The organism is Ruegeria sp. AM9, assembly GCF_056540565.1.
The window spans coordinates 335,476-388,959 of sequence record NZ_JBQFWY010000003.1 but is presented as its reverse complement, the minus strand read 5'-3'; the positions used below and the strand labels follow the sequence as shown (position 1 = coordinate 388,959).

Genomic DNA, 53,484 nt, shown 5'->3' with positions numbered 1-53,484 from the left:
TACCATCGGTGTAGAAGGCCGCCGACTGATGGCTGTTTTCGCCATAGCGCAGGGTCTGTTTCAGCTCACCGGCAAAGGCGCGGCGTTTGGGGGCCTCAAGCGCCAGCGCGCCGGCCAGCCAGTTGGACACGGCGGTGTCATAGGCGGCGGTGCGGGCATAGGCCTTTTGCGCCAGCTTGCGGCGGAATTTCGGGCAGGTCGAACCGTCATGCTGGTCCATGTCACCCAGCAGTTTCTGATAATCCTCGACGTCTACGACGACGTTGACGAACGCATGGTTCTTGGCCGCCGCGCGGATCATCGCCGGGCCGCCGATGTCGATGTTTTCGACACATTCATCGTAATCGGCACCCTTGGCCACGGTAGCCTCGAACGGATAGAGATTCACCACCAGCAGATCGATCGCGCCGATGCCGTGCTCGGTCATCGCCGCCACATGAGTGTCATTGTCACGCAACGCCAGCAGGCCACCATGCACCATCGGGTGCAGGGTTTTCACGCGGCCGTCCATCATCTCGGGGAAGCCGGTGACCTCGCTGACATCCTTTACCGCAAGCCCCGCATCGCGCAGCGCCTTTGCGGTGCCGCCGGTCGACAAAAGCTCGACCCCGCGTTCGGACAGCGCCTGTCCCAGTTCGATCAATCCGGTCTTGTCGGATACGGAAAGCAACGCGCGGCGCACGGGGTGAAGGTCGGTCATGGGTCCAAAGGTCCTTTTGGCGTCAGTCAAACTCGGGCTCGTCCCGGTGCAGGTCGCGCACGGCATAGGCTGTATCCTGTGCCTTGCTCAACGTCCACTGGATGCGGGTCGCATACTCCATTGCGCGCCCGGATAGAACGATCTGTTTTGTCGCGCGGGGCTTTAACCGGCCTTTTTCCAGATAAACGCTTGGTTCGACGGTCAATTTTGCAACGCCGTCATGGCGGAAAACCCAGATCTCGCCGCTTTTGAGCGCCATCGACACCGCCGCACCACCCAGATCAATGGCTGCATCGACGTCGGGATGCAGGTGAAACCGGACGTCATAGCGAATACCCTTGAGGCCCGAGGCATCCATCGCCTTGTCAAACTGCCGCTTGGCCTTGTCGGTGGCGGTCAGCAAAATATCCTCGCCGATCAGTTCGCGCCCGTCAAAGCGCAGCTCGAACGTGCGGGCATGGGTCAAGCCAAAGGTTTTGGTATAGCCGTCATGCCCGACCATGAAGCGCGTGCCCTCGAACGCCTCTTCAAAGTCCACCGGCACATCCTGTGGCGCATCGACCAGCGCCTCGTTTTCGCTGCCGGTCCCTGCGGGGGCCAGCCGGGCGCTGGAATAGCCATCCAGGCACAGGGTCGAATGCGACGGCGTCGCACGGCCTGCCCGCCGCCATTCCGGCCCGAAGCTTTCGCCCGAGCCGCAACTCACAATCAATGGCCGCCGCCCCGAGGTCAGCTCGAACGCGAGGGTCGAGGCATGGGCATTCAGGGACGCGGCCCCCTTGGGCGGCGTGCTGGCATCCACGATCACGCTGGTCCGAGCGGCATAGAGCCGGGAAAACCCCATCGCCAGACCATTCGCGTGCTGCGGTCGAACCCCGCTTTGGGCCAGCGCCTGATCCAGACGGCCTTCGACCCCGCGCCCGCCGCCGTGAAACCGTGCCAGCGCACCATCCGCATGGCGCAGACTGCGCAACGTGGGCGCCATCCGCTTGACCGCATCGGCCTGCGCGGCCGGCGTTCCGCGCCCCAGATCGCTCAGCGCGGCCGAGGTCCAGGACAGCAGGGTGAACACATCCAGCAGTTCTTCGGGGTTGCGGGTGGAAATGCCGCCCCTTGCATCAATCTGTTTTTCGCATTCCTTCGCCAGCGCACGCAGGGCCGGATCGGCCATCTGCTCCAGCCCTTTCAGGGCCAGCCCGGCCTGAACCAGCCCGGCCAGCGCCTCGAACCGCGGCAGCCCCGGCGTGGCGGCGTGCCAGCGTTTGGACAGGAACCATGTCTGCTGCGCCAACGCGCGAAAGAACAGTTTGGTCTGCATGTCATCCGCCCCACGCAGCAGGAACGCCGCGTGATTGATCCAGCGCATCACCCGCCGTCCGGTCAGATCGGGCGCCCATCCCGGCCCTTGCCCGCGGCCATGCGCGTCAATCCAGCCCCAGACCCAGCGATGCGCCTTGTCCCGCGCCCGCATGTCCCCCACAGCGGCCAGATCGTCGAGCCAGGCAAAACCGTGGCGTTCATTGTCAAATCCGGTGCTGGGCGCGGTGACGTCCCACAGGTTGGTATCCTCTGCCTCGACCAGATATCCGGCAAACAGCAGATTGCCCGCCACCAGCTGCCGCCCGCGCGCGAAGGAACCGACAGTGCGCGGCTCGGGCTCGGACACAAACCCGGTGACCGCCTTGCGCCGCTGGCTGAGCCGCGCATAGAGACGGTTCTGGAACCGCACCCACCGGTTGGTCATGGTATCTGAGTTTGACATGACGCTCGTTACTCTGCCCCTTGCGCTCTGCTGGCGCTTGAGACCCAACGATAGACCGCCCAGATCGTCAAGTCACCGAAAAGCGTCGCGTCAGGCGGATTTGGTCAGGCAGGCCATGTAGAACCCGTCCATCCCACCGCGATCCGCCCAATAATCGGGCCGCAGGCGCAGGCCGCCCTCTTCGGTGATCCAGTCCGGGTCGACCCCGGCAATGTTCAGCGCATCACGATTCACCGACATGTCCGGGTATTGCTCCAGCGCCTCTTCTATCTGAACCTCACCCTCATCAGGCAGCAAGGAGCAGGTGCAATAGACCAGTCGCCCGCCGGGTTTCAGCAGCGTCCAGGCATGGGCCAGCATCTGGGCCTGCAATTCGATCAGCCCGCCGAATTCCGAGCCGTCCTTGGCAAAGGGCAGGTCCGGGTGACGGCGGATTGTGCCGGTGGCCGAACAGGGTGCGTCCAACAGGATGGCATCGTACTGGCCCTTATGTTCCAACGCATCACCCGCAATGACGTCGGCCTTCAGACCGGTGCGTTTAAGGTTTTCCCGCACCCGCTCCAGCCGCGTTTCCGAGATATCCAGCGCGGTTACCTTGGCCCCGGCTGCGGCCAGTTGCAGCGTCTTGCCCCCCGGCGCGGCGCAGAGGTCCAGCACGGTTTCCCCGGGTTTCGGCGCCAGCACCTGCACCGGCAAAGCCGCCGCCGCGTCCTGCACCCACCAGTCGCCGGCGTTGAACCCCGGCAGGGCCGAGACCTGCCCCGCATCCTGCACCCGCAGCGACCCGGTCGGCAGCGCGTCTCCGGGGCCGCTCGGCCCCGGCTTTACGGTGATATCCAGCGGAGCACCGGCAAAATGAGCCTGTTCCATGCCTGCGATAGCCTCAGCACCCCACGCCATAATCAAAGGCTCGCGCAGCCATTCCGGCAGGCGCGGCACCCGCATCTTGGGCCACGCGCCCGGTCCTTCGGCGGCCACTTTGCGCAGAACCGCATTCACCAAGCCCTTGAGGCGGCCATGCTTGCGCGAGCGGCCCACGATCTCGACCATGGAATTGACCACACCATGGGCGGCCTCTCCGTGGCACAGCTCGACCGCGCCAAGGCGCAGGGCATTGTGCACGGTCAGCGCAGGCGTCCGGTTCAGGTGGTTGTCCAACAGACGGTCGGCCCGTTCCAACCCGCGTAGTGTCTCAAGCGTCAGGCGCTGCGCCCGCGCGCGGTCTTCAGGGTCCAGCCGGTCCAGCGCACCTGCGGCCAGACATTCGGACAGCAACCGGCCTTCTCCCAGAATCTGATCCAGCAGATAGATCGCGCTGCGTCGCGCCGCTGTTGCGTTGTCGGACATGGAACCGCCTTTGATGTGACCCTCGCCCGCATTGCCAATTGCGGACGGGGGCGTATATCAAGACCCTGCACGGAAAGGAACCCGATGTCATGAGTGACGACCGCAAAGACCTGCCCCCTGCCGCCCAGCGCGCCTTGGCCGAGGCCGAAGAGCGCCGCAAGAAGGCCGAAGCCGAGGCGAAGAAAATGCCCAAGGAGCTGGGCGGGCGCGACGGTCCCGATCCGGCCCGCTATGGCGATTGGGAAAAGAAGGGCATCGCGATCGACTTCTGATCGCTCAGCCCCGCAGCGCCTGCAGGAAATCGTCAATCAACGCGCGCTGCTTTTTGGATTGCGCGCGATCCTCGGGCCAGGTCAGCCAATAGCCGTCCTTCGTGTTCAGCGCGGGCAGGTCCAGACGCCGCAAGCGCCCGGCTTGCAGATCGGCACGGGCCAGAGGTCCGGACCCCAGCGCCACGCCCATCCCCTGCCGCGCCGCCGACACCGCGTGTTCCATCGAATCGAAACTGATTACCGAGGGCGGCAGATCGCCATGGCCGGTCTTGCGCGCCCAGTCGCGCCAGCCGGGCCGCTCACCGCGCAGGTCAATCAACGGCGCGCCCCAGTCGACATTGGGGGCGGCCATCGGCGCCAGTACTTCCGCAGCAATCAGCGCGGCCTCGCGACCCGGCCATGCGCCGCGCCCGTAGCGGATTTGTAGCCATGTGCGCTCCTCGTCCAGCGATGACCGCCGCGCGACCGAATCCGTCATGAAACGCACCTTGGGGCGCATCTGCTGAAAGCGGGGAATGGCCGGAACCACAAGCGCGTGAATGTTCGACGACAGACCCGCCACACGCAGTTCTCGCGGGGATTTGCCGAACAGGTCTTCGGTGTTGCGCTCCAGCGCCTGCAAACTGTTCTGAACCAGCGGCAGGTAGCTTTCGCCCTCGACCGTCAGCGACACACCCCGCGCCTCGCGTACGAACAATGTCCGCCCCAGCCAGGCCTCAAGGTTCGCGATCCGCTGGCTGACTGCCGCCTGAGTCAGCCCGAACTCCTTTGCGGCGGCGGAAAATCCACCTAAGCGCCCGGCTGCTTCGAAAACACGCAGCCAGTCCAGCGGCGGCAATCCGATCTTTTTCTTAGCCATTAGTTTTTCCAAGCCTCAGTCGCAATAAGGATTAATTGTCGTAATGCCACGGGGCGCGTATTTCCTCAAGCAAAGCCGCGCTGAACAGGAGACCCCCCATGCTGCGCACCGCCACCCATGACGCCTCGGTCGTGACCGTCGAATTTGACACCGGCACCCTGGCCCGCTTCCACGCCATCTGGCTACGCGACAACGCGCTGGACCCCGAGACCCGCGCGCCGGGCAACGGTCAGCGCCTGATCACCATCGGCGATATTCCCGCCGACATTTCGATCAGCGCTGCCGAGGTTCTGAACGGCGATCTCAGCGTTACCTTCCAGCCCGAAGACAAAACCGCGACCTTCCCCGCCGCTTGGCTGGCCGATCACATCTATGACCGTGACGCGGCGCAAGACATCGGTCGCATCGCCCCCGGCATCACCACATGGGAACGGGGCATCGATGCGCCCAGCGCAGATTGGGACGCGGTGCACGCCAACCTCACCGCCAAGCGCGACTGGCTGGCCGCCGTGGCCGAGTTCGGCTTTGCCAAGCTGACCAACGGCCCGTCTGAGCCGGAATCGCTGCTGAAAGTGGCCGATCTGTTCGGCTATGTCCGTCAGACCAATTACGGCCCCTATTTCGAAGTCCGGACCGAGGTGAACCCGACCAACCTCGCCTATACCGGGCTGGGCTTGCAGGCCCATACCGACAATCCCTATCGCGACCCGGTGCCGACGCTGCAAATCCTCTATTGTCTGGAAAACAGCGCCGAGGGGGGCGACTCGATCGTGGTCGACGGCTTCCGCGCCGCCGAGAAACTGCGCGAACAGAACCCCGAAGGCTTTGCCCTGCTGGCGGGTTACCCGGCGCGGTTCGAATACAAAGGCTCGGACGGGGTCTGTCTGCGATCACGTCGCCCGATGATCGAACTGTCGCCGGACGGAGAACTGGTCGGTATCCGATTCAACAACCGCTCGACCGCGCCGCTGGTCGATATCCCGTTCGACCGGATGGAGGCCTATTACGCCGCCTACCGCCAGTTGGGCGAGATCATCGACGACCCGGCGATGGGCGTATCGTTCAAGTTGGAACCGGGTGAAAGCTTTATCGTCGACAACACCCGTGTTCTGCACGCGCGCCTGGGCTATTCCGGCGCTGGATCACGCTGGTTGCAGGGCTGTTACGCCGACAAAGACGGGCTGCTGTCGACACTGGCGGCAATGGACATGGCTCAACCGGAGGCGGCGGAATGAAACCGGATTTTTCGACCCTGAACCGGGACAATATCGTCGCTTTCATCGGCGACATCTTCACCCGCCGCGGTGGAGAGGAATATCTGGGCGAACCCGTCACCATGGCTGAACACATGCTGCAAGGCGCCACCATCGCCGAACAGAACGGGATGCCCGAGGAAATCATCGTCGGCGCGCTGCTGCACGATATCGGCCATTTCACGTCCGAGTTCGGCACCTATCACCCCGACGACACCGAAGACCGCCATCACGAGGATGCGGGCGCGGCGGTGTTGGAACAGTTCTTCCCCTCGGTCATCACCGATTGCTGCCGTTACCACGTGGCGGCCAAACGGTATCTCTGCGCCACCAAGCCCGAGTATTTCAACCGCCTGTCCGACGCCTCGGTCCACACGCTGGAACTGCAGGGCGGCCCAATGAGCGCCGAGGAAGTGGCCGAATTCGAGGTCAACCCGAACTTGAAAGAGATCATTCAGGTCCGCTATCTGGACGAAGCGGGCAAGCGCGCTGATATGGAAACACCCGACTTTGCGCATTTCGCACCGATGGTGCAGCGCATGGTCGACAAACATTTGGTTACGTCATGAACGCGCCGGAATATATCTTTGAGGCCAGCACCAAGCCCTCGTTGCCGTGGCACGAGGTTCCGCTGATCCGCGCCACCGACGAGTCGGTCAAGGGCTATGGTTGTCTGGTGGATGATCCCGAAACCTTCGAGATCGAAATCACCCGCTGGCCGCAGCAAGGCTGGCGTCCCATCGACGAGGGCACCGGCGACGAGGGCGGCTGGGTCGAGGGCACGTTCCACGGCGAATGGAAGGGCGATGTGCTCTATGGCCGGAACGAAGCGGTAAACGGCCACTATGTTCTGGGCTGGTCCACCGATCCGCAGCAGGCGCAGGCGGAACGGCAAACCGCACCACGGGATCAGGTGTTGTTGTGGCATATGAACTACCACCCCGATGGCGGACAGATGTTCTGGCCGCTGGACAACAAGCCCTTCATCATCCCCGCTGCCCTGCCTGGGGACAACCTGACGCCCGAAAAGGTGGTGGCCTTCTGGTGCGATGGCTCGCGCGGGCTCTATATCCACCCCGGCATCTGGCATGAGGGGATTTTCCCCGTTGAGGACAATCAGCGCTTCCTTGATCGGCAGGGCGCGGTCCACGCGCGGGTCAGCGCGGATATCGGCAAGGAATTCGGTGTCTACCTCGCCTGCCCGTTGCGGGCGGACAAGATCAGGGACCTCTGATACCGCTTTCAGAATCCCTTAACCCTTGCCGCCGACATCTGTGTTACGCTCGACCCACGTCCAATGGGTACGGGAGCCATCAGATGGGACTGAACAGACGCAAAGTTGTCCAGTTGGGAACCGCGGCAACGGTCGGAACGCTGCTGCCGCGCGTCTCGCTTGCGGCGGCAGACCGGAATGAGGCGTTCGAACAGAGCTTTAGCGAGACGCTCACGCGCCTGAAAGCGTTATTCGCAGAGCTTGGGTTCACTGAATCCGAACCGCTGTCGATTGTATCGGGGGACGCAGAGTATAACGGTGGGCTGCGGCACGATTTCGATCAATCCGCCCTGCCGTCCAATGCCTTTGTCATCCAACCCTTGGCGCGGCTAGCGGATGTGGACGAGCAACACCGCCCTGACGTGCTGCCCCTGTTCCACGAGGTCGGCTGTCACCCCGCGAATGCCGATGGTGAGGCCACGACCCGCCTGATGATGCGCCTATTGACCGAGGGGTTCGGCCTCGACCCGGCGCGCATCGCCTTTGTCAGCGTGCCACAATCTGACGACATGCGCCCAGTGCTGGACGAGATGGGCCTGCCTTTTGCCGAAAAAGTCTTGCTGCGAGACGAGGCCGAAGCCCTGGCGGCCCGCGATGCCTCCGGCTTTTTCTTCCCCGATCCGTTTGGTGAAGACTACATCGTGACAATGGGCGTCTATTACCGTGTGGGGCAAACGGATGAACCCGCCCCCGGCACCTATCCCCCATCGGCCAACTGGACTGAGATTGGTGAGATTGTGATCGGCGGAGAAGCAGCCCCGTTAGGAATTTCCATCGGGGCCGAGCGCCTGACATATTCAGTGACCGGTCAGTTCCCAACCTGGGATCAGCGGCTGGACGCATTGTTCGCACAAGTCGAACTGGACGGCGCAGAGGCGCCGGGTCTGACCGCGTTCCGGTGACGGGGCTTACAACCCCAACACATCCACCATGTCATATTGACCAGGCGCCTTGCCCTGCCCCCACAGCGCCGCTTTCAGCGCGCCACGGGCAAAGATGGCGCGGTCGGTGGCCAGATGGCGCAGCACGATGCGTTCGCCGGGAGCTGCAAACAGGACGTCGTGTTCGCCGACGATGTCGCCACCGCGAATGGCGTGAAAACCGATATTGCCGCGTTGACGCGCGCCGGTGATGCCGTCGCGGCCCCGATCGGACACGTCCGCCAGATTGACCCCGCGCCCTTCGGCGGCGGCCTCACCCAGCATCAATGCGGTGCCCGAGGGCGCATCGACCTTGTGATGGTGGTGGCCTTCGATCACCTCGATGTCGAAATCTTCGTCCAGCGCAGCGGCGACCTTTTTGGTCAGTTGCACCAGAAGGTTGACGCCCAGGCTCATGTTTCCGGCCCGTACGATCACCGCGTGACGCGCCGCCGGTTCCAGCGCCGCGATCTGTTCGTCGCTCATGCCGGTGGTGCCGATCACATGCACGCAGCGCGCCTGCGCCGCCAGGGCGGCAAATTCCAGCGTCGCCTCGGGCGCGGTGAAGTCGATCACCGCCTGCGCCTGCGCAAACGCCTCCAGCGGGTCATCGGTGACTTTGACGCCCAGCGCGGGGCCGCCCATCGCCGTGCCCACGTCCTGACCGATCCAGTCATGGCCGGCGCGTTCCACCACACCGACCAGACGCGCCTGATCGCTGTCTGTCACGGTTTTGATCAGCATCTGCCCCATACGGCCCGAGGCCCCTGTGATGACGATCCCCGGAATATGGGTCATTGCGCTGGTCCCTTTCATAAAGTCGGCTCAAAGCCTCCTACCCCGTTCGCGCCCGCTTGGCAAAGCCCCGCTTTGCGCTTAGATCGGGGGTATGGCAAAGAACAAATTTCACGATGGCCCCGGCCCGTCCCAACGGCAACTGCGCGTCGGCGAACTGATCCGCCGCACCCTGTCCGAGGTTCTGGCGCGCGGAGATGTCCACGACCCCGACCTGAACCGCATGTCGATCACCGTGGGTGAGGTACGCACCTCGCCCGATCTGAAGATCGCCACAGCCTATGTGCTGCCCTTGGGCGGCAAGGGGCAAGAGGACGTGATCGACCTGCTGGCCCGCAACAAGGGAGAGCTGCGGCGCGTGATCGGCAAGAAGCTGAACCTGAAATTCTCACCCGATCTGCGGTTCCGGCTGGATGATACGTTCGATCGTCTGGACGATACCCGCCGCATGTTCGAACAGGACGCGGTGCGCCGCGATCTGGACGAGTGATCCGCGCACTGGCCACTTTGGGCGCGGTCCTCTGGGCGGCGCAAGCCTCTGCGGTTAGCTGTGAAAAGCTGACCCATGAGGACAAGCGGTACACCATCTGCGAGGTGGACGCCGCATCCGAAGACCTGCGCCTGTTCCTGAACGATGAAAACGGCGATCTGCTTGGGCATTTCTCCTCGGTGAACGAGGCGCTGGCCCCTGGCGGCAAACGGCTGGCCTTTGCAATGAACGCTGGCATGTATCACGACGACCGCTCGCCCGTCGGCCACTATGTCGAAGAGGGTCACGAGCAGATGCGGGTGATCCCGAACCCCGGCCCCGGCAATTTCGGTCTGCTGCCCAACGGTGTGTTCTGCATCCGCGACGGCCGCGCCGATGTGTTCGAAACGCTGGACTATCTCGACCAGACGCCCGGCTGCCGCTTTGCCACCCAATCCGGCCCGATGCTGGTGATCGACGGAGAGCTGCATCCGCGCTTCTTGCCCGATTCGACCTCGCGCTATGTGCGCAACGGGGTGGGCACCAGCGCCGACGGCACGCGCGCGGTGTTTGCGATCTCGGACGATTACGTCACTTTCCACGAGTTCGGCAGCCTGTTTCGGGATGCTCTGGACATGCCGAACGCGCTGTTTCTGGATGGCAATATCTCGCGGATGTACGAGCGGGCGGGCAACCGGTCTGACGTGGGCTTCTCGCTGGGGCCGATTGTAGGTGTGGTCGAGGACGTCCCGACAAATTGACAGCGGCAGGGTGATCCGCTAGGCCGCGCGCCTCGGCAAGAATCTAGGTGAAGCATGGGACGCAAACGCAAGGGTCGCGACATTTCCGGTTGGCTGGTGGTGGACAAGCCTGCGGGCATGACCTCGACCGCCGTGGTCAACAAAGTGCGTTGGGCGATGGACGCCAAGAAAGCGGGCCATGCGGGCACGCTGGACCCCGAAGCCACCGGCGTTCTGGCCGTGGCTTTGGGTGAGGCGACCAAGACCGTTCCATACATCACCGACGCATTGAAAGCCTACACCTTCACCGTGCGGCTGGGTCAGGCCACCAATACCGATGACGCCGAGGGCGAGGTGATTGCGGAAAGCGATGCGCGCCCCTCGGATGACGATATCAAGCAGGCGCTGGCCCCGTTTCTGGGCGACATCATGCAGGTGCCACCCAAGTTCTCGGCCGTGAAGATCGACGGCCAACGCGCCTATAAACTGGCCCGCGATGGTGAGGATGTGGAGCTGTCCGCTCGGCCTCTGTGGGTCGAGGAACTGATCCTGGTCGACCGCCCGGACGAGGACCATGTCGTGCTGGAAATGACCTGCGGCAAGGGCGGCTATGTCCGTTCGATCGCGCGTGATCTGGGCGCGGCTTTGGGATGCCACGGCCACGTCAAGGAACTGCGCCGCATCTGGTCGGGTCCGTTCGAAGTCGAAGACGGGATGACCATCGAGCAGATCGACGAGATGGCCAAGACCGAGGCGCTGGACGACTACCTGCATCCGCTGGAAACCGGCCTCGCCGACCTGCCCGAGTTGAAATGCACCCCCGAGGGCGCCACCCGCCTGCGCAACGGCAATCCGGGCATGGTGCTGGCCTCGGACGTGGAATATGGCGATGAAGCCTGGGCCTCGCTGGATGGCAAGGCGGTCGCCGTGGGCATCTATAAATCCGGCGAATTGCATCCCAGCCGGGTGTTCGTCGCCTGAACGGCGTGTTAGGCGGGTGACATGATCACCCGTTCGCATACCAAGGGCGACGCGCCCTCGACCGCCATCTATTCCGATTGCGAGAAATATCGTTACAGCCTGACCCGCGCCTGGGACGCGGGCGGACGCAAGGCGCTTTTTGTGATGCTGAACCCGTCGACCGCGACCGAGGTTCAGAACGACCCCACGGTGGAACGCTGCGAACGCCGCGCGCGGGCGCTGGGGTTCGGGGCGTTTCAGGTGACCAACATCTTTGCCTGGCGCGACACCGACCCGCGCAAGATGCGTGCCGCCGTTGATCCGGTGGGGCCTGAAAACGACGCCGCGATTCTGGATGGTGTTGAGTGGGCTGATCAGGTCATTGCCGCTTGGGGGACCCATGGCGCACATCTCGACCGCGGCCCGGCGGTCGAAACCCTGCTGCGCAGCACCGGCCAGCCGCTGTTCCATCTGGGGCTAACCAAGGACGGACACCCGAAACATCCGCTCTATATTGCCTACACGCAACAACCCGAAGCGTGGTGACAAAGGGTTAACCACAAGATCAGTCCGGCTTTGACCAAGTGCCTGATCACATGAGACATTTACCCTCGGGCCAGTGCGTTCACGGAGGGTTCCCATGTTTTTGGTCGGATTGCTTGGACTGGCCGCCGTCGGTGGCGCCGCCTACGCCATGAGCGACGTTTTCGTGCCCGAAGACGAGCCCGAAGAGGACGATATCACCGAAGACCAGATCGATGAGGTGACCGAGGGCAATTTCCTCGAGATCGATAACAGCGCCAAAGACCCTTCGACCCCGGATGAGACCGGTGCGGAGGACGATACCGCCGAGACCGAAGACCCCGCCCCATCAACCGGCACCATTATCTCGGAATTCCAGGGCGATCTGATCATTGCCGGGACCGAGGATGCAGATATCCTGACCGGGCAGGATGGCGTCGATCAGATCAACGGTTTTGGCGCGGATGACGTGATCCACGGCGGCGGCGGCAATGACGTGCTGCACGGGGGGGGAGGCGCCGACACCATTTCGGGCGGGGATGATGACGACATTCTTCACGGCGAGGCCGGCGATGACCTGCTGAACGGGGATGACGGCGACGATAAGCTCTATGGCCATTTCGGCGCGGATCAGCTGGATGGCGGTGCGGGCGACGACGCGCTGCATGGCGGGCAGGACGACGACACGCTGGACGGTGGCAAAGGCGATGACGCGCTGCATGGCGGCTATGGCGACGACACGCTGCGCGGCGGCGCGGGTGAGGATGTATTGTTCGGTGGGGACGGCGATGACCTTCTGACCGGCGAAGATGGCGAGGGCGAACAAGCCCGCGATTTCCTGAATGGCGGCGCCGGAGAGGACACGATTCTGGCCGAGGGCGGGGATATCGTCACCGGCGGCGATGACGCTGATGACATCATCCTCGACCCCGAGGCCGAGGATGAGGCCGTGACGGTGATGGATTTCCAGCCCGGGCAGGACAAGCTGTTCGTGTCCTGGGACGGTGCCGAAGACCCCGATATCCGGATCGAGCAGGACGCCGAGAACGAAAACCTGACCCATGTGCTGATCGACGGGCAGGACGTGGCGCAATTGCTGGGGGCCGAGGGACTGACCGCCGATGACATCCAGCTGATTTCTGAGGCCGAGCTGGCGCAGCTGACTGCACTGGGCTGACCGGGCAGAATCCCTTTGCCATTTGCCGCAAATGCGCTTATACGCGCGCATCCGCATCGGAATCGGTGCGGTTTTCTCCATGGGCCTGTGCTGGACGACATCCCGGCCTGCGCCATCAACTCTAACCTTTAAAGGAGACCCCGATGTCGATTACTGCCGCTGAAAAAGCACGCGTCATGAAAGAATTCGGCACCAAAGAGGGCGACACCGGTTCGCCTGAAGTCCAGGTTGCCATCCTGACCTCGCGCATCACCACCCTGACCGAGCACTTCAAGACCCACAAGAAAGACAACCACGGTCGTCGCGGTCTGCTGAAAATGGTCGCCCAGCGCCGCAAGCTGCTGGACTACCTGAAGGGCAAGGAAGAAGCACGCTATCAGGACCTGATCAAAAAGCTGGGCATCCGCCGCTAAGCGCTTTTTGCACAAGATCTGAAACCGGTTTACCGGTTTTACGCCCGCCGATTTGGCGGGCGTTTTTTTGTTGGTCGATACAAAGCCGACGTGGTGTTCAATCCGGATGCGCGCGTTCATATTCCATGCGCGCGGTCTTAACCTCATCCATTTGCTCGTGAGACCAGTACACAAGCGGCTTGAGCAGCTCCAGCAGGCTGCGACCCAAAGGCGTCAACGCGTAGGATACCGCAACGGGCGGGCCAGGATCGACTGTCCGCGTCAGATAGCCATCGCGCTGCAAGCCGCGCAGGTTCTCCGTCAGCACCCGTTGCGTCACATCGCCGATACAGCGTTTCAGCTCTCCAAATCGCTTCGGCTCATCTTCCAGCGCGAGAATAATGATCATGCGCCATTTGCCGGTCACGTTGGACAGAACCGAACGGATCGAGCAGTTTGACGCTTCGGCTTTGCTGTTGACGCCGATAGGGAGCATGTGAGCCTCTGGTGCGCAATTGATACTTGAAGCGATCATAATACCCAAACCGCACAATTCAACCGCCTGTTTTTCAACACAGTATCCTTAAAGTAACCACGTGACTAAAAAGTGCGTAATTGATATGTGGTGCGTTTTTAATACTAACTATTGCCACAACTCGAATCATCAGGAACTGACCCATGACCCCGAAAGAGCTTGTCCTCGCCCTGTTCTCGGCCGCCTTCATCGAACACGACCCCGACGCCGCACGCCAGCTGGTAACGGCCGACTATGTCCAGCACAATCCACAGGTTCCGACCGGGGCGGACGGGCTGATAGGTTTGATCCCGCTGGTCGCACAATCCGGCATGACCGCCACAACCCATCGCGTGATCACCGAAGGCGACATGGTCGTGTTGCACAACACCTATGACAATGCCGATGCGTTTGGCGCGTCCTCGCTTGCGGCTTTTGACATTTTCCGCGTGCAAGACGGAAAGGTTGTCGAACATTGGGACAACCTGCAGCCCATCCCCGAAACAACCGCGTCAGGGCGCGGCATGACGGACGGGCCGACCGAGATCGCCGACCGCGACAAAACGCAGGAAAACAAGGCACTGGTCCTGGGCTTCGTGCGCGACGTTCTGGGGGGCGCTGCGCCCGAGAACGTCACAGATTACATGGATCCCGAGGTATACATGCAGCACAACCCCTCAATCGACGACGGTTTGTCGGGGTTGATGGCCGCGATCGAGGCCTTTGCTGCGCAGGGCATGGTGATCACCAAGTTCGAACCGCAATTCGCTGTCGCCGAGGGCAATTTCGTGTTTGTGGCAACAGATGCCACCATGGGCGGCGAGCCTTGGGCGTTCTTCGATCTGTGGCGGGTCGAAGATGGAAAAATCGTTGAACATTGGGATGTCGTGTCACCCATTCCCGCCGAAATGGCGCATGGCAACGGCAAATTCTGAACCCTGCCAGTTGACCCATAAGGTCAAAAAGAAACGCCCGCCATTTGGCGGGCGTTTGCTTTCCCAATGGACGGGTTACATCTTCGCCCGTTCCGACTTCAGCGCCAGCCACAGGCAGTAGCACATCATCAGAACCACCAGCGTAAACGGAATGCCCGTCGAAACCGCCGCGCCCTGCAAAGCCGAGAGGCCTCCGCCCAGCAACAATGCGATGGCCACGAGGCCCTCCAGCGTGCACCAGAACACCCGCTGAACAACAGGCGCGTCCATTTTGCCGCCTGCGGTAATCGTATCGATTACCAGCGAGCCGGAATCAGACGAGGTGACAAAGAACACCACGATCAGAACCAGCGCGATCGGAGCCACGATGCTGTATAGCGGCAGCTCTTTCAGGAAGCCGAACAGCGCGCCCTCGGGGGCGTAGCTGTCGATCACCGTGGCACGGACACCGTCGGCTCCGCCAGCGTTCAGCATGTCGATAGCGGCACCGCCAAAGGTCGACATCCACAGCGCACAGACAGCGGTCGGGGCCAGCAGTGCGCAGAGGATAAATTCACGGACTGTACGGCCCTTGGAAATACGGGCGATGAACATGCCCACAAAGGGCGACCATGCGATCCACCAGGCCCAGTAGAAGGTCGTCCAGCCGTGGAAGTAACTGGTATCCTCACGCCCGAACGGGTTGGACAAGGCCGGCAGGTGCGTCACGTAATCCACCATGACGTTGAAATACCGCGCAATAGCCGTGCCGACACCGGTGACAACGATCACGAAGATGAACAGGCCCACGGCCATGATCATGTTGATCTCGCTCAGCCGTTTGACGCCCGCATCCATGCCCATCAGGACCGAGCCCAGCGCGATCAGCGTGATCCCGATGATCAGCAGCACGGTGACTGTGGGGCTTGGTTCGATGCCGAACACCTCATTCAGGCCAGCCGCGACCTGCTGCGCGCCCAGACCCAGCGAGGTCGTCAGGCCAAACAGCGTCGCAAACACCGCCAGCGTGTCGATGATGTGACCCCACCAGCCCCAGACGCGCTCGCCCAGCAATGGGTAGAACGCAGACCGCAGGGTCAACGGCAAATCGAGGTTATAGGCAAAAATCGCTAGACTGAGGCCGACAGCGGCGTAAACCGCCCAACCTTCCAGGCCCCAATGGTGAATGGTGCCGACGATACCGGCATATTCATTGCCCGGAACCGCAATATCGATGCCCAGCGGCACGGCATTCCCGTCCTCGGCAAAGTTGTAATAAACCGGTTCCATGACGCCGAAGAACAGCAGCCCGATGCCGATACCGGCCGCAAACATCATCGCGATCCATCCGGCATAGGAATAGTCGGGCTTGGCATCCTTGCCGCCAATCCTAACCTTGCCGACGGGCAGAACGATCAGGACCAGACAGAACAGGGTGATAGCGTCGACCGAGAGCACCAGAAACCAGTCGAACGTGCTGGTCAGCCAGGGCCGAAGCCAGCCAAAGAAGGTCGCCGCAGCTTCCTGATTGGCCAATGCGATCAGAACGAAGGCAAAGATCAGGATACTGGATATCAGGAAGACCGGATTGTGAATGTCCAGACCGAACGGGCGGACGTTATCCTGCCCCAGTTCGTACTCTGTTTCGAAATCATAGATCCGCGGATCCGGATCCAGCATTTTCTTACTTTGAGCCATTCGATGCCCCTCTGTTCGCCAGATGCAAACGCCAAGGTATTCGTGCGGCCGACGGATATGAGTGTTCTGCCCCTGGCGCGTTTCCGTCCATTCGACCGCGGGTTCAGTGGTAAAAGCCTACACTGCAATCACTTTTTCACAAAACGCATTCACGCATGAGAATGTATCGACCTCTCGACACCCCCTTGCACACAACTCTCCTTCAGGTAGTTTCGCGCTTCGATACTTAGGTGATTTTGGCTGACATTTCCCCCGTGATACTAATCCTCAACTCTCTTTTGCTGTCGTTCCGAGTGATGTTGCGCATGATCGTCCCGGTCCTTGTGATCAGTATTGCCTCGACTGTTGTCTGGGCGGTTTTGGGTATCTTCACGCTCGGGATGGCCAGCCATGTCAGTGAGCCGATCACAACCGCCTTTTTCACCCTGTTTGGCATACGCGCAGCGCTGGAACTGAAAGGGGATACCCGACCCACGGATTACCGAGCCATGGTCTTGTATGCGGCGATGTACGGGTTGTTCTGCGCTGCGGCCCTGATCGTACTGGCGCTTGTGGTCAATCTGTCCGCAGTGGCTTTTGCCATGTGGCAGGTCGGAGAGCCCCTTTCATGGGCCGCAATTCAGGATGCCGCAGAAGCCACGCAAATCGCGTTTGCATTCATTGCCCTGGGCAGCAGCATGATCGTGATGTCCTTTGTGTTGGCCGCGTTCTATGCGGTCATGGCCGTGCCCATGGCCAGCGCTGCACATTCCGCTGGTCACCGCACCCCAAGTCACGCCTTTTTCAACGGTTTCGGGCGCAGTTTTGTTCCCCTGTTCTGCGTGTTTTTCGTCTCGATCTTCCTGCAGCTGTATTTCGGGTTTTTCACCGCCTTGTACGCCCTGTTGCCGATCCTTCTGTCGGTTGTCTCGATCCTTACCACGCAGAGTTTGCCAAATTTCGACCTCGAGATCATTCTGCGAGGGGTCGCCGCAAGCGGCGCGTTGCTGTGGCTGTATTCCTGGCTCTGGTCGATCGCGGCGCTGGCGTTTCTGAAATTCCAGGCCACCGACGCAGAAGACCCGGCCCAGTCGTCCGGTGCAGAATCCGCACAAGACATCCGGGCATTGCGTAAATCGCGTGAGCGGTCCGTATAAGGCACGATCGCGCCAATCCAGCGCTTATCGGCGCCATCCACCGTGCGGTTTTGCTTTCCTTTGACCGCAATCTCATGTATGCGCGCGATATCTGAGACGTTGTGCCCTGACCCCGGCACTCAGACCGAGATAAAGTGGGGTCGGCGGCAATGGGGCCGCCATGCAAAACGGGAGACCCGGAGGGCCGGGAGTGCTCCCTTCTAGGATACGCATATGTTTGATGTAACAAAGAAATCTATGCAGTGGGGCGAAGAGACGCTCACACTGGAAACCGGCAAGGTTGCCCGTCAGGCCGACGGCAGCGTGATCGCCACACTGGGTGAGACCAGCGTCATGGCGAACGTGACCTTTGCGCGGGCTCAAAAACCCGGTCAGGACTTTTTCCCGCTGACCGTCCACTATCAGGAAAAATACTATGCCGCCGGTAAGGTTCCGGGTGGCTTCTTCAAGCGCGAGGCGCGCCCGACCGAGAAAGAGACGCTGACTGCGCGTCTGATCGACCGTCCGATCCGCCCGCTGTTCGTTGATGGCTTCAAGAACGAAGTTCTGGTGATGTGCACCGTGCTGAGCCACGATCTGGTCAACGACCCCGACATCGTCGCGATGATCGCTGCCTCTGCTGCGCTGACAATCTCGGGCGCGCCGTTCCGCGGCCCGATCGCCGGTGCCCGCGTTGGGTTTGAGGATGGTGAATACGTTCTGAACCCAACCGTCGATGACATGCAGGACCTGCGCCTGAACCCTGAACAGCGTCTGGATCTGGTTGTTGCCGGCACCAAAGACGCCGTGATGATGGTTGAATCGGAAGCCTACGAACTGTCCGAGGCGGAAATGCTGGGCGCGGTGAACTTTGCGCATGAGCAGATCCAGCCGGTCATCGACCTGATCATCAGCCTCGCCGAAGAAGCCGCAAAAGAGCCGTTCGACTTCCAGGCACCGGATTACTCCGAACTGTCCGCTGCCGTTAAGGCCGCCGGTGAAGAGCAGATGCGCGCCGCGTTCGCAATCACCGACAAGCAAGAGCGCACCGCCGCTGTCGCCGCTGCCCGTGAAGCGATCAAGGAAGCGCTGACCGAAGAGCAGCTGGAAGACGGCAACCTCGGTTCCGCAATGAAAAAGCTGGAAGCTGGCATTCTGCGCGGCGACGTCGTCAAGGGCGGCAAGCGGATCGACGGTCGTTCGACCACCGATATCCGTTCGATCGTTGCAGAAACCTCGATGCTGCCCCGTACCCATGGTTCCGCCCTGTTCACCCGTGGTGAAACGCAGGCTCTGGCCGTAACAACGTTGGGCACCGGTGACGACGAACAGTTCATCGACGCTCTGCACGGCAACTTCAAATCGAACTTCCTGCTGCACTACAACTTCCCTCCGTATTCGGTTGGTGAAGTTGGCCGCGTCGGTGGCCCGGGCCGTCGTGAGATCGGCCACGGCAAGCTGGCATGGCGCGCCCTGCAGGCGGTTCTGCCTGCGGCGACCGACTTCCCCTACACGATCCGCATCGTGTCCGAGATCACCGAATCCAACGGCTCCAGCTCGATGGCGTCGGTCTGCGGCGGTTCGCTGTCGATGATGGATGCGGGTGTTCCGCTGAAAGCACCGGTTGCCGGTGTGGCCATGGGGCTGATCCTGGAAGATGACGGCGAGTACGCCATCCTGTCGGACATTCTGGGTGACGAAGACCACCTGGGCGACATGGACTTCAAAGTGGCGGGAACCGAAAACGGCATTACCTCGCTGCAGATGGACATCAAGGTTGCCGGCATCACGCCCGAGATCATGGAAAAAGCCCTGGCGCAAGCCAAGGACGGCCGGATGCACATCCTGGGTGAGATGGGCAAAGCCCTGTCCGAGACCAACGAATTCTCGGTCCACGCCCCGCGCATCGAGACCATGAACATCCCCACCGACAAGATCCGCGAAGTGATCGGCTCGGGCGGTAAGGTTATCCGCGAGATCGTGGAAACCTCGGGTGCCAAGGTCGACATCAACGACGACGGCGTCATCAAGATCGCCTCGCCCGATGGTGAATCGATCAAGAAGGCTTATGAGATGATCCACTCGATCGTGGCCGAGCCGGAAGAGGGTCAGGTTTACACCGGTAAGGTCGTGAAGATCGTCGATTTCGGTGCCTTCGTGAACTTCTTTGGCAAGCGCGACGGTCTGGTCCACGTGTCCCAGATCGAAAACCGCCGCCTGAATCATCCGTCGGACGTTCTGAAGGAAGGTCAGGAAGTAAAGGTCAAGCTGCTGGGCTTTGACGATCGCGGCAAGGTCCGCCTGTCGATGAAAGTTGTCGATCAGGAAACCGGCGAAGAGATCGTGCCCGAGAAGAAAGAAAAGAAAGAGGAAAGCGCAGAGTAATCTGTTCTTTTTTCAAGTTACAAAGGCCTCGGTGGAAACGCCGGGGCCTTTTTTGTGGCAGGGTGCCTTGGATTGGGCGGGCTTCGTCAAGGCCTGATTTCCCGCATAAACTTCGGTTCAATTCCCGCCAATTCAACTAAAAGCCAATCGCAGCGCCGTTACCCCGCCCCCAGCTCTATCGCATCGCCACAACGCAAAAAGGAGATGCGATATGGAAACCTTGAAACTGCTGACCCTGACCGGATTGATCGTAACCACGCCCGTTCTGGCGCTGGCCAATGTCGGGCTGGGTGACAAACTGGGCACCACCGAGGCCGACATCCGCGCCGCGCTGGAAGGACAGGGATACCAAATCGAAGAGATCGAGTTCGAAGATGGCGAGATCGAGGTTGAACTCGTCAAGGATGGCGTGGAAACTGAGCTGGTCCTGTCCAAGACCGACGGCGTGGTCACCGCCATCGAACTCGAGCAGGACGACGACTGACCGGGTTAAATCACAGGGGCCGCATGAAGCTTTCTCAAACGTCATTGCTTTGGCTCCTTCTGGTGGTGCAGGCCGTCTGCGCCGCCTTTTTCATGACCGATGCAGTGCTGGACTGGACCGGCGGGGAAAGCACGGGCTTTCGCCACCTGCACAGTTTTGAACTGGTCCTGGCACTGGCCCTGATCGGAGGCCTCGCCGCGACCATCGCACTGATCCGATCCCAGAACAGGCGTGTGCACGAGATGCAGCGGCAGTTGAGCGTTGCGCAAGGCGCGTTTGCACAGCTTATCGATGCCCAATTCGGTGACTGGAACCTCAGCCAAGCCGAACGCGACGTGGCCCTGTTGTCGATCAAGGGGCTTTCGATCGCGGAAATCGCCCAATTGCGACAAACCAAAGAGGGCACGATCAAAGCCCAGTGCGCCGCAGTGTATCGCAAGGCAGGCGTCGCAGGACGGCTGCAGTTGCTCAGCTTTTTCATTGATGAGCTGCTGTCCGAACCGTTGATTGAACAGGGCGCCGAAGGTCCGAATTCAGCACCCTGATCCAGTCTGCTGCAGCTTCGTGCCAGCGGCAGATTTCTTCACTCACACAGTCCCAAAAACCTGTGACACGACGTGATGGACCTGCACCTTTCCTTCCGGCCGACGCCGCCCACATGTGGACCATACCGAACTCGGAACGAAGGACATGGTTATGGTTACGCGTCTCATTTTGGCCTCGGCGGCCCTGACGGTCAGCGCATCGTCACTGGCCGCGCAAAGCTTGTCAGAAGACCTTTATATTCAGGGCTTTGCCGGTTACAGCCAGCTGCAGGACAGCGACTTCGGCGGCACGGTCAACGGGTCGTCGCAGTCGGTGGATACGGATTTTGACGCCGGTTACGGGCTGGGTGTTGCGATTGGCACCGAGATCCCGCAATGGTCCAACGACCGGATCGGCACGCGGGTTGAACTGGAACTGTCCTATCGCGACAGCGACGTGGACGGGGTGAATTTCTCGGGCAATGGACCGGGCGCCGAGGGCAACATCTCGGGCGATGTCACGCAGACCTCGCTGTTCGCCAACGTGCTGGTCGATTTCAAACGGGCCGGAGCCTTCACCCCCTATGTCGGCCTTGGACTGGGCGCCACCTATACCAATGTGGATTTCTCCTATGGGCCGGGCGTGACTTTGGATGACAGCGATACGAACTTTGCCGCACAGGTCATTGCCGGTGTTGCCTACGAGATCGACCCGAACGTCGCGCTGACGCTGGACACCCGCTATTCCCGCGCCTTCGACGTCTCGTCCGAACGCCTGGCCCCCAACGGCACCCGGACCGGCACGGTCGAAGACGATATCGACGTGTTCAGCGTCAATGTCGGCCTGCGCTACGGATTCTGAGCGCCCTGGGGCAAGAGTTTCTCTCCGGTTTCTCTTTCCCCCCATGGTCCCGTGTTCTATGCACGGGATCATGCGTTCCTTTGTCATCCATATGTCTTCCAGCACGGCCCGGCGGCCCAATGCTGACCGGCTATGCGCCGACCTGCCCAATGCTGAACTGTTCGAAGCCGTGAACGGCCGCGACCCGGACCAGATCGCCGGGGTTCAGCTGTATCCGGGCACCCTGCACCGACCCCATTACCCCTTTGCCCTGCGCCCGGCCGAAATCGGTGTCTTCGAAAGCCACCGCCGTATCTGGCGCAAGCTGGTCGAGGAAAAGATCGATCTGGCGATCATCACCGAGGATGACCTGCGTATCGACCCCACCCGCATGGCCGCGGCGCTGGACATGCTGGCCCCGCTTGCCACACCCGATCATTACATCCGCATCCCGGTAAAACAACGCGAAGCCCCGGCCCAGACCCTGGCCGAGCAAAATGGGCTGCGCCTGATCCTGCCCAAGGTGATCGGCCTGCAATGCGTGTGTCAGGTGGTGGGTCGCCGCGCCGCCGAACGCTTGCTGGCCGTCACCGACAAGATCGACCGTCCGGTGGACACCTTCCTGCAGATGCATTGGCTGACCGGCCAGCCCATCCATGCGTTGCAAGGCAGCGGCAATCAGGAGGTCGCAGGCGAAATAGGCGGCTCGACCATCCAGACCAAACCGCCGTTGTCAGACAAACTGACCCGCGAAGTCAAACGCGCGGCTTACCGGGCGCAGCTCCACCTGCACCCACAGCGCCCGCCTGCTTCATCTGTCTAAAAATATCCTCGGGGGGAATCGCGCCCAAGGCGCGATGGGGGGCAGACAGCCCCCCTGACCCGGCCCCGCCTTAGGACGGTGCCTTGGTTTTGCGCAGATAGGGGAAGATCGTCTCGAACTCGCCGAACTTCTCTTTTGCTTCGTCGTTCGACACTGCGGGCGGAATGATCACATCCTCACCCGGCACCCAGTTGGCCGGTGTAGCGACGCCCTTGGCCGACATCTGCAACCCGTCCAGCGCCCGCAGAATCTCGGCAAAGTTCCGACCCACGGTCATCGGATAGGTCATCGACAGTTTCAACTGCTTGTCCGGCCCGATGATAAAGACCGACCGCACGGTGGCACTGTCGGCGGGCGTACGGCCATCGGGCAGATAGGCTTCGGCGGGCAGCATGTCGAAGGCCTTGGACACGGCCAGACCGTCATCGGCGATGATCGGGAAGCCGGGATTGGCCTTGCCGTATTCCTCAATGTCCTTCTTCCACTTCTTGTGATCCTCGACATTGTCCACCGATACGCCGATCACCTTGGTATTGCGCGCCGCCCATTCGTCATTCAGCTGCGCCACGGCCGAGAACTCGGTGGTGCAGACAGGGGTGAAATCCTTGGGGTGCGAGAACAGGATGGCCCAGCTGTCGCCAATCCAGTCGTGGAACTGAACGGTGCCCTGATCCGTTTCTGCGGTGAAATTCGGAACCGTATCGTTGATGCGCAAACCCATGGTAAATCTCCTCTCTTGTGAAAAACCCGAGTCGGTTGCCGTAAACCTAAACACTTTGCGCAATTGTTAAACCATTTTAGGCCGTTAAATAATTTGATCAAATTATTGCTTGCCGCGACCCTGCGCTGGTGCCAGAGTGCCCCAACACATCGGTTTCAGCCTGCGGGCACAGGAGGATGCACCATGATCGAAAAACGCGATTTCTATATCAACGGTCAGTGGGTCGCCCCGTCGGCGGCCAATGACTTCGAGGTGATCAACCCCTCAACCGAGGAGCCCTGCGCTGTGATCTCGCTGGGCGCACAGGCGGACACGGATGCCGCCGTCGCCGCCGCCAAGACCGCCCTGCCCGGCTGGATGGCGACTCCGGTCGCGGACCGCATCCCGCTGGTCGAGAGGCTGGTCGAGATTTACCAGACCCGTTCCGAAGATCTGGCGCAGGCGATGTCGCTTGAGATGGGCGCGCCGCTGGATCTGTCGCGCAGCGCGCAGTCCGGAGCCGGGATGTATCACCTGACCAATTTCATCCGTGCGGCCAAAGCGTTTCAGTTCGACCGCCCGCTGGGCGATCACGCCCCCAATGACCGGATCATCTTTGAAGCCGTCGGCGTCGCCGCCTTGATCACGCCGTGGAACTGGCCGATGAACCAGATCACGCTCAAAGTCGGCGCGGCGGCGATTGCGGGGTGCACAATGGTGCTGAAACCCTCGGAACAGAGCCCGCTGAACGCGATGATCTTTGCCGAGATGATGGATGAGGCCGGCTTTCCGCCCGGCGTGTTCAATCTGGTCAACGGCGATGGTGTCGGTGTGGGCTCGCAACTGTCGTCGCATCCGGATGTGGATATGGTCAGCTTTACCGGATCAACCCGCGCGGGCATGGCGATTTCCAAGGCGGCTGCGGATACGCTTAAGAAGGTGCATCTGGAACTAGGCGGCAAGGGCGCGAATGTGATCTTCGCCGATGCGGATGAAAAGGCGGTCAAACGCGGCGTGCTGCACATGATGCAGAACACCGGCCAAAGCTGTAACGCCCCCAGCCGCATGCTGGTGCAGCGCCCGATCTATGACAGGGCGGTTGAGACAGCAGCCGAGGTGGCAAACATGGTCAAAGTCGGACCGGCGCTGGAAGAAGGCCGCCATATCGGCCCGGTGGTGAACGAGGTCCAGTGGACCAAGATTCAGGACCTGATCCAGAAAGGCATCGACGAAGGCGCCCGGCTGGTCGCGGGCGGTACCGGCCGGCCCGAGGGTCTGAACAAGGGCTATTACGTGCGGCCCACGGTTTTTGCCGATGCCAACAACCAGATGACCATCGCGCGCGAGGAAATCTTTGGCCCGGTCCTGACCATGATCCCCTTCGACACCGAAGAAGAGGCGGTCGAGATTGCCAATGACACGCCCTATGGCCTGACCAATTACGTGCAAACGCAGGACGGCGCGCGGGCCAACCGCATGGCCCGCGTATTGCGGTCAGGCATGGTGGAAATGAACGGCCAGTCGCGCAGCGCCGGGTCTCCGTTCGGGGGGATGAAACAGTCCGGGAACGGACGCGAAGGCGGCGTTTGGGGATTGGAAGATTTTCTGGAAGTCAAAGCCGTCGGCGGCTGGGCCGCAGAGTAACCTGATCCAGTTGTGAGGCACCTGACGGTGCCTCGCTCTACGACTCAGGCATCCGCCTGAGCGGCCTCGAAGGCCAGCATGGCGCGTTTGACCGGCAGGCCCCAGTGGTAGCCACCCAAACCACCGGATTTGCGCAGCGCCCGGTGGCACGGGATCAGCCAGCTGACCGGGTTGCGCCCCACGGCAGTACCCACCGCCCGAACGGCCTGCGGCGAACCCACTCTTTCCGCAATCTCGGAATAGGTCGTGACCTGACCGGAGGGGATATGCATCAGCGCCTCCCACACTTTGATCTGCAGCGGTGAGCCGATCAGGTACAAGGGCGTCGGTTCCAGCCGGTCGCTGACCGAACCGAACGCGCTTTGGACCCAGGGGCGCAGGCGCATCGGGTCCTCGACAAATTCCGCCTGCGGCCAGCGCGAGAGCATGTCCTCCATCGCCTCTGCCTCGCCGGTCTCGGCGCCGAAAGCCATGCCGCAGATGCCTTTGTCGGTGCCCATCACCAGCGCCGGGCCAAAGGGGCTTTCGAACCAGCCCCAATAGATCGTCAGGCCCGCGCCTTTGCGGGCGTATTCGCCGGGGCTCATGGATTCCCATTTCAGGAACAGGTCGTGCAGGCGGCCGCTGCCGGAAAGGCCGACGTTATGCGCGGTTTCCAGCGTCGTAAAGCGTTCACGCAGCAGCGCCTTGGCATGGCCCAATGTCAGGTATTGCTGATACCGTTTCGGCGACACTCCGGTCCAGCGCGAGAACAGGCGCTGGAAATGCGCCGGACTCATGTCCATCTGGCGGGCCAGCTCCTCAAGGCTCAGGCTTTCGCCACCCTGATCAATCAGCTCGATCGCGCGCCGCATGACGTTGTAGTGATAACCGCTTTCGGGGGTCTGGACGTTCATGTCTCTCACCTCTTTGTCTGGATCTCAACATAGCGCGCCGGTCACGCCCAAGCGACCCGGAACATGCGCATTGGCTTTGGGCTTGTGTCACGGGTCCACGGGCGGCATTAAGGCCCGGATGGCAAAACAACTTGGATATCACAAGATCCGCGAGATCTTTACCCGCTTTCACGAGGCCGACCCCGAACCCAAGGGCGAGCTGGACCATGTGAACGTCTATACTCTGGTCGTGGCCGTGGCGCTGTCGGCGCAGGCCACCGATGCGGGCGTGAACAAGGCCACCAAAGAACTGTTCAAGATCGCCGACACGCCGCAAAAGATGCTGGATCTGGGCGAAGAGGGGCTGATCGAGCATATCAAGACCATCGGCCTGTTCCGGCAGAAGGCCAAAAACGTCATCAAGCTCAGCCGTATTCTGGTCGACGAGTATGATGGCGAGGTCCCCAATTCGCGCGCCGCGCTGCAATCGCTGCCGGGGGTCGGGCGCAAGACGGCCAATGTGGTTCTGAACATGTGGTGGCGCTATCCGGCGCAGGCGGTGGACACCCATATCTTTCGCGTCGGCAACCGCTCCGGCATCTGCCCCGGCAAGAATGTTGACGCGGTCGAACGCGCCATCGAGGACAATATCCCAACCGATTTCCAGCTGCATGCGCATCATTGGCTGATTCTGCATGGCCGCTATCACTGCAAAGCCCGCAAACCCATGTGCGGTACCTGTATCATCCGCGATCTCTGCGAATTTGAGGACAAGAATCTATGAAAACCTACCAATTGACTGGCATCGGCAATGCCGTTGTGGACGTGATTTCCCAGGCCGATGACAGTTTTCTGGAGCTGATGGGCATCGAAAAAGGCATCATGCAGCTGATCGAGCAGGAACGCGGCGAAGTTCTATACGCCTCGATGGAAGGTCGGGTGCAGACACCGGGTGGATCGGTGGCCAACACCATTGCCGGTGCCGGTGCGCTGGGTCTGGGCGCGGCGTTCATCGGACGCGTGCATGACGACGCTCTGGGTCGGTTCTACGCGGATGCGATGAACGAGGATGGCGTCGATTTCGTGAACCCTCCGGTCCCGGGTGGAGAGCTGCCGACCTCGCGCTCGATGATCTTTGTTTCGCCCGATGGTGAGCGGTCGATGAACACCTATCTGGGGATTTCGTCAGAACTGTCATCCGAAGATGTTTCCGAGGACGTGGCGGGCAACAGCCAGATCATGTTCCTTGAGGGTTATCTGTTCGACAAGGAAAAGGGCAAGGCGGCCTTTCTTGAGGCGGCGCGCAATTGCCACAAGGGCGGTGGCAAGGCGGGGATCGCGATTTCAGACCCGTTCTGCGTGGAACGCCACCGGGTCGATTTCCTGCTGCTGATCGAGAATGAGCTGGATTTTGTGATCGGCAACGAGGCCGAGATCAAATCGCTGTTCGAGACCGACGATCTGGAAGAGGCGCTGGCGAAAACCGCCGGGATTTGTCCTCTGGTCGTGTGCACCCGTTCGGGCGACGGCGTGACCGTCCTGTATGATGGTCAGCGCGTCGACGTGCCGGTGGAAAAGGTGGTGCCAGTAGACGCGACCGGCGCGGGCGATCAGTTTGCTGCCGGGTTCCTGTTCGGCATGGCCACGGGCCGCGACTATGAAACCTGTGCCAAGATCGGCAATGTTTGCGCCCGCGAAGTGATCAGCCATATCGGCCCGCGGCCTGAGGCGAATATGCAGGAACTGCTGCGCGCCGAAGGGTTGCTCTGACCTTTCAGAACGCCGCAGCAGCGTCGTTCAAGGCCCAGTTGTATTTATAAGCATTGACGCGCGCGGTGTTCTGCAACCGCGCGCGCACATCCGGATCGGCCACTGTCTGGAGATAATTCAGAACTGCCTGCTCGTTGGCGCCGAAATCTTCACGAAACCAAATATAAATCTTTGACAGGATCAACCGCCCGCGCTCGTCAAACCGGACCCCGCGCGGATCGTTGACATAGGCGCGTTCGGCGGCGGCAAAGTCACGCTCCAGCGTCTCGGCCTGCCAGGCGCGGTTCATCAGGTTGGGGCAGCCCACGGCGGCGCAGTTCAACGCGTAATGGATGCGCGGCTCGTCGAACGTGGGCCGGATGATGCGGTGTTCGATATCGTTCAAAGTCAGCGTTTGCCCCGCGACCTGCACCAGCGGGCGGTTCCAGGGGCCGATGGACAGGGGGCCATCCTTGATGTCGCGGATTGAGGTGACCGGATAGTTCTCAAGGATCACATCCACCGTCACGGCATTATAAAGGTTGATCCAATAGGCCAGTTGCTGATCTCGGGTCAGGCGTGTTGGGTCAACGGCTTGCAGGTTGGCCAGGTACCCGTCCAGCCGCGCCGTGTCCGCCGGCGTCACCTGCCCATAGGCCAACCGGTTCACACCCTGGGCATCCGACGCGACATAGCGGGACAGGAACGCCGTCCAATCCCGGTGATCGACTTGCTGGCCCGGCGCAGAGGCAAAGCGGGTCAGCGTTTGCCCCGGCAACACCTCGGGCGCGGGCAAAGCCAGACGTTCGACGCTGGCACAGGCGGCCAGCAGGGGAAGCAGCAACAGGATCAATAGCCTTTTCATGAGGCATCCTTCCGGGTCTGGCGCGCGGCCCGCATCTGCCCCTTCAACCGTTTAAGCGGCGCCAGTGCAGGGTCGTTCAGGTCAGGCAAGTCCGAACATGCGGACAAACGGGGCACCGCCGCGTTCCACCAGCTTGGCCCGGTGGGTCCGTCGATCCGGTCCGGGCTGGCCAGATGCTGATCCCGCTGGGCGTTGTGCACACACATCGACAAGGGGCCGTTCGCCGTGGCCACCATGAACACACACGAGGCGCAGCGGTCCTCCTCCAACGCATCCGCCGCCATGAAGTTGTGAATGAACACCACCTGCCGCCGCACCGGACCGCGCAGCAGACCCGGCCCCAGGCGCGCCATGCTCACTGCCAGATGTGCCACGGCACGCAGCGCCAGCAATGGGTGACGCCGGATCGCGCGCCGCAACTTTGGTCGAATACGGATATGAGCGTCCTGCCTGTCATCCACCCCTTCCAACGCTGCAATCACCCGATGCACCAGGCGCCGGTTCGACAACAGCGACACCGCGCGCCCTCCGGCGGTGACGACACTGGCGTAGCGGTTGCATTTGGAATGCCCCACCGCAGCCGTGCCGAAATGCAGCGGCGTCCCGTAACCCGCCTCAATCGCACGCGCGACGCTGTCCTGCGTGATCGCATCGGGCCGCGCACGCAAAACGCCACGCCCGGTATCAGCCTGCATCTGGAACGAGACAAAGGCGACCTCGGGGCAATCCCGCAGGAACCGCGCCAGCGCCGGGAGGTCATCGAAATTGCCGCCAAAAACGGTGGTGTTGAACAGAATACGCAGCCCCAACCCCTGCGCCCTGCGGATATAGGCGCGGCGCACGGTGTTCAGTTCTACCTCGCTGCGAAACCCTTTGCGGTCCTGCGTCATATCCACGTGAAAAGCCACATCGTCCAGCCCCGCCGCCGCCAGCCGTGTCAGCATCGCCCGGCTGGCGCGGATGCCGTTGGTCATCAGGCAGGACCGCATCCCCAAACGGCGAATCTCGCGGCACAGCGCCTCAAGATCCGCCACCTTGCGCAGGGTCGGATCCCCCCCGGTCAATTGCACCGAAACCCCGGTGCCGTAATGGCTGCGGATCGTCGCCAGCCGCGCGAACAGCACCGAGAGCGGCGGATCATAGGTCATCTCGGCCCGGTCCGAGAGGTAGCACAGCGAACAGTCCAGATTGCAGCGCTGCGTGACCTCCAGTGCGACGCAGGCGATGGGATAGAACCGTCCCGCCGTCTGGCCGGGGCCGTATTCACCGCAGCTTTGCAGCCCCTTTCGCAGGGGCGCGCGCTGGTCTGTGCCTTTGAACATGCGTCCGGCGGGAACGAGGGCGGGTTGTATGGGGACAACGTCTTTCATGCCCACCAAGCTAGAGAGGTGCCGGAACCCGAACCACGCCCCCTCACGGCAAGTTGTCGCGGGGTGATCAGCAGGATGAGGTGCCGCCCTTAGCCCAGATAGCTGTCAAACGCTGCAATCACCTGCGCGTACACTTCGCGTTTGAACGGCACGATTTCCTCGATCAGCTTGCCGGGGTCCTGCCATTTCCAGCGGGTGAATTCCGGGTGGTCGGTTTCGATATTGATCTGATCGTCGCGGCCGGTGAAGCGCAGCAGGAACCATTTCTGCTCCTGCCCGCGATAGCGGCCTTTCCAGATGTTTGGCACGATGTCATGGGGCAGATCATAGGGCAGCCAGCCGTCGGTTTCGGCCACGACCTCAACCAGTTCAGCCGTCACACCGGTTTCTTCCCACAGCTCGCGCAGGGCTGCGTCGCGCGGAGCTTCGCCCTTGTCCACGCCGCCCTGGGGCATCTGCCAGGCGTCCGCGTGGCGGTCATTGCGCTGGCCAACGAAGATCTTACCCTCGGCATTCATCAGCATCAGCCCGACGCAGGGGCGATAGGGCAGTTTGGCGATTTCTTCGGGGGTCATGCGCGGCCTCGTACGTTGCTCTGACAACTCTGTATCAAGCGGTTCAGGAACAGCAAAGGGTGTGACGTTAGGTTCTGCGTGACAAAGGTGACGTGAACGTCAATCTAGCACTTAAGAATCGGGAGGGAGAGTTCGCCATGACTGCGTACCCAAACATGCTGGCCCCGCTGGATCTGGGCTTTACCACGTTGAAGAACCGCGTCCTGATGGGCTCGATGCACACGGGGCTTGAGGAAACCGGCGACTGGAACCGCGTGGCTGAATTCTACGCCGACCGGGCGCGCGGAGGTGTGGCGCTGATGGTGACGGGCGGCATTGGTCCGAACCTCGAAGGCTCGGTTCTGCCCGGCGCGTCGATGATGACCAACGACAAAGAGGTCGCGAACCATGCAATCGTCACACAGCGGGTGCATGAGGCAGGCGGCAAGATCGCCATGCAGATCCTGCATGCGGGGCGCTATGCCTATGGTCCGAAATGCGTGGCCCCCAGCCCGGTGAAATCTCCGATCTCGCCCTTTCCGCCCAATGAACTGGACGAGGAAGGCATCGAGAAACAGATCAGCGATATCGTAAACGCCGCCGTTCTGGCCCGGAAAGCGGGCTATGACGGGGTCGAGATCATGGGCTCCGAGGGGTATTTCCTGAACCAGTTCCTTGTGACCCACACCAACAAGCGCACCGACCGCTGGGGTGGGTCCTATGAAAACCGGATGCGCCTGCCGATCGAGGTGGTGCGCCGCACGCGTGAGGCCGTGGGCACCGATTTCATCATCATCTACCGGCTGTCGATGATTGACCTGATCCCCAATGGCTCGACCCATGAAGAGGTTGTGGAACTGGCCCAGCGGATCGAAAAGGCCGGGGCCACGATCATCAACACTGGCATCGGCTGGCACGAGGCGCGGATTCCAACCATTGCCACCAGCGTGCCGCGCGCGGCCTTTGCCTGGGTGACCAAAAAGCTGATGGGCAAGGTCGGCATCCCGGTGATTACGTCGAACCGGATCAACACGCCGGAAGTGGCCGAAGAGGTTCTGTCCACGGGCTGCGCCGACATGGTATCTCTGGCCCGCCCCATGCTGGCGGATGCGGAATTTGTGAACAAGGCGATGGCCGGTCAGTCCGCGCAGATCGCACCCTGTATCGCCTGCAACCAGGCCTGTCTGGATCACACCTTCAGCGGCAAGCTGACCTCGTGCCTAGTCAACCCGCGCGCCTGCCATGAGACCGTGTTGGAGATTGGCACTGCCGAGACGCCGAAGACCGTCGCCATCGTTGGTGCCGGTCCGGCCGGGCTTTCCACCGCCATGACCGCCGCGCAGCGCGGCCATGACGTGACCCTATTCGACCGCGCCGCCGAGATTGGTGGCCAGCTGAACATGGCCAAACAGGTGCCGGGCAAGGAAGAGTTCTGGGGGCTGGTCGACTGGTACCGCACCATGATGGCTGATCTGGGCGTCAAGGTGGAATTGAACCGAGAGGTCAGCGCCGACGACCTGACCGGTTTTGACGAGGTGATCATCGCCACCGGTGTCACCCCACGCGATCCGCAGATTCCGGGGCAGGATCGCGACAACGTCATCACCTATATCGACGTGCTGCGCGACAAGGCCAAGGTCGGCAAATCCGTCGCCGTTATCGGCGCGGGCGGTATCGGGTTCGATGTGTCCGAATTCCTGCTGGAGAACGGCCACAGCATCACCACCGACCTGCCCGCCTGGATGAAGGAATGGGGCGTGACCGACCCGGAGCAGCATCGCTCGGGCCTGGCACCTGAAGGCCCGCAACCCGAAGCCCCCGCGCGCGACATTACTCTGTTGCAGCGCAAGAAACAGGCACACGGCAAGGGACTGGGCAAGACAACCGGCTGGATTCACCGGGCAACGCTGAAGATGAAGGACGTCAATTTCGTGGGTGGCGTGAACTACGAACGCATCGACGACGACGGTCTGCATATCAGCTTTGGCGAAGAACGCGCCGACCCCACCGTGATAGCCGCAAACACGATCGTGCTGTGTTCCGGTCAGGTGTCCGAACGCAGCCTTGCGGATGCGCTGATCGAACGGGGGATCACCCCGCATGTGATCGGCGGCGCGGATGTGGCGGCGGAATTGGATGCGAAACGGGCAATCAATCAGGGGACGCGGCTGGCAGCCGCCCTCTGATCACTCCGAAAGCGCCAGCTTGACGCCCAGCGCCCCAAACGCTGTCGCGAAACACCGTTTGATCCAGGCCATCACGGCAGGCCTGCGAATGACGTAGTCCCGTGCAAGGGCGGCGCAGGCACCGTATCCGACAAAGACCACAAAGGTCATCGCCATAAAGGCGGCGGCCAGCTTTGCCAGCTCCAAACCGGCATTCGCCGTGCCAGCCGGCAGAAACTGAGGCAGAAAGGCCAGGAAAAACAAGGACAGCTTGGGGTTCAGCACATTGATCAACGTCCCGGTCACCGCGATCTTGAGATGACCTGCCGAGGATTTCTCGGCGTTGACCTCCATGGCGCCACCGTCTTTGACAATCCCCCAAGCCATGTAGAACAAGTACAGGACGCCCAGATACTTGATGACCTGAAACGCCAGCGCACTGGTATGCAACAGGGCGGCAAGTCCGATGATACTGGCCAAAGCTGCCGGGACGATCCCCAATGTGCATCCTACCGCCGCCGCAAAGCTGGCGCGGAACCCGCGTCCAAGACCGATCGCCAGAGTGTAGATCACTCCGGTTCCGGGCAGTAACACGACAATCAAGGATGTCAGAAAGAACTCCAGCGACATGTCAGCCTCCTCTATGGGCTGGCAGAGTTTCCGACATTCACATTATTGTAAACCGGTTTCGCGGGCGATTGCGGCGACTATTCCACCGTTATCGTAATCACATCAGACACAATCGGCGTGGAATGCGGTACATGGCCCGCATCGCCCAGCACCAGTTGCAGCGTATGCTCACCAGGGGCCAGTTCCAAAGTCACCTCGGTCTGACCGCCGCCGAAATGCAGATGGTTGTCGTCCGCGGGCAGACCGTAGGCCAGCTCATCCGCGCCATCCTCGCCCTCACCCAGCGGCGGACGATCGATCAGCAGGTGGTGATGGCCGGTGTTTTCCTTCTCGGTCCCGGCGGGGGCCACGCCCATGCCGCTGAGGCCAAAGACCACGGTGACCGGCGACTGGACGGTGTCCCCATCGGCAAGGTTCACGAAATAAACCTTCGCGTCAGGGTTGGATGCGGTTTCCCCTCCGGCCAGCGCAAGGGTTGCGGACAGGCACAGGGCAGTTAGGGCAAGCAAGGCTTTCATGAAATCCTCCGTGGTCACAAATTTGCCATGCTCACCTTAGCACAATCGGACACAAACGCCGAAATTCCCTGCCTGTCAGGCTCTGCGGCGATGCCGGAAACCATTGTTTCCGCGTTTCCTATCTGCAAACGATCTGATTCAAATCCCTGATATTATCCCATGTCTGCCCTGTTTCCGCCCAGATTGAAGGCGACAGTCGGGCAACGACTATACACCCGGGGAACGAGAATGGATCGACTTACCGAAATGGAAGCCTTTGCCAATGTGGTGGACCAGGGTGGCTTCACCGATGCGGCCAAGAAAATGGGCATCTCCAAATCGGCCGTGTCAAAGCACGTTTCCAGCCTTGAGGCCCGGCTGGGCGCACGGCTGCTGAACCGCACCACACGCCGCGTTTCCCCCACCGAGATCGGACTTGCCTATTACGACCGCGCGCGCCGCGTGCTGAATGACGCGGGCGAGGCAGATGCGCTGGTGACTTCGATGCAGTCCGCACCCTCGGGTCTGCTGCGGATCAGCGTGGCGACGGATTTCGGCGTCAATCACCTGTCGCCGGTTCTATCGGATTTCCTCGCCGCCTATCCCGACATCACCGTCAACATGGTGCTGAACAACCGCTATGTTGAGCTGATTTCAGAAGGGTTCGACGTTGCCGTGCGCATTGGCGAGCTGGAAGACAGCACCCTGCGCGCGCGCAAGCTGACCGAAACCGTGAAACGCATGGTCGCCGCGCCCAGCTATATCGAGAAATTCGGGCGTCCGCAGAAGATCGACGACCTGAACGAACACAAGCTCCTGCACTACTCCAGCCAATCCTCGGGCAATGTATGGAAGCTGACCGCGCCTTCGGGTGAAAAGCGGCAGGTTCGCACCGCAGGCTGGCTGAGCGTCAATGACGGGCAGTCGCTATTGAATGCGGCCATCTCGGGGCTGGGGATCGCGTATCTGCCCAGCTATCTGTATGCGGACGCACTGAAATCCGGTCAGGTACTGGATGCGATGCCGTCGCTGCCAGATGAGGTGCAGGGCATCTACGCCGTCTACCCGCCCGGTCGTTTTACCCAACCCAAGGTGCGGGCATTCATTGATTTTCTTGTCGAGTCCTTCAACGAAAAGGGCCCGATGGACTGGTAATATCTCCCCCGGTGAACCTCGACGGCCCGCGCATATGTGCGGGTCTTTTTTGTCTGTTCAGAACCGTTCGACCCAGGGCCGCAGGGTCAGTTCATCGCTCCAGGCCGACCGGTCCTGATGGATCAGATGCATGTATTCGCGGGCAATGGCATCCGGATCCAGCATCGAGTCGGGCGTGTCGGCCGCTGCAATTCGCTCGGGGTTGCGGATACCGCCGTCGATATTGACCCAGGCCACATGGATGCCGCGAGGGTGCAGCTCGCGCGCCATGGACTGCGCCAACCCCCGCTGCGCGAACTTGCCCATGGCAAAAGGCGCCGACAGCGGGAAGCCTTTGACCCCCGCCGAGGCACCAGTGAACAGGATCGTGCCCCGCCGGTTGTCGCGCATCGGCTGATCCAACATGCGGCGGGCGGCGACCTGACCCAGAAGGAACGCCCCATGCGCCGTCACCTCAACCGCCTTGCGGACGGTTTCCGGGTCAAGCTCTGTGATCGGGCCGCGTTGCCGGGCCGAAGGGTTATAGCACGCCACCCGCAGCTCTCCTGGTAGGCTGGTAACCAGCGTCGCCACGCCCTGCGCATCCGTGCCATCCAGCTGATGCAGCCTCGCCCCTGTCTCGGCGGCCAAAGGTTCCAGATCCGAAACGTCGCGGGCGGCCAGATGCACGGCATACCCGCCCTGCGCCAATGCCCGTGCGAACGAGGCCGACAGACCGGCCCCTGCGCCAATGATCACGGCCTGCGGCGTTGGTGTCTGGTCAGTCATGTGGGGTCCTTTCGTTTTCGATCGGCTCGCCTGTCTGACCTATGCCACCAAGGTCAATTGACCAGCAAAACCGCCTCGACCCGGCGGTTCAGGTCGCGGCCCTCGGGCGTAGCATTCGAGGTCAGCGGGGCTAGGTAGCCAATGCCGCGCGCCTCGATCCGGTCGGCGGTAACCCCATGGGCCTCGATCAGACGGGTCCGGACCGCCTGCGCCCGCCCGGTGCTGACCGAGATGTTGGCATCCAGCGCGCCGGTGTCGTCCGTGTGCCCGACCAGTGCCAGCCGCATATCGGGGTTGTCGGCCAGATAAGACGCAATCAGGTCCAACGAGGCAAAAGGGCCGTCGCCCAGCGTGATCTCTCCGGTGCGGAAATGCAGATCATCCAGAATCACATGCCCGTTCTGTTCCAATGCCGCTAACAACCCGTCGGACGTATCGGCCGTTTCCTCGATCACCAGCGGCGGCGGCGCTTCTGCGTCAACCGGAGAGACCCGGATCAACTGAATGTACCCGCTGGGCGGATTGCGGCTGACCAGCAGGCTCAGCACATCGTCGCCACGCGTGGCGGACAGAAAACGGTAGTCCTGAATCGCCACATACATATCGGGGGTCGGGACAACCTCGGTTCCGAACCGGAAATCGAACCCGCCACAGGCACGGGCCTCGCATTCGAACAGCACGTCATAACCTTGCGCCACAATCTGATCGCGCAGCGGCGCCAGCAATTGCAGCGTCGTGCTGGAGCCCGATTGCAGGCGCCATGTGATCCGCTCAACCCGCCCCTCGATCTGCCGCACGGGCAGAGTGCCGTCGGCAAACGGTCCAGTGGGCAGATCATAGCTGTCCAGCGGGCTGATCCGGTCGCTGATCTGGCGCGCGCCCGAAGGCAACGTCAACTCCTGCGCAACACCCGGCCCGGCCAACAGCAACAGGATCAGTGAGGCAAAGCGGATCATCGGGCCTGCGCGTGATAGTCGTCGTTCGGAACCATCGCCGTGGCACTCGCAACGCGGTTCGACATGTTGAAAAAGCCGGTCACGTTGGCGATGTCCCAGATGTCACGGTCGGTAAAACCCGCATCCCGCAGGCGTTGACGGTCGGATTCTTCGATCTCGGTGCTGGCCGAGGTCATCTTGGCGGCAAAGTCCAGCATCGCCCGCTGGCGTGTGTCCAAAGACGCGACGCGGTAGTTCATCACCAGCATTTCCCCCAGTTGCGGATCGCCCGACAATTGCCGCACCGCTGCGCCATGAGCCACGAGGCAGTAAAAGCACTTGTTGATCGCCGACACGACCACCGCGATCATCTCACGCTCAAGCTTGCTGAGGCCACTGTCGCCCAGCATGAGGTCGTTATACATCGCGGTAAAGGCGTTCAGCTTGTCGATGTCAAAGGCATAGGCCCGCAGCACATTCGGCACAAAGCCCAGTTTTTCCACGCAGATATCAAAGTACTTCTGCGTCTCGGGCGGCAGCGGGTTCACCATCGGCAAGTCCAGCGCGGTGGGGGCGGATTGGTCAGTCACGTCGGGCTTTCTCCTTGAACAAGCTGACGGTAGTGGTATTCGCCGACAATCTCCATCCCGAGCGCGCGATAAAGCCCGTTGGCCCCCGCGTTTGCCTTGGTGCAGATCACGCTGAGCGTTTCCGCCCCGTTATCCCGCGCCCAGAAGGCGGCGGCGCGCATGGCCCAGCCGCCCAGACCCTGACGACGATGATCGGGCAGGATTTCCAACGCGTGCACCATCGCAACTCCATCGTGCATCGCAACAAATCCGGTTCCGGCAGGCTGATCATTGTGGCGCAGCAACAGGCTGGTTTTGGGGCCTCGCGCGCGCTCCATCACCGCCACCCGCGCGGGGCCAATGCCGCCCTTCGCCCAGATCTCGCGCATGATCGCCAGCGGCTCGGGCGTGAGGAACACCGTGACGCGGGGGATCGACGTATCCGACAGGTGACCGACAGGGCAGGCATAGATGTTGACCGGGTCCAGAATCTGATAGCCGCGCGCGGTCAGTTGCGCATCCAGCGCTTCGTCCCCCGGGCGCAGGCAGAAGATGCGCTTTTGCCCCATTGCCTGCATCGCGGCCTCGGCGGCATCGATATCGGCCGCGCTTGCGGGGGCCAGCGCATTGGCCGCCGACACGCGCGACCCGCCGCCCTGCCCCTGCCGCAGTTGAAACGGCCCCAGCCGTTCATACCGCGCGGCAGGCCAGGTGCCGTCGACGATGTCGGTCCAGTTGTCGCTCACAGATCAAGCTCTTTCGCAAGCCGGGTGGTGGCGGCATCGATACGCGCGCCGTCGGTGCCACGCACCACGACATTGGCGCCAAAAACGCCGTTGATCTGGAACGGGTAGCACCCGATCGACAGGTCCGCGAAATCATTGGCCAACACGGAAAGAGTGGCAGCGATATCGCCTTCACCCCGATCCACCCGCAGGGTTTGCGACAGCAGCGGGCTGCCCCCGGTCAGGCCGGGCAACACACTGGCCACCATCGCCTGAAACACCGACGGCACCCCCGCCATCACATGCACGTTCGCAATGGTGAACCCCGGCGCGGTCGAGACCGGATTGTCGATCAGCACCGCCCCGTCCGGAATGCGCGCCATGCGCAGGCGGGCCTCGTTCAACTCCAGCCCGGATTTGTCGTAATGCGCCTGCAGCAGCGCGCGGGCGTCGTCGCGAATGTCGATATGCGCCCCAAAGGCACGCGCGATGCAATCGGCGGTGATATCGTCATGGGTCGGGCCGATACCGCCGCTGGTGAATACATGGTCGTGGTCATCGGACAGCGCCTTGACCGCCGCCTCGATCGCCGGGGCATCATCGCTGACGATCCGCACCTCTTTCAGGTCGATGCCATGTTTGGCCAGCTCCCCGGCAAGATAGTGCATATTCGCATCGCGGGTCCGGCCCGAGAGGATCTCATCCCCGATCACCAGCATTGCAGCGGTTGGATTTGCCATGGCACGCGCCCCCTCTTGATCGACCGTTAGGGCAGGTATAGGCCCTGAGACATGCGATTTGAAACCCCCCTTGTCCCCGCCCGCCTGATCCGCCGCTACAAACGCTTTCTGGCCGATTGCACGCTGGAGGACGGGCGCGAGGTCACCGCCCACTGCGCCAATCCGGGGTCGATGATGGGGCTGGCCGAACCGGGTGAGAAAATCTGGCTGGAGCCCAATGACGATCCGAAGAAAAAGCTGAAATACGGCTGGCGGCTGGTCGATCATGAAAACGGCCATTTCACCGGGGTCGATACCTCGGTTCCCAACAAAGCCCTGCGCGCGGCGCTGGAGGCGCGCGAAATCCCCGAACTGGCCGCCTATGAAACCGTCCGCCCCGAAGTGAAATACGGCGAAAACAGCCGCATCGACTTTCTGCTGACCCAGCCGGGCCTGCCCGATGCCTATGTCGAGGTCAAAAGCGTCACCCTATCCCGCCAACCCGGTCTGGCCGAGTTCCCCGACAGCGTCACCGCCCGCGGCACCAAACATCTGGGAGAGCTGGCGGCGATGGTGGCACAGGGGCACCGGGCGATCCTGCTGTATCTGGTCCAGCGCACCGATTGCGACCGTCTGGCGCTGGCCGCCGATATCGACCCGGCCTATGCGGCGGCGTTCGAGGCCGCACAGGCGCAGGGGGTGGAGCGGTTGGTCTATGGAACGCTAGTATCACCAGAAGGCGTATGGGTTGATACTGTGAAAGTTTGGGCAACGTCGTAAAGCCAATCAGTTCATGAACCGGAATTCACCAAGATATGTGCCCGAAGATGAACTGAAGCCCCGATACGCATCACTGTTCAACTTTCCGACTGTAGCGCACATCGATTGCCCCTGACGAAAGGTGTTCCATCGGCTACAGATCGCATTGCCTTCCAACCACCAAACGCCAGTATCTTCCCCCAGTCTGGGTACCGTTGCCGCAAAAGTCTGGTCTGCCCGCAACCAAGCGGTTCCACTATAGTGAAACCGCTCGAACTTTATTTCCCGGTCCTCAGCTAGAAAACCCGCCAGTTCGGACCCTGACAGCATCGTGACCTCTTCTCTGCAGCCCGTCAGAAAGATCAACAGCAACAGAAAGGGTCTCATCAAGTACTTCTCTTTGCATGGGCGACGGTTAAATCGAGGCGCCGCGAGGCCATTCTAACCGAACCTCAAAGCCATTTTTTAGTTTACGCCGCACTTCAGCCGATCATGTTAGTTTCTGACCACAGTTCGACATCCAACCCTTGCACAAACGGCTCAAAGTGATCGGCCACTGCCTGCCAGCCGCCGACCGAGGCTGTATTCACCGGCTGTCGGGCCTGCAGGTTACTGGCCGTCCTGATCGCGTTTGCGGATTTGTCCGGCGTCAGCATGGAGTCTTCAAAGGGCAGATCGCAGGTTCGCGCCAGCTCCTGCGCGGTGTTCTGTAGATCGCCCACCAACGTCTCATACCGGATATCGTGAATGCGGCCCGGCAGGACCTGATGCCAGTGGCGCATATAACGCTGATACCGGTTGGCCTCAGCCGCCATCCAGGTCAGGTCATGGGTGTAGTACAACCCGCCCGCTCCGAAATTCGCCCGCCACATCGACAGGGCGATATCGCGCGGGTCGCGCAACACGTTGAGGATCACGGCATCGGGGAAGGCCTGCGCAATCTCGCCCAGAAAGGCATAGTTGCCGGGGGCCTTGTCCACAAAGGCCGTGGCATCCCCAGACAGCGCAGGCAGCTTTGCCATGTAGTGCGCGGCCAGCCCGTTGGCGGCGCGCCATTCCGGCGGCTGCGCTTCAGCCTGTCGGGCCCATTGATGGACCGAGGCCAGCTCTCCCAGACCCTGAACGGTGGAATGGCGGGCCAGAATACGTTCAACCAGCGTGGTGCCGGACCGGGGCAGGCCAACCACGAAAATCGGCCGGGGGCTGCCTGCGGATGACTCAGCCCCGGCAGCGGGCAGAGGGGCAGCCAGCCGTTTGGCGCAGTCTTTGGCGCTGCGGTCTTCCCAGGCTTCGAACCCTTTGCGCTGCAGCTTGTGGGCCTCGGCCAGATGCTGCATTTCCTGCGTGATGTTCTTTTGCCGGCGCGCCAGATTGGCCGCGGCAAACCGCAATTTCACCTCATCCTCCGGATTGGCCGCTGGACCGCGTGCGAACGACTTGGAAATCCGGGTCTGCAGCGTTGCGATATCGTCAAAGGTGAGGTTCGGCAGTCCGGCCATTAATTCCAGCGCATCCGGATGCTCGGGCGCCAGTGCAAGCGCGGCGCGAACATTTTTCAGAACCTCGTCCAATTGACCCAGCCCCAGCTGCGATCTGGCCAGCCGCACCAGGCCGGGAAGGTATTTCGGTTGCTTCTTGACCAGCGCCGTCAGCACATCAACCGCGTCCTGCCATTGGTGCATCGAATCCAGAATGTCCGCCTTCAGAATCTGCGCATTCGGATTGGCAGGTTCGCGACTCAATACTTGTTCGACATCCGCCAGCGCCTGTTCCGGCTGCTGCTCCTGCAACAGGGCCAGCGCGCGGATGAACTGCTGGGCGGGGCTCAGCGGGCCACGCGCGGCGATCTTTTTCAGAAACGTCAGCGCATCGGCGGGATCACCTCCCTGAACCAGACTAAGAGCATAGTTCTGGATCAGTTCGGCATTTCCGGGATCCAGCCGCCAGGCCTGTTGAAAATGGGTCTGGGCCAGTTTGGGTTTCTGCTGCTGCACCGCGCTGATGCCCGCAAGTCTTGGCAGCGCCGCGATTTTTGGCCACTTCTTGGCGGCCTTGGTGGCCCGTTTGAACGCACGGTCCGGCCGTCCGGCCTTGAGAAGTTCGCTGATGCCGGCAATCTCGGCCCTCAACTGGTCAGCTTTTCTTTGCATCTGCCTGCCCCTCTCTGTTTCGTGTGCCCGCCCGGACTTGCCTTGTGCTAGTTCAAAATTACCTGAGGGTCTACATACGATCAGACCGCATACGGGGTGGTGCCGACTTTGCGGACCGACACCCTCTGGTACTTTCTGCACAAGCAGCGTAAAAGGAATGCTGCGCGAAACATTTGGAGCCTCGCATCCATGAAGGAACATCGTGGCCGTCTGACCAAGGACGGTATCCGCATCTATGAACAGGGTGACTTTGCCGGCATGCACGCGGCAGGGGCCTTGGCTGCGCGGATTCTGGATGACATTGCCGAACACGTCTTTCCCGGTCAGACCACCGGCGCGATTGACGGGCTGATCACCCAGATGGTCGAGGACGCGGGCGCAACCTCGGCAACCATCGGCTACAAGGGCTATCAGCACGCCAGCTGTATCAGTGTCAATCACGTGGTCTGCCACGGCATTCCCGGTGACAAGCGGCTGAAGGATGGCGATATCCTGAATATCGACGTCACCGTCATCGTTGACGGCTGGTTCGGCGATACCTCACGCATGTATGTGGCGGGCAAACTGCCGCGCAAGGCCGAGCGTCTGATCCAGGTGACCCATGACGCCCTGTTCAAGGGGATCGAGATGGTCAAGCCCGGCAATACCTTCGGTGATATCGGCCACGCCATTCAGGCCTATGTCGAGGCACACCGGATGAGCGTCGTGCGCGATTTCTGCGGTCACGGTCTGGGCCGGGTGTTCCACGCGCCGCCCAACGTGCTGCACTATGGCCGTCCGGGCACCGGTGCCGTTCTGGAAGAGGGCATGTTCTTCACCATCGAACCGATGGTGAACCTTGGCCGCCCCGAGACCAAGACCCTGTCCGATGACTGGACCGCCGTAACCCGCGACAAGTCGCTGTCGGCGCAGTTCGAACATTCAGTGGGTGTGACGGCAGATGGGGTCGAGATATTTACCCTGTCACCGGGCAACAAGTTTCATCCGACCTATTCTTCCTGATCGACGGCCTGATCGCGCATCAGTTTCAGCAACAGGGTTTCCTGCCCCCATGGCGTGACCGCGTCATGAATGAACACCGGCGCGCGCGTGGGTTTCCGCTCGGGTCCGGTGGTGGCGTCGGTTTCCTGTGGAACAGTCCAGATCGGGAGTTTCAGGGCACGGTCCATGCGTCGATACTAGCATGTCCCGGTCAAATCCCCAAAAGCGCCGGAACCTCAGCCATATCGGTGATGACTTCGGCCCCAAGTTTGGCCAGTTTTTCTCCGCCCCCGTGCGGCGCATAGGCCAGACAGCGCATATTGGCACGGATTGCGGCGGTGACACCGCTGGCGCTGTCTTCGATGACCACGGGCCGCGAGGCGCCGAACTGTTCCGCCGCTGTCAGGAACATGGTCGGGTCAGGTTTGCCCACACCCAATGTGTAGGCCGAGAACATCACATCCTTGAACCGATCCCATAGGCCGTTCTGCCCCAGCGTGACCCGCATTTTGTCAGGCCCGCCATTGGAGGCAACGCAGAACGGCACGCCGCGCTCATCCAATTGCGTCAGCAAGTCCGATATGCCGGGAACTAAAGGCACACCCTGCCGAAGGCGGGCGTCTGTTTCGGCATCGAATTCCGCGATCCAGCCCTCGGGCAGGTCTGCCCCCAGATTGCGGGCGATATCCTGAACTTCGGGCATGGTTTTGCCGGTAAAAATCCTGTGGCACTCGTCCGCCGTCAGCTTCAACCCGTGACGAGCCAGATTTGCGACCATCACCTGATTGGACAGTGGCTCACTATCGACCAGAACGCCGTCGCAATCGAAGATGACCAGATCATGCATTCGGGGCATCGCTCCACATCAGGGTGATATGCGTGTCGCCATATTTGCGGCTGTCCTGCAAGGTGAACCCCTCGGGCGGTTGCATCGGAGCATTTTCTTCCCACACGATCAGGGCGTCGTCGGCGATCCAGCCTTGCGAGAGGGCGGCGATGGCCTTCTGTCCCATGGACTTGCCATAGGGCGGGTCCAGAAAGATCAGACCATAGGGCGCGCCCGGGTTTTCACCCAACCGCGTGGCATCCCGGCGGATCAGATCGGTGCGGTCGGCGCTGCGGGTCAGGTCGATATTCTTGCGGATCAGCCCCTGCGCCACGCGCCCATCATCGACAAAGGTCACATGCGCCGCGCCGCGCGACAGCGCTTCAAGCCCCAGCGCGCCGGTGCCCGCAAACAGGTCCAGCACGCGCCGCCCGTCAAAGTCGATCTGGTGGCCGAGCACGTTGAACAGGCTTTCGCGCACGCGGTCGGTGGTGGGGCGCAAATGTGCGCCCGCATCCCCCTTGCCGACCGAGGCCAAGGCGCGGCCCCGGAACTCTCCGGCGATGATCCTCACGCCTTGAGCAGCGGCTTCAGGTCCGCATCAGGGTTGGCCACGATGGCAGGATCAGCTGTCTTACCCGATTCAATCAGGCGTTTGCCGACCATATAGGCGCGCGGATCATTCATTGCATCCACTGCAATCAACTGATCGCCCTTGTAGTACCAGAAGGATACGGTCTGCCCGTCGCCCTGCCGGGTCACCACGCGGTCATACCCGGTGTTCAGGCCCGCAATCTGCAGTTTGACGTCATACTGATCCGACCAGAACCACGGCGTCGCCACATAGTCTTTGGCCGCGCCCAACATGTTCTGCGCCACAATCTCGGCCTGGTCGATGGCGTTGGGGACGCTTTCCAGACGGATGCGGCCTTCGCCATGCGGGAAGGACGCGCAATCGCCCGCCGCCCAGATCGACGGATCAGAGGTGCGGCCATGGGCATCGGTCTTGATGCCATTGTCCAGCTCAAGACCCGCCATCTCGGCCAGTTGAGTCGAGGGAACGATGCCCACGCCAACAACGACAAAATCGACCTGCAATTCGGTACCATCGGTCAGAACCGCGCCCACAACCTTGCCTTTTTCACCGACCAGACGCTCCAACCCGACGCCTTCGCGGATATCGGCGCCGTACTCGCTGTGCAAAGCCCGGAAATAGTCGCTGGTCTCGGGCGCGGCCACCCGTTGCAGGATACGGTCGGCCATCTCGACCAAGGTCACCTTGACCCCGCGCTTGGCACAGACCGCTGCGGCCTCAAGCCCGATATAGCCACCACCGACGATCAAGGCACGCGCGCCGTCTGTAACGCGGGGCTCCATCTCATTGATATGCGCCAGATCGCGCACCACATGCACGCCGTCCAGATCGCCGCCGATGGCGGAGGGCAGACGGCGCGGGTCTGACCCAGTGGTCAGCGCCAATTCATCATAGGAGATCACCTCATCCCCGACGGTCACGGTCTTGGCCTGCGGGTCAATCGCCGACACACGCTGCCCCAGACGCAAGGTGATGTTGTTCTCGGCATAGAAACTCTCGGGCCGCAGGAACAGGCGTTCCAGCTCCATCTCGCCCAGCAGATAGGCCTTGGACAGCGGCGGGCGCTGATACGGCAGATGCGGCTCGGCCCCGATCAGGGTGATGTCCCCGTCAAACCCGCCCTTGCGCAGTCTGGCGACAAGCGATGACCCCGCCTGCCCCGCACCGATCACGACAATATGGCTCATGTTCCTCCCGCCCTGTCGAATTCCCGTGGTCTCAACCACACGACCACCTATATTGCGGCTGAGCCCGACTCTGCAAATCCAAACGACAGGAGCTTAAAATGATTTCAACAGGTGACATGCTGCCCGACGCCACGCTGACCCAACTGGGCACGGACGGCCCCGAAGAGGTGCGGATTTCAGACAAGACCAAAGGACGCAAAGTGGTGATCTTCGCGGTGCCCGGCGCCTTTACGCCAACCTGCCATTCGGCCCATGTGCCCAGCTTCATGCGCACCAAGGACCAGTTCGATGCCAAGGGTGTGGACGAAATCATCTGTGTCTCGGTCAACGACCCGTTCGTGATGAAAGCCTGGGGCGAGGCCACCGGCGCGACCGAGGCCGGGCTGACCATGCTGGGCGACGCCACATCCGAGTTCACCAAGGCCATCGGCATGGATTTCGACGCCCCGCCCGCCGGTCTGATCGCGCGGTCCAAACGCTATGCCATGCTGGTCGAGGACGGCAAGGTCACAGCACTGAACCTGGAAGAAAACCCCGGTGCCTGCGAAATTTCGGCAGGTGAGGGCCTGCTGGACGTGATCTGAGATCGCATGGCCCCGGGTGACCTCGGGGCCATGAGAACCATTTAACTTGATGCAACGCCCTGATCTGCCGATATTTGAATAATACAATCAGGGAGTTTGTTTGATGAAACTGAAGATCATTACACTCTTGCTTGGTTCTGCGGGGGCGCTGGCCGCCTGCGGGCCGGCACCGACCCCGCAACAACAGGCGGCACGCCAGCATGAGATTGCCTGCCTCAGCGGCACTCTGGGCGGTGCGCTGATCGGTGGCGCCATCGGCAACCAGTTTGGCGGCGGCTCTGGTAAATCGATCCTCACGGCGGCAGGCGCTGCGGCCGGCGGGATCGAAGGCAACAGATACGCATGTTGAGGAGAGCCGGAATGACACGTGGACTTATTATCGCTGCGGCCGTTTTGCTGGCCGGTGCCGCCTCGGCCGAAAACGTTGCCGAACTGCACGAAAACGAGCTGAGAGCCATCGACAAGAACAATGACGGGTTCCTGTCCCGGGACGAGTTCGACGCCTTTGCCGACTACGCGTTCCAGTCGATGGATGTGAACAAAGACAATTCGGTCGGATTGCAAGAGGCCAAGCCGCATTTGGACGAAGATCAGTTTCAGGACGTTGACCGCGACAATGATGGCTTTATCTCAAGGCCGGAATTCGACACCCAGATGAACGACGACTTCCTGTCGGCCGACCAGAACCAGAACGGCCAGCTGGATTAAACCGGACGGCCTCGCGTTTGGCGGGGCCATCCACACGGGGGCGTGCCATGCGAAACTGGGGAATTCTCGGTGTTCTGGGCCTGTTGGCGGCCTGTGACGTGCCACAGGCCCCGGTGGTGACCGGACCAGACGGGCAGGCGCGCATTCAGATCAGCACATCCGGGCTGACCTGTTACAACAATCGCTGTCTGGACATTAATCCGGCTGCGCGCAGCGTGCGCCAGATCGGCAACCGGACAACGCGCATTCCCGGCAGCATCGACGTCAGCAGCGGCACCGTGACCCCGGCCGAATTCGAGCAGATGGGCGTGACCGCCGCATTGGCCGGTGGCATCGGAGAGGGCAACCGCTAGCAGAGACTGTCCATCTTGCGGGCAAGCTTGGCGTCCAGCGCCGACAGCCCGCCCACGTCATGGGTGGCCAGCGTGACCTCGACCGTGCGGTAGACATTGGACCATTCGGGGTGGTGGTTCCATTTTTCGGCAAAAATCGCCACCTGCGTCATCCAGCCAAAGGCGTGGACGAAATCCTCGAAGATAAAGGTCTTGGTGATCGCATCCCGGCCGTCGACCATGGTCCAGCCATTCTTGAACAGCGGGTCAAGCAGCGGGCCGCGGGTCTCAGGCGACAAGAGTTCGGTCATTGCTGTTCCTCCGGGTTCAATTTCCTGAACGGGCCGTATTCCGTCAGGATCTCGATCTCTTCTCCCACTGCGGCGGCCTCGGCGTCCAGATATTTTCGGATCGCATCGGCAAAACCGGGGTCACCGACCCAATGCAAGCTATGCGTGCGGGTGGGCAAATAGCCTCGCGCCAGCTTGTGTTCGCCCTGCGCCCCGGCTTCAACCCGGGCCAGACCATTGGCAATGGCAAAATCAATCGCCCTATAGTAGCACAATTCGAAATGCAGACAGGGGTGATGTTCGACGCAGCCCCAATAGCGGCCAAACAGGGTTTCGCGCCCGATGAAATTCAACGCCCCGGCAATCGGATACCCGTCGCGTTCCGCCAGCACCAAAGCCATATCGTCCGCCATGACTTCCTGAGCGATATCAAAGAATTGACGGGTCAGGTACGGCGCGCCCCATTTGCGCGACCCGGTGTCCTGATAAAACCGCCAGAAGGCATCCCAATGCTCGGGCCGCAGGTCACCCCCGGTCAGCGTGCGAATCTCACCGCCGAACCCGCAGGCCTGCGCCCGTTCCTTGCGGATATTCTTGCGTTTGCGCGAGGATAGCGCTCCCAGAAAGCCGTCGAAATCCGGATATGCGTCATTGAGCCAGTGAAACTGCTGCGAGGTGCGCAGCATCAGGCCCATCTGCTCTCCGGCGATGGCCTCATCCGCGGTGCAGAACGTGGCGTGCAGCGAGGACACACGGTTGTCGGCAGCCAATTGCACCGCGCCCTGGACCAGCGCCGACATGCCCACCGCCTCATAGCCCGGCCGCACCAGAAAACGCCGCCCGGTGGCGGGGGTGAAGGGCACCGCGATCTGCAGCTTGGGATAATACCGCCCGCCAGCATTTTCATAGGCGTGCGCCCAGTTGTGATCGAAGATGTATTCGCCCTGGCTGTGCGACTTGGCATACATGGGCGCCGCGCCGATCAGCATCCCGTCCAGATAGGCGGTCAGGTATTGTGGCTGCCAGCCGGTCCCACGCCCGACTGAGCCGCTGTTTTCCAGCGCCGACAGGAACCGATGGGTGGTGAACGGGTCCAGCGGCCGCCCGCCATCGGCGGCCTCGGGGCAGGCGCAACTGTCCCAGTCCTCGGCAGAAATCTGCGACAGCGATCCCAGAATCTGAACTTCGATTTGCGCCTGATCCATTTGCCCTCCGCGTCTGATCTTAATCTGTGACGGTGGGGGGACGGGTTCAACCCGGATGGGGGGCCAAATAGCCTTCGAAGGTCACATTGTCGGCAACCTCGCGGGCCAGTGCCTCTTGTTCGGGCGACCGCACCGTCCAGCACAGAATCGGCACGCCCTGCGCTTTCAGCTCGGCAACGCGGGGGCGGGACAGATCTGCGGCCTCATGGCTGATGAAACTGGCACCGACCCGGTCGAAATCGGGAATGTTGCGCAGGTGATCGCAGACTTTCTGAGGCAACAACTCTTCCTTGGGCTGATATGAACAGGTCACGATGCCACGCGGCAGATGCGGTGCAAGGCGCGCCAGTTCAGCCACCGAATTGGGGTTGAACGACATCAGCGCCACCGGCCCGTCATAACCCTGCAGCGCCCGTACCGCGTCCGCTTCAAGCGGCCCGACATCGGGGCCCATCGCGCCGTCCTGGTCCTTGAACTCGATCAGCAGCGGCACCTTGCCGCCCACCATCTTTAGCACCTCGTCCAGTGTCGGGATGCCATCATCAGCGTGCAGCAGCTGGGTGGCCTGCGCCTGCGCCGCCGAGATCTGCTGAATCGGCCCCGGCTGCCCGGTCAGGCGCGTCATGTCATAGTCATGAAACACCATCGCCCGGTTGTCCGAGGTCCGCTGCAGATCGATCTCGATCCCATACCCGGCCTCGATCGCGGCCCGAATGGCCGCCCGGCTGTTTTCCGGGCGGTTGTCCGAGAGGTCATGCAGCGCCCGATGCGCGATCGGGGTTTGCAGGAACACGGAAGGCAGGGGCGGTGTCATTGGACCTCGAAAATGCCTTCGATTTCGACGGCCACGCCCAGCGGCAGCGCGGCAGCGCTGACGGCGGAACGGGAATGGCGACCGGCATCGCCCAGCGCCTCGACCAGAAAATCGGAGGCACCGTTGATCACCTGCGGCTGCGCGGTGAAATCGGCGGTCGAGTTCACGAAACCGGTCAGCTTGATCACCCGCACCAGTTTTTCGATATCACCGCCACAGGCCGCCTTGACCTGCGCCAGCAGGTTGATGGCGCAAACTTTTGCCGCCGCCGCACCGGCCTCAACCTCCATGTCATCGCCCAGCTTGCCGGTGATCAGGTCATCATCCTTGGAAATCTGACCCGACACATAGACGATGTTGCCGACCCGCACGAAGGGGACGTAATTCGCCGCCGGAGCGGGCGCATCCGGCAGGCTAACGCCGAGGCTTTCCAGTTTCGCTGCGATGCTCATGAGGTTTCCTCCAAATCTTGAGTCGCGGCGAAGCTAACCGGGACGGGCAATTTCGGAAAGCCTGAAAACGGGGATGGACGTGCCCGACAGGTGGGCGTAACTCTTCTTATTCCGAACAGTTGAAGCGGTGTCGCTTTACCTTGGCCCATCGGGCAGGTTAAACGCTATCTGTTTCATACGTGTTGTGGAACGTATATGTGACCTCGGATTGGGCCGCGCTATGTGGCCATAGGCAGTATTGATTGATAGTTCGGGCCAACGACCCCGAATGGTTTGGAGTGGCAAAGACCGTGTTGAGCAGACCCCGCCTGAAGCACCTGATCGTTCTGTCCCTGATGACAGTCCTGAGCGCCTGCGCCACGCGGGCGCCGGAAGGAACCCCGCCAAACGAGGTGTTCGATCCTTATGAACGAAACAACCGGGGCATTCACAAATTCAATCTGGGCGTTGACCGGTTCCTGTTCCGCCCGGCCTCGAAAGGGTACGTCAAGATCGTGCCCGATCCGATGGTGACCAGCTTCAGCAATTTCGCCGAGAACCTGACCCTGCCCGGGCAAGCCGTGGATTACCTGCTGCAGGGTAACGTCAAGCAATCGGGCAATGCGCTGTTGCGCTTTGTCATCAACATGACTGTGGGCGGGGCGGGGCTGTCTTCGCCTGCTGACGAATTGAACCTGCCGCCGGTCGATACCGATTTCGGCGAAACCCTGCATGTCTGGGGTGTCGGCGAAGGCGCCTATGTCGAATTGCCGTTTTATGGCCCGTCAACCCAGCGGGACGCGATTGGCGTTGTGGTCAATCTGTTCTCGAACCCGATCAATTTCAGCCCCACGCGCCCGGTCGACAATATCGGTGTCTATGCCGAGGTCGTGCGGCGCATGGGTGACCGGGGCCGGTTCTCGGACACGGTCGATTCGATCCTGTATGAAAGCGCCGACAGCTATGCGCAGGCGCGCACAATCTACATCCAGAACCGCCGCTTCGAACTGGCACGCGACGATGAGGAAGCCTATCTGGGTCTGTATGATGACCCCTACGCAGAAACCGGGACCGACCCTGTCAGGGACCCCTACCTAGACCCCTACGAGGACCCCTATGCCGAATAACCATTTGAACCGACGCGGTTTTGTCGCCACTGGCCTGGCTGGTGTGATGCTGACCGCCCTTCCCGCCTTTGCCCAAACCGAAGCCAGCGCCAAGGCTCTGGTTGTCAGTGTGGTGGATGATATCAACCGTGTGATCGCTTCGGGCAAATCCGAAAAAGCGATGATCCGCGATTTCGAGAAGATTTTCGTGCAATATGCCGACGTGCCGATCATGGCGCGCTATGTGCTGGGGGTGGATGGCCGTTCCGCCAGCCCATCGCAGCTGAGACAGTTCACCAGGGCGTTTCAGGGCTATATCTCGAACAAATACGGCCGCCGCTTCCGCGAGTTCATTGGCGGTCAGGTCACCGTGCGCAATGCCCGCAAGATCAAGGCCGGCTACGAGGTGCGCACCTCGGTCAAGCTGCAGGGCTCGTCGCCGTTCGAGGTGACCTTTCTGGTGTCGGACAAATCGGGCCGTGACAAGTTCTTCAACATGTTCATCGAAGGGGTGAATATGCTGTTGACCGAACGGACCGAGATCGGCGCCATGCTGGATGCGCGCGGTGGCGATCTGAACCGTCTGATCAAGGATATGAAGCGGGCGGGGTGACCGGGGCGCAATTGCAAAGATAACGCCGCGTGATTGGGTTCACGCGGCGTTTTTTTGTTTCAGTTCAACCGTTCGCCGGTTTCCTGAGCGAAATAGGACACTTTGCTCATGTCAAAAGCCAGATTCAGCATCTGACCCGCCTGCGCACTGGTTTCAGCGTGCAGACGCGCGGTGACCTGCTTGCCGCCAAGTTCCGAGACCACATAGGTATCCGCGCCCGCCGGTTCGACCATATCGACAAGGCATTCAGCCTCTTGCACGCCTGCACCGGCGCGGAAGCCTGCCTCGGCGATGTCTTCGGGGCGCAGGCCAAGGATCACATCCTTGGGCAGTGACAGGTCGCGGGTATCTTTCAGCACCAGCGTCTCACCCGTTTCGCGCGCGATGGCGATTTCGGTGCCGGATCCGTTCTTGGTCGCCTGCGCCGGGATCAGGTTCATTGCGGGCGAGCCCATGAAATCGGCCACGAACAGGTTCGCCGGGTTGTTGTAGATCTCGGCCGGGGTGCCGATCTGCTGCACGACACCACCTTTCAGAACCACGATCTTGGTGGCCAGCGTCATCGCTTCGATCTGATCATGGGTCACATAGACGATCGAGGCATCCAGCGTCTGGTGCAGCTTCTTGATCTCGGTCCGCATCTCGACCCGCAGCTTGGCGTCGAGGTTGGATAGCGGTTCGTCAAACAGGAACAGCTTGGGGTCGCGCACCAGCGCCCGGCCCATCGCCACCCGCTGACGCTGACCACCCGACAGTTGGCTGGGGCGGCGGTTCAGCAGCGGCTCGATCTGCAGCAGTTGGGCGACCTCTTTCAGCTTAGCGTCCTGAGTGGCCTGATCGACGCCGCGCACTTTCATGCCAAAGGTGATGTTCTTGGCCACCGACATGGTCGGATACAGGGCGTAAGACTGGAACACCATCGCGATGTCGCGGTCCTTGGGGCTGACATGGGTCATGTCGTTGCCGCCGATGGACAGGGTGCCGCCGGTGATCTCTTCCAGCCCCGCAATACAGTTCAGCAGGGTGGATTTACCGCAACCCGAGGGGCCGACCAGCACCAGGAAATCGCCCGGTTCGATCGAGATGTTGATGTCCTTCAGAATCTCGGTCGCGCCGTAATTCTTGTAGAGTTTGTTGATATCAAGGATGGGAGCCATGGGTCTTATCCCTTCACTGAGCCGGCGGTCAGGCCGCGGATGAAATACTTACCGGCAACGACATAGACGAGCAGCGTCGGCAGCCCCGCGATGATCGCGGCGGCCATATCGACGTTGTATTCTTTGACACCGGTGGTGGAGTTTACGATGTTGTTGAGCGCCACGGTCACGGGTTGCGTGCCCGCCTGACTGAACGACACGCCGAACAGAAAGTCGTTCCAGATCTGCGTGAACTGCCAGATGACGGTCACCACGACGATGGGCAGCGACAACGGCAGGAAGATAGACCAGAAGATCCGCAGGAACCCGGCCCCATCAACGCGCGCGGCCTTGGTCAGCTCGGACGGGATAGTGACATAGTAGTTGCGGAAAAACAGCGTGGTGAAGCCCAGCCCGTAGATGACGTGGACAAAGATCAGGCCCGGAATGGTCCCGGCAATCCCCATCATGCCCAGCAGACGCGCCATCGGCAGCAGGACCACCTGAAACGGAATGAAGCAGCCAAACAGCATCAGCGAGAAGATGATGTTGGCCCCTTTGAACCGCCACTGCGCGACCACATAACCGTTCAGCGCGCCCAGCAGGGTCGAGATTGCCACCGCAGGCACCGCGATCAGGACCGAGTTCCAGAAATAGGGCCGCAGACCTTCGCATTGGATACCAGTACATGCGCCGGACCATGCGGTTTTCCACGCCTCGAAGCTGACCTCGCGCGGCAGCGAGATCAGGGACCCGGTGCGGATTTCCTCAAGGCTCTTCAGCGACGTGGTCAGCATCACGAACAGCGGCATCAGGTAATACAGTGCAAACAGGCCCAGCAGGACATAAAGCAGCCAACGCAGGGCAATTTTGCCCGTGGCGCTTTGGGTGCGGGTTTCGGTTTGGGGCATCGACAGATCAGTCATTTTTCGCCCTCAGCTCTGAGTAAAGGTAAGGAACCACGATGGCAAAGACGACCAGCATCATGATCATCGCGGAGGAAGCCGCCTGACCGATATCGCCACGCGAAAACGCCATTGCATACATGTAGGTAGCGGGCAGATCGGTTGCGTAGCCCGGACCGCCACCCGTCAGGGCGATGACAAGG

General features: G+C 61.5%; 62 protein-coding genes (2 of these 62 cut by a window edge). 31 read left to right on the top strand and 31 right to left on the bottom strand.

The genetic code is table 11. From position 1 onward, the window contains the following. The 3 genes from purH to ACR0DO_RS09190 form a co-directional block, all read right to left on the bottom strand. Positions 1 to 700, bottom strand: the 5' end (the start) of a protein-coding gene (purH, locus tag ACR0DO_RS09200) for a bifunctional phosphoribosylaminoimidazolecarboxamide formyltransferase/IMP cyclohydrolase (protein ID WP_480558123.1). Its footprint begins 890 nt before the window's first position; the window shows 700 of its 1,590 coding nt (coding positions 1-700); its start codon is at positions 698 to 700; its stop codon lies off the left edge, out of view. 22 nt (positions 701 to 722) lie between these two features. After that, positions 723 to 2,462 (bottom strand): heparinase II/III family protein, encoded by a 1,740-nt coding sequence (locus tag ACR0DO_RS09195; RefSeq protein ID WP_480558121.1) that lies wholly within the window; start codon positions 2,460 to 2,462, stop codon positions 723 to 725. Between the two features lie 90 nt (positions 2,463 to 2,552). After that, positions 2,553 to 3,809, bottom strand: coding sequence for an RsmB/NOP family class I SAM-dependent RNA methyltransferase (locus tag ACR0DO_RS09190; RefSeq protein ID WP_480558119.1), 1,257 nt, complete (start codon positions 3,807 to 3,809; stop codon positions 2,553 to 2,555). A gap of 89 nt (positions 3,810 to 3,898) precedes the next feature. On the opposite strand from ACR0DO_RS09190, the gene ACR0DO_RS09185 reads away from it, so the two are divergent. Then, positions 3,899 to 4,081 carry a DUF1674 domain-containing protein gene (locus tag ACR0DO_RS09185; RefSeq protein ID WP_113791212.1) on the top strand — a complete coding sequence of 61 codons (183 nt, stop codon included), beginning with the start codon at positions 3,899 to 3,901 and terminating at the stop codon, positions 4,079 to 4,081. A 4-nt stretch (positions 4,082 to 4,085) separates the two neighbouring features. Here the strand turns inward: ACR0DO_RS09185 and ACR0DO_RS09180 are convergent, their stop codons facing one another. Next, on the bottom strand, positions 4,086 to 4,940 hold the full coding sequence (locus ACR0DO_RS09180; protein WP_480558117.1) for a LysR family transcriptional regulator: 855 nt from the start codon (positions 4,938 to 4,940) through the stop codon (positions 4,086 to 4,088). 98 nt (positions 4,941 to 5,038) lie between these two features. On the opposite strand from ACR0DO_RS09180, the gene tmpA reads away from it, so the two are divergent. From tmpA to ACR0DO_RS09160, 4 genes are all read left to right on the top strand, one after another. Next, on the top strand, positions 5,039 to 6,175 hold the full coding sequence (tmpA, locus tag ACR0DO_RS09175) for a 2-trimethylaminoethylphosphonate dioxygenase (RefSeq protein ID WP_480558115.1): 1,137 nt from the start codon (positions 5,039 to 5,041) through the stop codon (positions 6,173 to 6,175). Further along, positions 6,172 to 6,762: a (R)-1-hydroxy-2-trimethylaminoethylphosphonate oxygenase gene (tmpB, locus tag ACR0DO_RS09170; protein WP_480558113.1), complete on the top strand. Its 591-nt coding sequence runs from the start codon at positions 6,172 to 6,174 to the stop codon at positions 6,760 to 6,762. Before tmpA ends, tmpB begins: the two co-directional genes overlap by 4 nt. After that, positions 6,759 to 7,427: an ureidoglycolate lyase gene (locus tag ACR0DO_RS09165; RefSeq protein ID WP_480558111.1), complete on the top strand. Its 669-nt coding sequence runs from the start codon at positions 6,759 to 6,761 to the stop codon at positions 7,425 to 7,427. Before tmpB ends, ACR0DO_RS09165 begins: the two co-directional genes overlap by 4 nt. Before the next feature lie 83 nt (positions 7,428 to 7,510). Further along, entirely contained in the window at positions 7,511 to 8,368 is an 858-nt protein-coding gene (locus ACR0DO_RS09160) for a hypothetical protein (RefSeq protein ID WP_480558109.1), read from the top strand. Between the two features lie 6 nt (positions 8,369 to 8,374). Here the strand turns inward: ACR0DO_RS09160 and dapB are convergent, their stop codons facing one another. After that, on the bottom strand, positions 8,375 to 9,184 hold the full coding sequence (gene dapB / locus ACR0DO_RS09155; protein WP_170443965.1) for a 4-hydroxy-tetrahydrodipicolinate reductase: 810 nt from the start codon (positions 9,182 to 9,184) through the stop codon (positions 8,375 to 8,377). Positions 9,185 to 9,275: 91 nt separating this feature from the next. On the opposite strand from dapB, the gene rbfA reads away from it, so the two are divergent. From rbfA to rpsO, 6 genes are all read left to right on the top strand, one after another. After that, complete coding sequence (rbfA, locus tag ACR0DO_RS09150) at positions 9,276 to 9,671, top strand: 30S ribosome-binding factor RbfA (protein WP_170401134.1); 396 nt, start codon at positions 9,276 to 9,278, stop codon at positions 9,669 to 9,671. Then, entirely contained in the window at positions 9,668 to 10,411 is a 744-nt protein-coding gene (locus ACR0DO_RS09145; protein WP_480558107.1) for a phosphodiester glycosidase family protein, read from the top strand. Before rbfA ends, ACR0DO_RS09145 begins: the two co-directional genes overlap by 4 nt. A 54-nt stretch (positions 10,412 to 10,465) precedes the next feature. Beyond that, positions 10,466 to 11,371 (top strand): tRNA pseudouridine(55) synthase TruB, encoded by a 906-nt coding sequence (gene truB, locus ACR0DO_RS09140; protein ID WP_480558105.1) that lies wholly within the window; start codon positions 10,466 to 10,468, stop codon positions 11,369 to 11,371. A gap of 21 nt (positions 11,372 to 11,392) precedes the next feature. Further along, on the top strand, positions 11,393 to 11,896 hold the full coding sequence (locus ACR0DO_RS09135; RefSeq protein WP_480558103.1) for a DUF1643 domain-containing protein: 504 nt from the start codon (positions 11,393 to 11,395) through the stop codon (positions 11,894 to 11,896). Positions 11,897 to 11,990: 94 nt separating this feature from the next. Next, on the top strand, positions 11,991 to 13,049 hold the full coding sequence (locus ACR0DO_RS09130; RefSeq protein WP_480558101.1) for a calcium-binding protein: 1,059 nt from the start codon (positions 11,991 to 11,993) through the stop codon (positions 13,047 to 13,049). A gap of 143 nt (positions 13,050 to 13,192) precedes the next feature. After that, positions 13,193 to 13,462 (top strand): 30S ribosomal protein S15, encoded by a 270-nt coding sequence (gene rpsO, locus ACR0DO_RS09125; RefSeq protein WP_170379357.1) that lies wholly within the window; start codon positions 13,193 to 13,195, stop codon positions 13,460 to 13,462. 97 nt (positions 13,463 to 13,559) lie between these two features. On the opposite strand, the gene ACR0DO_RS09120 is transcribed toward rpsO, so the two are convergent. After that, a complete protein-coding gene (locus ACR0DO_RS09120) occupies positions 13,560 to 13,937 on the bottom strand; it encodes a winged helix-turn-helix transcriptional regulator (RefSeq protein ID WP_170443975.1) in 378 nt (125 codons plus the stop codon). A 182-nt stretch (positions 13,938 to 14,119) separates the two neighbouring features. On the opposite strand from ACR0DO_RS09120, the gene ACR0DO_RS09115 reads away from it, so the two are divergent. Beyond that, complete coding sequence (locus tag ACR0DO_RS09115; RefSeq protein ID WP_170443977.1) at positions 14,120 to 14,890, top strand: nuclear transport factor 2 family protein; 771 nt, start codon at positions 14,120 to 14,122, stop codon at positions 14,888 to 14,890. 75 nt (positions 14,891 to 14,965) lie between these two features. On the opposite strand, the gene ACR0DO_RS09110 is transcribed toward ACR0DO_RS09115, so the two are convergent. Beyond that, positions 14,966 to 16,567 (bottom strand): BCCT family transporter, encoded by a 1,602-nt coding sequence (locus ACR0DO_RS09110; protein WP_480558099.1) that lies wholly within the window; start codon positions 16,565 to 16,567, stop codon positions 14,966 to 14,968. Between the two features lie 296 nt (positions 16,568 to 16,863). Here ACR0DO_RS09110 and ACR0DO_RS09105 point away from each other — a divergent pair, with 296 nt between their 5' ends. The 6 genes from ACR0DO_RS09105 (at position 16,864) to ACR0DO_RS09080 (ending at position 22,739) form a co-directional block, all read left to right on the top strand. Beyond that, positions 16,864 to 17,703 (top strand): hypothetical protein, encoded by an 840-nt coding sequence (locus ACR0DO_RS09105; RefSeq protein WP_480558097.1) that lies wholly within the window; start codon positions 16,864 to 16,866, stop codon positions 17,701 to 17,703. 213 nt (positions 17,704 to 17,916) lie between these two features. After that, the gene (pnp, locus tag ACR0DO_RS09100) at positions 17,917 to 20,067 is read left to right on the top strand and encodes a polyribonucleotide nucleotidyltransferase (RefSeq protein WP_170443984.1); all 2,151 of its coding nucleotides are present in this window, start codon (positions 17,917 to 17,919) and stop codon (positions 20,065 to 20,067) included. Between the two features lie 211 nt (positions 20,068 to 20,278). Continuing rightward, entirely contained in the window at positions 20,279 to 20,551 is a 273-nt protein-coding gene (locus ACR0DO_RS09095; protein ID WP_170443986.1) for a PepSY domain-containing protein, read from the top strand. 44 nt (positions 20,552 to 20,595) lie between these two features. Next, positions 20,596 to 21,096 (top strand): helix-turn-helix transcriptional regulator, encoded by a 501-nt coding sequence (locus ACR0DO_RS09090; RefSeq protein WP_480558095.1) that lies wholly within the window; start codon positions 20,596 to 20,598, stop codon positions 21,094 to 21,096. Positions 21,097 to 21,247: 151 nt separating this feature from the next. Beyond that, entirely contained in the window at positions 21,248 to 21,937 is a 690-nt protein-coding gene (locus ACR0DO_RS09085; RefSeq protein WP_480558093.1) for an outer membrane protein, read from the top strand. 70 nt (positions 21,938 to 22,007) lie between these two features. Beyond that, the gene (locus ACR0DO_RS09080) at positions 22,008 to 22,739 is read left to right on the top strand and encodes a glycosyltransferase family 25 protein (protein WP_480558091.1); all 732 of its coding nucleotides are present in this window, start codon (positions 22,008 to 22,010) and stop codon (positions 22,737 to 22,739) included. Between the two features lie 70 nt (positions 22,740 to 22,809). Here the strand turns inward: ACR0DO_RS09080 and ACR0DO_RS09075 are convergent, their stop codons facing one another. Next, positions 22,810 to 23,460, bottom strand: a complete 651-nt coding sequence (locus ACR0DO_RS09075; RefSeq protein ID WP_480558089.1) for a peroxiredoxin — start codon at positions 23,458 to 23,460, stop codon at positions 22,810 to 22,812. A 183-nt stretch (positions 23,461 to 23,643) separates the two neighbouring features. On the opposite strand from ACR0DO_RS09075, the gene ACR0DO_RS09070 reads away from it, so the two are divergent. Next, positions 23,644 to 25,083: an aldehyde dehydrogenase family protein gene (locus ACR0DO_RS09070; RefSeq protein WP_480558087.1), complete on the top strand. Its 1,440-nt coding sequence runs from the start codon at positions 23,644 to 23,646 to the stop codon at positions 25,081 to 25,083. A gap of 44 nt (positions 25,084 to 25,127) precedes the next feature. Here ACR0DO_RS09070 and ACR0DO_RS09065 read toward each other — a convergent pair whose 3' ends face one another. After that, positions 25,128 to 25,979, bottom strand: coding sequence for a methylated-DNA--[protein]-cysteine S-methyltransferase (locus tag ACR0DO_RS09065; RefSeq protein ID WP_480558085.1), 852 nt, complete (start codon positions 25,977 to 25,979; stop codon positions 25,128 to 25,130). A gap of 118 nt (positions 25,980 to 26,097) precedes the next feature. Between ACR0DO_RS09065 and nth the strand changes: the two genes are divergently transcribed. Both nth and ACR0DO_RS09055 read left to right on the top strand, forming a co-directional pair. After that, positions 26,098 to 26,742, top strand: a complete 645-nt coding sequence (gene nth, locus ACR0DO_RS09060; protein WP_480558083.1) for an endonuclease III — start codon at positions 26,098 to 26,100, stop codon at positions 26,740 to 26,742. Next, the gene (locus tag ACR0DO_RS09055) at positions 26,739 to 27,728 is read left to right on the top strand and encodes an adenosine kinase (RefSeq protein WP_480558081.1); all 990 of its coding nucleotides are present in this window, start codon (positions 26,739 to 26,741) and stop codon (positions 27,726 to 27,728) included. Before nth ends, ACR0DO_RS09055 begins: the two co-directional genes overlap by 4 nt. Positions 27,729 to 27,732: 4 nt before the next feature. Here the strand turns inward: ACR0DO_RS09055 and ACR0DO_RS09050 are convergent, their stop codons facing one another. From ACR0DO_RS09050 to ACR0DO_RS09040, 3 genes are all read right to left on the bottom strand, one after another. Continuing rightward, positions 27,733 to 28,572 (bottom strand): DUF547 domain-containing protein, encoded by an 840-nt coding sequence (locus ACR0DO_RS09050; protein WP_480558079.1) that lies wholly within the window; start codon positions 28,570 to 28,572, stop codon positions 27,733 to 27,735. Further along, positions 28,569 to 29,894, bottom strand: a complete 1,326-nt coding sequence (locus ACR0DO_RS09045) for a radical SAM protein (RefSeq protein ID WP_480558077.1) — start codon at positions 29,892 to 29,894, stop codon at positions 28,569 to 28,571. The genes ACR0DO_RS09050 and ACR0DO_RS09045 overlap by 4 nt, the downstream gene beginning before the upstream one ends. A gap of 137 nt (positions 29,895 to 30,031) precedes the next feature. Beyond that, positions 30,032 to 30,517: an RNA pyrophosphohydrolase gene (locus tag ACR0DO_RS09040; protein WP_480558075.1), complete on the bottom strand. Its 486-nt coding sequence runs from the start codon at positions 30,515 to 30,517 to the stop codon at positions 30,032 to 30,034. Between the two features lie 137 nt (positions 30,518 to 30,654). Between ACR0DO_RS09040 and ACR0DO_RS09035 the strand changes: the two genes are divergently transcribed. After that, the gene (locus ACR0DO_RS09035; RefSeq protein ID WP_480558073.1) at positions 30,655 to 32,682 is read left to right on the top strand and encodes a 2,4-dienoyl-CoA reductase FMN-binding domain-containing protein; all 2,028 of its coding nucleotides are present in this window, start codon (positions 30,655 to 30,657) and stop codon (positions 32,680 to 32,682) included. On the opposite strand, the gene ACR0DO_RS09030 is transcribed toward ACR0DO_RS09035, so the two are convergent. Both ACR0DO_RS09030 and ACR0DO_RS09025 read right to left on the bottom strand, forming a co-directional pair. Continuing rightward, positions 32,683 to 33,291: a LysE family translocator gene (locus ACR0DO_RS09030; protein ID WP_480558071.1), complete on the bottom strand. Its 609-nt coding sequence runs from the start codon at positions 33,289 to 33,291 to the stop codon at positions 32,683 to 32,685. It lies immediately after the preceding gene. 77 nt (positions 33,292 to 33,368) lie between these two features. After that, positions 33,369 to 33,809, bottom strand: coding sequence for a DUF4399 domain-containing protein (locus tag ACR0DO_RS09025; RefSeq protein ID WP_480558069.1), 441 nt, complete (start codon positions 33,807 to 33,809; stop codon positions 33,369 to 33,371). Between the two features lie 228 nt (positions 33,810 to 34,037). Here ACR0DO_RS09025 and ACR0DO_RS09020 point away from each other — a divergent pair, with 228 nt between their 5' ends. Then, entirely contained in the window at positions 34,038 to 34,943 is a 906-nt protein-coding gene (locus ACR0DO_RS09020) for a LysR family transcriptional regulator (RefSeq protein WP_170444015.1), read from the top strand. Between the two features lie 57 nt (positions 34,944 to 35,000). On the opposite strand, the gene ACR0DO_RS09015 is transcribed toward ACR0DO_RS09020, so the two are convergent. From ACR0DO_RS09015 to ACR0DO_RS08995, 5 genes are read right to left on the bottom strand one after another with little or no spacing between them, the layout of a single operon-like run. Further along, entirely contained in the window at positions 35,001 to 35,711 is a 711-nt protein-coding gene (locus tag ACR0DO_RS09015) for an SDR family NAD(P)-dependent oxidoreductase (RefSeq protein ID WP_480558067.1), read from the bottom strand. A gap of 53 nt (positions 35,712 to 35,764) precedes the next feature. Then, positions 35,765 to 36,667, bottom strand: a complete 903-nt coding sequence (locus ACR0DO_RS09010; protein WP_480558065.1) for an OmpA family protein — start codon at positions 36,665 to 36,667, stop codon at positions 35,765 to 35,767. Beyond that, a complete protein-coding gene (locus ACR0DO_RS09005) occupies positions 36,664 to 37,236 on the bottom strand; it encodes a peroxidase-related enzyme (RefSeq protein ID WP_480558063.1) in 573 nt (190 codons plus the stop codon). Before ACR0DO_RS09005 ends, ACR0DO_RS09010 begins: the two co-directional genes overlap by 4 nt. Beyond that, positions 37,233 to 37,961, bottom strand: a complete 729-nt coding sequence (locus ACR0DO_RS09000; RefSeq protein ID WP_480558061.1) for a GNAT family N-acetyltransferase — start codon at positions 37,959 to 37,961, stop codon at positions 37,233 to 37,235. The genes ACR0DO_RS09005 and ACR0DO_RS09000 overlap by 4 nt, the downstream gene beginning before the upstream one ends. After that, a complete protein-coding gene (locus ACR0DO_RS08995; RefSeq protein ID WP_480558059.1) occupies positions 37,958 to 38,680 on the bottom strand; it encodes a competence/damage-inducible protein A in 723 nt (240 codons plus the stop codon). Before ACR0DO_RS08995 ends, ACR0DO_RS09000 begins: the two co-directional genes overlap by 4 nt. A 51-nt stretch (positions 38,681 to 38,731) precedes the next feature. Between ACR0DO_RS08995 and sfsA the strand changes: the two genes are divergently transcribed. After that, positions 38,732 to 39,439: a DNA/RNA nuclease SfsA gene (gene sfsA, locus ACR0DO_RS08990; protein WP_480558057.1), complete on the top strand. Its 708-nt coding sequence runs from the start codon at positions 38,732 to 38,734 to the stop codon at positions 39,437 to 39,439. A 461-nt stretch (positions 39,440 to 39,900) separates the two neighbouring features. Here sfsA and ACR0DO_RS08985 read toward each other — a convergent pair whose 3' ends face one another. Further along, positions 39,901 to 41,568 carry a tetratricopeptide repeat-containing sulfotransferase family protein gene (locus ACR0DO_RS08985; protein ID WP_480558055.1) on the bottom strand — a complete coding sequence of 556 codons (1,668 nt, stop codon included), beginning with the start codon at positions 41,566 to 41,568 and terminating at the stop codon, positions 39,901 to 39,903. Positions 41,569 to 41,757: 189 nt separating this feature from the next. Here ACR0DO_RS08985 and map point away from each other — a divergent pair, with 189 nt between their 5' ends. Beyond that, positions 41,758 to 42,570, top strand: coding sequence for a type I methionyl aminopeptidase (gene map, locus ACR0DO_RS08980; RefSeq protein ID WP_480558053.1), 813 nt, complete (start codon positions 41,758 to 41,760; stop codon positions 42,568 to 42,570). Here the strand turns inward: map and ACR0DO_RS08975 are convergent. From ACR0DO_RS08975 to ACR0DO_RS08960, 4 genes are read right to left on the bottom strand one after another with little or no spacing between them, the layout of a single operon-like run. Then, entirely contained in the window at positions 42,558 to 42,737 is a 180-nt protein-coding gene (locus ACR0DO_RS08975; protein ID WP_480558051.1) for a hypothetical protein, read from the bottom strand. The genes map and ACR0DO_RS08975 overlap by 13 nt on opposite strands. Before the next feature lie 23 nt (positions 42,738 to 42,760). Further along, positions 42,761 to 43,396, bottom strand: a complete 636-nt coding sequence (locus ACR0DO_RS08970; RefSeq protein WP_480558049.1) for an HAD family hydrolase — start codon at positions 43,394 to 43,396, stop codon at positions 42,761 to 42,763. Further along, positions 43,389 to 43,949 carry a 16S rRNA (guanine(966)-N(2))-methyltransferase RsmD gene (rsmD, locus tag ACR0DO_RS08965; protein WP_480558047.1) on the bottom strand — a complete coding sequence of 187 codons (561 nt, stop codon included), beginning with the start codon at positions 43,947 to 43,949 and terminating at the stop codon, positions 43,389 to 43,391. Before rsmD ends, ACR0DO_RS08970 begins: the two co-directional genes overlap by 8 nt. After that, complete coding sequence (locus ACR0DO_RS08960; protein ID WP_480558045.1) at positions 43,946 to 45,157, bottom strand: NAD(P)/FAD-dependent oxidoreductase; 1,212 nt, start codon at positions 45,155 to 45,157, stop codon at positions 43,946 to 43,948. Before ACR0DO_RS08960 ends, rsmD begins: the two co-directional genes overlap by 4 nt. 98 nt (positions 45,158 to 45,255) lie before the next feature. Here ACR0DO_RS08960 and ACR0DO_RS08955 point away from each other — a divergent pair, with 98 nt between their 5' ends. From ACR0DO_RS08955 to ACR0DO_RS08940, 4 genes are all read left to right on the top strand, one after another. Further along, entirely contained in the window at positions 45,256 to 45,741 is a 486-nt protein-coding gene (locus ACR0DO_RS08955) for a redoxin family protein (protein WP_480558043.1), read from the top strand. A 103-nt stretch (positions 45,742 to 45,844) separates the two neighbouring features. Beyond that, positions 45,845 to 46,090, top strand: a complete 246-nt coding sequence (locus ACR0DO_RS08950; protein ID WP_170444044.1) for a glycine zipper 2TM domain-containing protein — start codon at positions 45,845 to 45,847, stop codon at positions 46,088 to 46,090. A gap of 11 nt (positions 46,091 to 46,101) precedes the next feature. After that, entirely contained in the window at positions 46,102 to 46,449 is a 348-nt protein-coding gene (locus ACR0DO_RS08945) for an EF-hand domain-containing protein (RefSeq protein WP_480558041.1), read from the top strand. Positions 46,450 to 46,496: 47 nt separating this feature from the next. Beyond that, complete coding sequence (locus ACR0DO_RS08940) at positions 46,497 to 46,802, top strand: hypothetical protein (RefSeq protein WP_480558039.1); 306 nt, start codon at positions 46,497 to 46,499, stop codon at positions 46,800 to 46,802. On the opposite strand, the gene ACR0DO_RS08935 is transcribed toward ACR0DO_RS08940, so the two are convergent. Genes ACR0DO_RS08935 through ACR0DO_RS08920 form a run of 4 tightly spaced genes read right to left on the bottom strand, consistent with a single transcriptional unit; the run spans position 46,799 to position 49,542 of the window. Next, the gene (locus ACR0DO_RS08935; RefSeq protein WP_170444050.1) at positions 46,799 to 47,092 is read right to left on the bottom strand and encodes a 4a-hydroxytetrahydrobiopterin dehydratase; all 294 of its coding nucleotides are present in this window, start codon (positions 47,090 to 47,092) and stop codon (positions 46,799 to 46,801) included. The genes ACR0DO_RS08940 and ACR0DO_RS08935 overlap by 4 nt on opposite strands. Beyond that, on the bottom strand, positions 47,089 to 48,276 hold the full coding sequence (locus ACR0DO_RS08930) for a GNAT family N-acetyltransferase (RefSeq protein WP_480558037.1): 1,188 nt from the start codon (positions 48,274 to 48,276) through the stop codon (positions 47,089 to 47,091). The genes ACR0DO_RS08935 and ACR0DO_RS08930 overlap by 4 nt, the downstream gene beginning before the upstream one ends. Positions 48,277 to 48,322: 46 nt before the next feature. Then, positions 48,323 to 49,090, bottom strand: coding sequence for a glycerophosphodiester phosphodiesterase family protein (locus ACR0DO_RS08925; RefSeq protein ID WP_480558035.1), 768 nt, complete (start codon positions 49,088 to 49,090; stop codon positions 48,323 to 48,325). Continuing rightward, positions 49,087 to 49,542 carry a RidA family protein gene (locus tag ACR0DO_RS08920; protein WP_170672873.1) on the bottom strand — a complete coding sequence of 152 codons (456 nt, stop codon included), beginning with the start codon at positions 49,540 to 49,542 and terminating at the stop codon, positions 49,087 to 49,089. Before ACR0DO_RS08920 ends, ACR0DO_RS08925 begins: the two co-directional genes overlap by 4 nt. Before the next feature lie 335 nt (positions 49,543 to 49,877). On the opposite strand from ACR0DO_RS08920, the gene ACR0DO_RS08915 reads away from it, so the two are divergent. Next, entirely contained in the window at positions 49,878 to 50,648 is a 771-nt protein-coding gene (locus tag ACR0DO_RS08915) for an MlaA family lipoprotein (protein ID WP_170445007.1), read from the top strand. Further along, a complete protein-coding gene (locus ACR0DO_RS08910; RefSeq protein WP_170444057.1) occupies positions 50,638 to 51,240 on the top strand; it encodes a Tgt2/MlaC family protein in 603 nt (200 codons plus the stop codon). Before ACR0DO_RS08915 ends, ACR0DO_RS08910 begins: the two co-directional genes overlap by 11 nt. 59 nt (positions 51,241 to 51,299) lie before the next feature. Here ACR0DO_RS08910 and ACR0DO_RS08905 read toward each other — a convergent pair whose 3' ends face one another. The 3 genes in view from ACR0DO_RS08905 to ACR0DO_RS08895 are tightly spaced (at most 5 nt apart) and all read right to left on the bottom strand, a layout consistent with a single transcriptional unit that may run on beyond the window. Continuing rightward, positions 51,300 to 52,397, bottom strand: a complete 1,098-nt coding sequence (locus ACR0DO_RS08905) for an ABC transporter ATP-binding protein (protein ID WP_480558032.1) — start codon at positions 52,395 to 52,397, stop codon at positions 51,300 to 51,302. 5 nt (positions 52,398 to 52,402) lie between these two features. Further along, complete coding sequence (locus ACR0DO_RS08900; RefSeq protein WP_480558030.1) at positions 52,403 to 53,302, bottom strand: carbohydrate ABC transporter permease; 900 nt, start codon at positions 53,300 to 53,302, stop codon at positions 52,403 to 52,405. After that, positions 53,295 to 53,484 carry the 3' portion of a carbohydrate ABC transporter permease gene (locus tag ACR0DO_RS08895; protein ID WP_170401214.1) on the bottom strand. It continues 683 nt past the right edge of the window, so 190 of the gene's 873 nt are visible here — the last part of the coding sequence; its start codon lies beyond the right edge, outside the window; it ends in the stop codon at positions 53,295 to 53,297. Before ACR0DO_RS08895 ends, ACR0DO_RS08900 begins: the two co-directional genes overlap by 8 nt.

Excerpts from the sequence above, each read along its gene's own strand:
- ACR0DO_RS09025 (WP_480558069.1), bottom strand. The coding sequence starts at position 33,809 with ATGAAAGCCTTGCTTGCCCTAACTGCCCTGTGCCTGTCCGCAACCCTT.
- ACR0DO_RS08910 (WP_170444057.1), top strand. The coding sequence starts at position 50,638 with ATGCCGAATAACCATTTGAACCGACGCGGTTTTGTCGCCACTGGCCTG.
- ACR0DO_RS09160 (WP_480558109.1), top strand. The coding sequence starts at position 7,511 with ATGGGACTGAACAGACGCAAAGTTGTCCAGTTGGGAACCGCGGCAACG.
- ACR0DO_RS08925 (WP_480558035.1), bottom strand. The coding sequence starts at position 49,090 with ATGACACCGCCCCTGCCTTCCGTGTTCCTGCAAACCCCGATCGCGCAT.
- ACR0DO_RS09035 (WP_480558073.1), top strand. The coding sequence starts at position 30,655 with ATGACTGCGTACCCAAACATGCTGGCCCCGCTGGATCTGGGCTTTACC.
- ACR0DO_RS08920 (WP_170672873.1), bottom strand. The coding sequence starts at position 49,542 with ATGAGCATCGCAGCGAAACTGGAAAGCCTCGGCGTTAGCCTGCCGGAT.
- ACR0DO_RS08915 (WP_170445007.1), top strand. The coding sequence starts at position 49,878 with ATGACAGTCCTGAGCGCCTGCGCCACGCGGGCGCCGGAAGGAACCCCG.
- ACR0DO_RS08935 (WP_170444050.1), bottom strand. The coding sequence starts at position 47,092 with ATGACCGAACTCTTGTCGCCTGAGACCCGCGGCCCGCTGCTTGACCCG.
- ACR0DO_RS09055 (WP_480558081.1), top strand. The coding sequence starts at position 26,739 with ATGAAAACCTACCAATTGACTGGCATCGGCAATGCCGTTGTGGACGTG.
- ACR0DO_RS09040 (WP_480558075.1), bottom strand. The coding sequence starts at position 30,517 with ATGACCCCCGAAGAAATCGCCAAACTGCCCTATCGCCCCTGCGTCGGG.
- ACR0DO_RS08970 (WP_480558049.1), bottom strand. The coding sequence starts at position 43,396 with ATGCATGATCTGGTCATCTTCGATTGCGACGGCGTTCTGGTCGATAGT.
- ACR0DO_RS08940 (WP_480558039.1), top strand. The coding sequence starts at position 46,497 with ATGCGAAACTGGGGAATTCTCGGTGTTCTGGGCCTGTTGGCGGCCTGT.
- sfsA (WP_480558057.1), top strand. The coding sequence starts at position 38,732 with ATGCGATTTGAAACCCCCCTTGTCCCCGCCCGCCTGATCCGCCGCTAC.
- ACR0DO_RS08995 (WP_480558059.1), bottom strand. The coding sequence starts at position 38,680 with ATGGCAAATCCAACCGCTGCAATGCTGGTGATCGGGGATGAGATCCTC.
- ACR0DO_RS09180 (WP_480558117.1), bottom strand. The coding sequence starts at position 4,940 with ATGGCTAAGAAAAAGATCGGATTGCCGCCGCTGGACTGGCTGCGTGTT.
- rbfA (WP_170401134.1), top strand. The coding sequence starts at position 9,276 with ATGGCAAAGAACAAATTTCACGATGGCCCCGGCCCGTCCCAACGGCAA.
- ACR0DO_RS08900 (WP_480558030.1), bottom strand. The coding sequence starts at position 53,302 with ATGACTGATCTGTCGATGCCCCAAACCGAAACCCGCACCCAAAGCGCC.
- ACR0DO_RS09065 (WP_480558085.1), bottom strand. The coding sequence starts at position 25,979 with ATGAACGTCCAGACCCCCGAAAGCGGTTATCACTACAACGTCATGCGG.
- ACR0DO_RS09015 (WP_480558067.1), bottom strand. The coding sequence starts at position 35,711 with ATGACTGACCAGACACCAACGCCGCAGGCCGTGATCATTGGCGCAGGG.
- ACR0DO_RS09020 (WP_170444015.1), top strand. The coding sequence starts at position 34,038 with ATGGATCGACTTACCGAAATGGAAGCCTTTGCCAATGTGGTGGACCAG.
- ACR0DO_RS09080 (WP_480558091.1), top strand. The coding sequence starts at position 22,008 with ATGCGTTCCTTTGTCATCCATATGTCTTCCAGCACGGCCCGGCGGCCC.
- tmpA (WP_480558115.1), top strand. The coding sequence starts at position 5,039 with ATGCTGCGCACCGCCACCCATGACGCCTCGGTCGTGACCGTCGAATTT.
- ACR0DO_RS09050 (WP_480558079.1), bottom strand. The coding sequence starts at position 28,572 with ATGAAAAGGCTATTGATCCTGTTGCTGCTTCCCCTGCTGGCCGCCTGT.
- ACR0DO_RS08930 (WP_480558037.1), bottom strand. The coding sequence starts at position 48,276 with ATGGATCAGGCGCAAATCGAAGTTCAGATTCTGGGATCGCTGTCGCAG.
- pnp (WP_170443984.1), top strand. The coding sequence starts at position 17,917 with ATGTTTGATGTAACAAAGAAATCTATGCAGTGGGGCGAAGAGACGCTC.
- ACR0DO_RS09010 (WP_480558065.1), bottom strand. The coding sequence starts at position 36,667 with ATGATCCGCTTTGCCTCACTGATCCTGTTGCTGTTGGCCGGGCCGGGT.
- ACR0DO_RS09135 (WP_480558103.1), top strand. The coding sequence starts at position 11,393 with ATGATCACCCGTTCGCATACCAAGGGCGACGCGCCCTCGACCGCCATC.
- dapB (WP_170443965.1), bottom strand. The coding sequence starts at position 9,184 with ATGACCCATATTCCGGGGATCGTCATCACAGGGGCCTCGGGCCGTATG.
- ACR0DO_RS09110 (WP_480558099.1), bottom strand. The coding sequence starts at position 16,567 with ATGGCTCAAAGTAAGAAAATGCTGGATCCGGATCCGCGGATCTATGAT.
- ACR0DO_RS09070 (WP_480558087.1), top strand. The coding sequence starts at position 23,644 with ATGATCGAAAAACGCGATTTCTATATCAACGGTCAGTGGGTCGCCCCG.
- ACR0DO_RS09045 (WP_480558077.1), bottom strand. The coding sequence starts at position 29,894 with ATGTTCAAAGGCACAGACCAGCGCGCGCCCCTGCGAAAGGGGCTGCAA.
- ACR0DO_RS08985 (WP_480558055.1), bottom strand. The coding sequence starts at position 41,568 with ATGCAAAGAAAAGCTGACCAGTTGAGGGCCGAGATTGCCGGCATCAGC.
- ACR0DO_RS08975 (WP_480558051.1), bottom strand. The coding sequence starts at position 42,737 with ATGGACCGTGCCCTGAAACTCCCGATCTGGACTGTTCCACAGGAAACC.
- ACR0DO_RS08955 (WP_480558043.1), top strand. The coding sequence starts at position 45,256 with ATGATTTCAACAGGTGACATGCTGCCCGACGCCACGCTGACCCAACTG.
- ACR0DO_RS09130 (WP_480558101.1), top strand. The coding sequence starts at position 11,991 with ATGTTTTTGGTCGGATTGCTTGGACTGGCCGCCGTCGGTGGCGCCGCC.
- ACR0DO_RS09115 (WP_170443977.1), top strand. The coding sequence starts at position 14,120 with ATGACCCCGAAAGAGCTTGTCCTCGCCCTGTTCTCGGCCGCCTTCATC.
- ACR0DO_RS09165 (WP_480558111.1), top strand. The coding sequence starts at position 6,759 with ATGAACGCGCCGGAATATATCTTTGAGGCCAGCACCAAGCCCTCGTTG.
- map (WP_480558053.1), top strand. The coding sequence starts at position 41,758 with ATGAAGGAACATCGTGGCCGTCTGACCAAGGACGGTATCCGCATCTAT.
- ACR0DO_RS09075 (WP_480558089.1), bottom strand. The coding sequence starts at position 23,460 with ATGGGTTTGCGCATCAACGATACGGTTCCGAATTTCACCGCAGAAACG.
- ACR0DO_RS08905 (WP_480558032.1), bottom strand. The coding sequence starts at position 52,397 with ATGGCTCCCATCCTTGATATCAACAAACTCTACAAGAATTACGGCGCG.
- ACR0DO_RS08960 (WP_480558045.1), bottom strand. The coding sequence starts at position 45,157 with ATGAGCCATATTGTCGTGATCGGTGCGGGGCAGGCGGGGTCATCGCTT.
- tmpB (WP_480558113.1), top strand. The coding sequence starts at position 6,172 with ATGAAACCGGATTTTTCGACCCTGAACCGGGACAATATCGTCGCTTTC.
- nth (WP_480558083.1), top strand. The coding sequence starts at position 26,098 with ATGGCAAAACAACTTGGATATCACAAGATCCGCGAGATCTTTACCCGC.
- ACR0DO_RS09120 (WP_170443975.1), bottom strand. The coding sequence starts at position 13,937 with ATGCTCCCTATCGGCGTCAACAGCAAAGCCGAAGCGTCAAACTGCTCG.
- ACR0DO_RS08950 (WP_170444044.1), top strand. The coding sequence starts at position 45,845 with ATGAAACTGAAGATCATTACACTCTTGCTTGGTTCTGCGGGGGCGCTG.
- truB (WP_480558105.1), top strand. The coding sequence starts at position 10,466 with ATGGGACGCAAACGCAAGGGTCGCGACATTTCCGGTTGGCTGGTGGTG.
- rpsO (WP_170379357.1), top strand. The coding sequence starts at position 13,193 with ATGTCGATTACTGCCGCTGAAAAAGCACGCGTCATGAAAGAATTCGGC.
- ACR0DO_RS09105 (WP_480558097.1), top strand. The coding sequence starts at position 16,864 with ATGTTGCGCATGATCGTCCCGGTCCTTGTGATCAGTATTGCCTCGACT.
- ACR0DO_RS09030 (WP_480558071.1), bottom strand. The coding sequence starts at position 33,291 with ATGTCGCTGGAGTTCTTTCTGACATCCTTGATTGTCGTGTTACTGCCC.
- ACR0DO_RS09185 (WP_113791212.1), top strand. The coding sequence starts at position 3,899 with ATGAGTGACGACCGCAAAGACCTGCCCCCTGCCGCCCAGCGCGCCTTG.
- ACR0DO_RS08945 (WP_480558041.1), top strand. The coding sequence starts at position 46,102 with ATGACACGTGGACTTATTATCGCTGCGGCCGTTTTGCTGGCCGGTGCC.
- ACR0DO_RS09095 (WP_170443986.1), top strand. The coding sequence starts at position 20,279 with ATGGAAACCTTGAAACTGCTGACCCTGACCGGATTGATCGTAACCACG.
- ACR0DO_RS09085 (WP_480558093.1), top strand. The coding sequence starts at position 21,248 with ATGGTTACGCGTCTCATTTTGGCCTCGGCGGCCCTGACGGTCAGCGCA.
- ACR0DO_RS09190 (WP_480558119.1), bottom strand. The coding sequence starts at position 3,809 with ATGTCCGACAACGCAACAGCGGCGCGACGCAGCGCGATCTATCTGCTG.
- ACR0DO_RS09195 (WP_480558121.1), bottom strand. The coding sequence starts at position 2,462 with ATGTCAAACTCAGATACCATGACCAACCGGTGGGTGCGGTTCCAGAAC.